This is a genomic window from Desulforadius tongensis (assembly GCF_016907915.1).
GTDB classification, from domain to species: domain Bacteria; phylum Bacillota; class Desulfotomaculia; order Desulfotomaculales; family Desulfohalotomaculaceae; genus Desulforadius; species Desulforadius tongensis.
Genome location: NZ_JAFBCW010000023.1, coordinates 1 through 42,887, shown reverse-complemented (window position 1 = coordinate 42,887; position 42,887 = coordinate 1). Strand labels below are relative to the sequence as shown.

General features: G+C 44.4%; 44 protein-coding genes, 1 pseudogene and 1 riboswitch. Of the genes and pseudogenes, 30 read left to right on the top strand and 15 right to left on the bottom strand.

The window, feature by feature from the left end; genetic code table 11:
* Positions 1-130 precede the first annotated feature (130 nt).
* From ehuA to JOC37_RS09605, 3 genes are read right to left on the bottom strand one after another with little or no spacing between them, the layout of a single operon-like run.
* Entirely contained in the window at positions 131-886 is a 756-nt protein-coding gene (gene ehuA, locus JOC37_RS09615) for an ectoine/hydroxyectoine ABC transporter ATP-binding protein EhuA (protein ID WP_204618403.1), read from the bottom strand.
* Between the two features lie 17 nt (positions 887-903).
* On the bottom strand, positions 904-1,578 hold the full coding sequence (locus tag JOC37_RS09610; protein ID WP_204618395.1) for an amino acid ABC transporter permease: 675 nt from the start codon (positions 1,576-1,578) through the stop codon (positions 904-906).
* A 37-nt stretch (positions 1,579-1,615) separates the two neighbouring features.
* Entirely contained in the window at positions 1,616-2,440 is an 825-nt protein-coding gene (locus JOC37_RS09605) for an amino acid ABC transporter substrate-binding protein (protein ID WP_204618394.1), read from the bottom strand.
* 192 nt (positions 2,441-2,632) lie between these two features.
* Here JOC37_RS09605 and JOC37_RS09600 point away from each other — a divergent pair, with 192 nt between their 5' ends.
* Positions 2,633-4,495, top strand: coding sequence for a cell division protein FtsA (locus JOC37_RS09600; protein ID WP_204618392.1), 1,863 nt, complete (start codon positions 2,633-2,635; stop codon positions 4,493-4,495).
* A 66-nt stretch (positions 4,496-4,561) separates the two neighbouring features.
* On the opposite strand, the gene JOC37_RS09595 is transcribed toward JOC37_RS09600, so the two are convergent.
* Positions 4,562-5,326 (bottom strand): TatD family hydrolase, encoded by a 765-nt coding sequence (locus JOC37_RS09595; protein ID WP_338017371.1) that lies wholly within the window; start codon positions 5,324-5,326, stop codon positions 4,562-4,564.
* Positions 5,313-6,158: a glutamate racemase gene (murI, locus tag JOC37_RS09590; RefSeq protein WP_338017370.1), complete on the bottom strand. Its 846-nt coding sequence runs from the start codon at positions 6,156-6,158 to the stop codon at positions 5,313-5,315. Before murI ends, JOC37_RS09595 begins: the two co-directional genes overlap by 14 nt.
* 283 nt (positions 6,159-6,441) lie before the next feature.
* Here murI and JOC37_RS09585 point away from each other — a divergent pair, with 283 nt between their 5' ends.
* From JOC37_RS09585 to JOC37_RS13495, 4 genes are all read left to right on the top strand, one after another.
* A complete protein-coding gene (locus JOC37_RS09585; RefSeq protein ID WP_204618390.1) occupies positions 6,442-7,296 on the top strand; it encodes a DUF6544 family protein in 855 nt (284 codons plus the stop codon).
* A 159-nt stretch (positions 7,297-7,455) separates the two neighbouring features.
* A complete protein-coding gene (locus tag JOC37_RS09580; protein WP_204618388.1) occupies positions 7,456-8,823 on the top strand; it encodes an MATE family efflux transporter in 1,368 nt (455 codons plus the stop codon).
* 28 nt (positions 8,824-8,851) lie between these two features.
* Positions 8,852-9,493, top strand: a complete 642-nt coding sequence (locus JOC37_RS09575) for a cyclase family protein (protein WP_204618386.1) — start codon at positions 8,852-8,854, stop codon at positions 9,491-9,493.
* Between the two features lie 96 nt (positions 9,494-9,589).
* Complete coding sequence (locus JOC37_RS13495) at positions 9,590-9,715, top strand: hypothetical protein (protein WP_274380948.1); 126 nt, start codon at positions 9,590-9,592, stop codon at positions 9,713-9,715.
* A 219-nt stretch (positions 9,716-9,934) separates the two neighbouring features.
* Here the strand turns inward: JOC37_RS13495 and JOC37_RS09570 are convergent, their stop codons facing one another.
* Positions 9,935-10,276: a YmaF family protein gene (locus tag JOC37_RS09570; RefSeq protein ID WP_204618384.1), complete on the bottom strand. Its 342-nt coding sequence runs from the start codon at positions 10,274-10,276 to the stop codon at positions 9,935-9,937.
* A gap of 125 nt (positions 10,277-10,401) precedes the next feature.
* Positions 10,402-10,511: riboswitch (TPP riboswitch) on the top strand.
* A gap of 52 nt (positions 10,512-10,563) precedes the next feature.
* Here JOC37_RS09570 and JOC37_RS09565 point away from each other — a divergent pair.
* From JOC37_RS09565 to JOC37_RS09540, 6 genes are all read left to right on the top strand, one after another.
* Positions 10,564-11,211, top strand: a complete 648-nt coding sequence (locus JOC37_RS09565) for a thiamine diphosphokinase (RefSeq protein ID WP_204618382.1) — start codon at positions 10,564-10,566, stop codon at positions 11,209-11,211.
* A 2-nt stretch (positions 11,212-11,213) separates the two neighbouring features.
* Positions 11,214-11,501 (top strand): thiamine-binding protein, encoded by a 288-nt coding sequence (locus JOC37_RS09560; RefSeq protein WP_204618380.1) that lies wholly within the window; start codon positions 11,214-11,216, stop codon positions 11,499-11,501.
* Positions 11,502-11,509: 8 nt separating this feature from the next.
* Positions 11,510-12,262, top strand: coding sequence for an ABC transporter permease (locus JOC37_RS09555; protein ID WP_204618378.1), 753 nt, complete (start codon positions 11,510-11,512; stop codon positions 12,260-12,262).
* 4 nt (positions 12,263-12,266) lie between these two features.
* A complete protein-coding gene (locus JOC37_RS09550; RefSeq protein WP_204618376.1) occupies positions 12,267-13,262 on the top strand; it encodes an ABC transporter substrate-binding protein in 996 nt (331 codons plus the stop codon).
* Between the two features lie 12 nt (positions 13,263-13,274).
* Entirely contained in the window at positions 13,275-14,027 is a 753-nt protein-coding gene (locus JOC37_RS09545; protein ID WP_204618374.1) for an ABC transporter ATP-binding protein, read from the top strand.
* A 181-nt stretch (positions 14,028-14,208) separates the two neighbouring features.
* Positions 14,209-15,462, top strand: a complete 1,254-nt coding sequence (locus JOC37_RS09540; protein ID WP_204618372.1) for a dicarboxylate/amino acid:cation symporter — start codon at positions 14,209-14,211, stop codon at positions 15,460-15,462.
* Positions 15,463-15,534: 72 nt separating this feature from the next.
* Here JOC37_RS09540 and JOC37_RS09535 read toward each other — a convergent pair whose 3' ends face one another.
* On the bottom strand, positions 15,535-16,251 hold the full coding sequence (locus tag JOC37_RS09535) for a hypothetical protein (RefSeq protein ID WP_204618370.1): 717 nt from the start codon (positions 16,249-16,251) through the stop codon (positions 15,535-15,537).
* A gap of 173 nt (positions 16,252-16,424) precedes the next feature.
* Between JOC37_RS09535 and JOC37_RS09530 the strand changes: the two genes are divergently transcribed.
* The 8 genes from JOC37_RS09530 to JOC37_RS09495 all read left to right on the top strand — a co-directional run bounded on the left by JOC37_RS09530 (position 16,425) and on the right by JOC37_RS09495 (position 23,677).
* On the top strand, positions 16,425-17,375 hold the full coding sequence (locus tag JOC37_RS09530) for a Gfo/Idh/MocA family protein (RefSeq protein WP_204618368.1): 951 nt from the start codon (positions 16,425-16,427) through the stop codon (positions 17,373-17,375).
* An 11-nt stretch (positions 17,376-17,386) separates the two neighbouring features.
* Entirely contained in the window at positions 17,387-18,355 is a 969-nt protein-coding gene (locus JOC37_RS09525) for a GNAT family N-acetyltransferase (protein WP_204618366.1), read from the top strand.
* A 159-nt stretch (positions 18,356-18,514) separates the two neighbouring features.
* Positions 18,515-19,468, top strand: coding sequence for a CgeB family protein (locus JOC37_RS09520; protein WP_204618364.1), 954 nt, complete (start codon positions 18,515-18,517; stop codon positions 19,466-19,468).
* 2 nt (positions 19,469-19,470) lie between these two features.
* Positions 19,471-20,298, top strand: coding sequence for a UDP-3-O-acyl-N-acetylglucosamine deacetylase (locus JOC37_RS09515; RefSeq protein WP_204618362.1), 828 nt, complete (start codon positions 19,471-19,473; stop codon positions 20,296-20,298).
* 15 nt (positions 20,299-20,313) lie between these two features.
* Complete coding sequence (locus tag JOC37_RS09510) at positions 20,314-21,396, top strand: DegT/DnrJ/EryC1/StrS family aminotransferase (RefSeq protein ID WP_204618360.1); 1,083 nt, start codon at positions 20,314-20,316, stop codon at positions 21,394-21,396.
* The gene (locus JOC37_RS09505) at positions 21,389-22,087 is read left to right on the top strand and encodes a WbqC family protein (RefSeq protein ID WP_204618358.1); all 699 of its coding nucleotides are present in this window, start codon (positions 21,389-21,391) and stop codon (positions 22,085-22,087) included. The genes JOC37_RS09510 and JOC37_RS09505 overlap by 8 nt, the downstream gene beginning before the upstream one ends.
* Positions 22,074-23,117, top strand: coding sequence for an ATP-grasp domain-containing protein (locus JOC37_RS09500; RefSeq protein ID WP_204618356.1), 1,044 nt, complete (start codon positions 22,074-22,076; stop codon positions 23,115-23,117). The genes JOC37_RS09505 and JOC37_RS09500 overlap by 14 nt, the downstream gene beginning before the upstream one ends.
* Before the next feature lie 32 nt (positions 23,118-23,149).
* Positions 23,150-23,677, top strand: coding sequence for a hypothetical protein (locus tag JOC37_RS09495; RefSeq protein WP_204618354.1), 528 nt, complete (start codon positions 23,150-23,152; stop codon positions 23,675-23,677).
* On the opposite strand, the gene JOC37_RS09490 is transcribed toward JOC37_RS09495, so the two are convergent.
* Positions 23,674-24,090, bottom strand: a complete 417-nt coding sequence (locus JOC37_RS09490) for a putative ABC transporter permease (RefSeq protein ID WP_204618352.1) — start codon at positions 24,088-24,090, stop codon at positions 23,674-23,676. The genes JOC37_RS09495 and JOC37_RS09490 overlap by 4 nt on opposite strands.
* A gap of 153 nt (positions 24,091-24,243) precedes the next feature.
* Between JOC37_RS09490 and JOC37_RS09485 the strand changes: the two genes are divergently transcribed.
* A complete protein-coding gene (locus JOC37_RS09485; RefSeq protein WP_204618350.1) occupies positions 24,244-24,504 on the top strand; it encodes a hypothetical protein in 261 nt (86 codons plus the stop codon).
* Positions 24,505-24,522: 18 nt separating this feature from the next.
* Here the strand turns inward: JOC37_RS09485 and JOC37_RS09480 are convergent, their stop codons facing one another.
* Both JOC37_RS09480 and JOC37_RS09475 read right to left on the bottom strand, forming a co-directional pair.
* The gene (locus tag JOC37_RS09480; RefSeq protein WP_204618348.1) at positions 24,523-25,527 is read right to left on the bottom strand and encodes an arsenic resistance protein; all 1,005 of its coding nucleotides are present in this window, start codon (positions 25,525-25,527) and stop codon (positions 24,523-24,525) included.
* A 279-nt stretch (positions 25,528-25,806) separates the two neighbouring features.
* Positions 25,807-25,944 (bottom strand): hypothetical protein, encoded by a 138-nt coding sequence (locus JOC37_RS09475; protein ID WP_204618346.1) that lies wholly within the window; start codon positions 25,942-25,944, stop codon positions 25,807-25,809.
* A gap of 211 nt (positions 25,945-26,155) precedes the next feature.
* Between JOC37_RS09475 and JOC37_RS09470 the strand changes: the two genes are divergently transcribed.
* Both JOC37_RS09470 and JOC37_RS09465 read left to right on the top strand, forming a co-directional pair.
* Complete coding sequence (locus JOC37_RS09470; RefSeq protein ID WP_204618344.1) at positions 26,156-27,757, top strand: NAD(P)/FAD-dependent oxidoreductase; 1,602 nt, start codon at positions 26,156-26,158, stop codon at positions 27,755-27,757.
* Positions 27,758-27,849: 92 nt separating this feature from the next.
* Positions 27,850-29,088 carry a BaiN/RdsA family NAD(P)/FAD-dependent oxidoreductase gene (locus tag JOC37_RS09465; protein WP_420797291.1) on the top strand — a complete coding sequence of 413 codons (1,239 nt, stop codon included), beginning with the start codon at positions 27,850-27,852 and terminating at the stop codon, positions 29,086-29,088.
* A 49-nt stretch (positions 29,089-29,137) separates the two neighbouring features.
* Here JOC37_RS09465 and JOC37_RS09460 read toward each other — a convergent pair whose 3' ends face one another.
* Positions 29,138-29,872, bottom strand: coding sequence for an HAD family hydrolase (locus tag JOC37_RS09460; RefSeq protein WP_204618340.1), 735 nt, complete (start codon positions 29,870-29,872; stop codon positions 29,138-29,140).
* Positions 29,873-30,097: 225 nt separating this feature from the next.
* Here JOC37_RS09460 and JOC37_RS09455 point away from each other — a divergent pair, with 225 nt between their 5' ends.
* Positions 30,098-30,355: a hypothetical protein gene (locus JOC37_RS09455; RefSeq protein ID WP_204618338.1), complete on the top strand. Its 258-nt coding sequence runs from the start codon at positions 30,098-30,100 to the stop codon at positions 30,353-30,355.
* A gap of 41 nt (positions 30,356-30,396) precedes the next feature.
* Here the strand turns inward: JOC37_RS09455 and JOC37_RS09450 are convergent, their stop codons facing one another.
* Positions 30,397-30,573, bottom strand: a complete 177-nt coding sequence (locus JOC37_RS09450) for a hypothetical protein (protein WP_204618336.1) — start codon at positions 30,571-30,573, stop codon at positions 30,397-30,399.
* A gap of 170 nt (positions 30,574-30,743) precedes the next feature.
* Between JOC37_RS09450 and JOC37_RS09445 the strand changes: the two genes are divergently transcribed.
* The 3 genes from JOC37_RS09445 (at position 30,744) to JOC37_RS09435 (ending at position 34,245) form a co-directional block, all read left to right on the top strand.
* On the top strand, positions 30,744-31,394 hold the full coding sequence (locus JOC37_RS09445) for an O-methyltransferase (protein ID WP_204618334.1): 651 nt from the start codon (positions 30,744-30,746) through the stop codon (positions 31,392-31,394).
* A gap of 296 nt (positions 31,395-31,690) precedes the next feature.
* Entirely contained in the window at positions 31,691-32,590 is a 900-nt protein-coding gene (locus JOC37_RS09440) for a respiratory nitrate reductase subunit gamma (protein ID WP_204618332.1), read from the top strand.
* 29 nt (positions 32,591-32,619) lie between these two features.
* Positions 32,620-34,245, top strand: a complete 1,626-nt coding sequence (locus JOC37_RS09435; protein WP_204618331.1) for a (Fe-S)-binding protein — start codon at positions 32,620-32,622, stop codon at positions 34,243-34,245.
* A gap of 56 nt (positions 34,246-34,301) precedes the next feature.
* On the opposite strand, the gene JOC37_RS09430 is transcribed toward JOC37_RS09435, so the two are convergent.
* Together JOC37_RS09430 and JOC37_RS09425 are read right to left on the bottom strand one after the other, a co-directional pair.
* Entirely contained in the window at positions 34,302-35,429 is a 1,128-nt protein-coding gene (locus tag JOC37_RS09430; protein WP_204618329.1) for a DUF4365 domain-containing protein, read from the bottom strand.
* A 226-nt stretch (positions 35,430-35,655) separates the two neighbouring features.
* Positions 35,656-36,945, bottom strand: a complete 1,290-nt coding sequence (locus JOC37_RS09425) for an Ig-like domain-containing domain (RefSeq protein ID WP_204618327.1) — start codon at positions 36,943-36,945, stop codon at positions 35,656-35,658.
* Positions 36,946-37,228: 283 nt separating this feature from the next.
* Between JOC37_RS09425 and JOC37_RS13725 the strand changes: the two are divergent.
* Together JOC37_RS13725 and JOC37_RS13720 are read left to right on the top strand one after the other, a co-directional pair.
* Positions 37,229-38,017 (top strand): annotated as a pseudogene (locus JOC37_RS13725) (cache domain-containing protein); the annotation flags it as partial.
* A 12-nt stretch (positions 38,018-38,029) separates the two neighbouring features.
* Positions 38,030-39,130 carry a methyl-accepting chemotaxis protein gene (locus JOC37_RS13720; RefSeq protein WP_420797292.1) on the top strand — a complete coding sequence of 367 codons (1,101 nt, stop codon included), beginning with the start codon at positions 38,030-38,032 and terminating at the stop codon, positions 39,128-39,130.
* A 107-nt stretch (positions 39,131-39,237) separates the two neighbouring features.
* Here JOC37_RS13720 and JOC37_RS09415 read toward each other — a convergent pair whose 3' ends face one another.
* The gene (locus JOC37_RS09415) at positions 39,238-39,996 is read right to left on the bottom strand and encodes a globin-coupled sensor protein (RefSeq protein WP_204618323.1); all 759 of its coding nucleotides are present in this window, start codon (positions 39,994-39,996) and stop codon (positions 39,238-39,240) included.
* Between the two features lie 261 nt (positions 39,997-40,257).
* Between JOC37_RS09415 and steA the strand changes: the two genes are divergently transcribed.
* Together steA and JOC37_RS09405 are read left to right on the top strand one after the other, a co-directional pair.
* Positions 40,258-41,379, top strand: a complete 1,122-nt coding sequence (gene steA, locus JOC37_RS09410; protein ID WP_204618397.1) for a putative cytokinetic ring protein SteA — start codon at positions 40,258-40,260, stop codon at positions 41,377-41,379.
* Between the two features lie 237 nt (positions 41,380-41,616).
* A partial coding sequence (locus JOC37_RS09405; RefSeq protein ID WP_204618321.1) for an IS200/IS605 family accessory protein TnpB-related protein occupies positions 41,617-42,887 on the top strand: 1,271 nt, incomplete at its 3' end.

Below are 42,887 nucleotides of genomic sequence, written 5' to 3'. Positions count from 1 at the left end.
GTCGCCGCGGACACCCTTGCCTTAAGCTAACGTTTACTGCTACCTTCAACGTTCGGGACTTTCACCCTATAGACATTGCCCATGCCGGGCACACACAACAAAAGCCTTGAATGCACTGCATTCAAGGCTTTTATAATATCTTGCTCAAAAATTCCCTGGTTCTGGGGTGCTTTGGATTGGTAAAAATTGTTTCCGGGCTGGCTTCTTCTAATATTCTCCCGTCGTCCATAAAGATAACCCTGTCTGCCACTTCCCGGGCGAAGCCCATCTCGTGGGTAACCACCACCATGGTCATACCATCCCGGGCTAAGTCTTTAATTACCGCCAGCACTTCACCCACCAGTTCCGGATCCAGGGCGCTGGTGGGTTCATCAAACAGCATTACTTTAGGCTGCATGGCCAGTGCCCTGGCAATGGCCACCCGCTGCTGCTGGCCGCCGGAAAGCTGTGCGGGGTAGGTATTCGCTTTATCGGCTAATCCCACTTTAGCCAGCAGTTCTTTGGCCCTTTCCCGTGCTTCGGCCACCGGGGTTTTATATACCGTTATAGGCCCTTCCATTACGTTTTGCAGTGCTGTTTGATGAGGAAACAGGTTAAAACGTTGGAATACCATGCCAATTTGACTGCGCAGTCGGTAAATATTTTTCCTGCTGTCGTCCACCAGTTTGCCGTTTTCCAACTTCCTTTTTCCCACCGGTTGACCATCCACCGTAATATATCCTTTGTCAATGGTTTCCAGGTAGTTAAGACAGCGCAGGAAAGTGCTCTTGCCGGAACCGCTGGGGCCGATAATTACCACCACTTCCCCCTGTTTAACGGTGAGACTGACATCCTTTAATACCTGTAATTTACCAAAACTCTTGTAGATATTTTTTGCTACAATCATCACCTATTCACCTTCCGTTATTCACCGTCGGATATAGCCAGGCGCTTTTCCAACCGGCTGATAAGATATACAAAAACAGTGGTTAGTAATAAATATATTGCTGCCACTGTGAGGTAAATTTCCATGGAACGGAAATGGGTGCTGTCCAGCAGTACGCCGCTGCGCATTAATTCTACCATGGTGATAACCGAAACCAGAGAGGTGTCTTTCATTAAAGTGATAAACTCATTACCCATTGGCGGCAGCAGCCTGCGGTAAGCCTGGGGCAGTATTATCCGCCGCATGGCCTGGGTGTATGACATGCCCAGGGAAAGGGCGGCCTCCATTTGGCCTTTGTCAATGGATTGGATACCTGCCCTGATAATTTCAGCAATGTAGGCTCCGCCACAGATACTCAGGCCCATAACGGCGGCAGTAAACGGTTTTAACTCCACTATACCCGCCTGGGCCAGGCCGTAATAAAGGATGTACAACTGCACAAGAAGGGGGATTCCCCGGATAACCCAGGTGTAAATCCCCCCGATAACTGCCAGCGGTTTAAAGCGTGAAATTTTCATTAACGCTACAAACAGCCCAATAATAGTCCCGAAGAAAATTGCTAAAACAGTTAGTTCAACGGTCATTACTGCCCCTTTAAGCAGTACTGGTAAAATTTTTAGTAAAAATTCTACATCAACTGAACCAAATTGCATTATAAACACTCCGTTTAATTACAGTTTATTTGCTTTTTTATTCAGCCTTAGGAGTAACATCGTCACCGAACCATTTTTGTGAAATGGCGGAGAGGGTGCCATCCTGCATCATTTCGGTTAAAGCTTTATCAATGGCTTCTTTCAAGTCTTTATCTTCTTTCCGAATACCGATGGCGTAAGGTTCATCTGTAAGACGGAAGTCAAGCAGTTTGTAAGTATCCGGTTTTTTGCTTATATAGTGAGCAGCAGTGGTTACGTCCACTACCACAGCGTCAACGCGGCCGATGGCCAGATCGTTAAAGGCCTGTGGATACTGGTCATATAAGGTGACATTTTCCAAGCCCTGATCTTTACAAGCAATGGCACCGGAACTGCCGGTTTGAGTGGCAATCTTTTTACCTTTCAGGTCTTGGGCAGAAGCGATATCGTTGTTATCTTTTTTAACAACCACACCGATACCGGCATTAACATAATTTCTGGAAAAGTCAATAACCTTTTTCCGCTCGTCGGTAACACTCATACCGGAAATGATAACATCAAACTTCTTGGAATTTAATGACCCCATAACGCCCTTCCACTCGGTGGGCTGCCACTTTATTTCCACTCCCAGGCGCTTTGCCAGCTCTGCCCCCATATCGATGTCAAAACCAATTAATTCATTAGTATTTTCATCACGAAAACCCATGGGCGCAAAGGTATCATCCAAGCCGGCCACCAAAACCCCTTTTTCCTGAATCTGCTCCCAAGTGGTTTTTGCAGCCTGCTGGTTAGGCTTGTCTGCCTGCTTTTCGCCGCAGCCCGCTGCTAACAGTGCCAAACCCAGTGCCAGCACCACCAGCCATAAATACTTAATTCCCCGCATTTTCCCTATCTCCTCCTGTAAAATTATCTTCACTTACTCTAACATTTTAATTAACTAAAGGAATGAAGTCAAGAAGAATTTATCCGCAGAAAGGTGTTCTTTGTGCATTTTTATATGTTTTAGGGAGGGAATGCGGTATAGGGTGTCGAAAAGCATCACACGATGCATTACTAAATATTAGGATGTGTTACTATGAATAGTAATACCATTTTTGCACTGGACATTGGTACCCGCAGTATAATTGGTGTGGTGGCCGAATTTGTGGATGAAAAAATTAAAATTAAAGCCCAGCACAGATTGGAGCATGCCAGCCGGGCGATGTACGACGGGCAGATACACAATATACCCAAAGTGGCCGAAGGGGTGGCCAAGGTTAAGGCGGCGCTGGAAAAGAAAATTGGCCACAGTTTACATAAAGTGGCCATCGCTGCGGCCGGCCGCTCACTAAAAACCAGGCGCTGCAGGGTGGAACAAGAGGTTGAAGATGTTGAAATAGATTCCGACATGATACGCAGCCTGGAAATAACGGGTTTACAAAAGGCCCACCGGGAGCTTAATGAAGAATTAGATGGCAGAGACCGGTTTTATTGTGTGGGCCATACCGTCGTTTCTTATTACTTAAATAATTATCCCATAGCCAATTTGGAGGGGCAGCGGGGACAAAGTATCGGAGCGGAAATACTGGCCACGTTTTTGCCTGATTCAGTGGTAAACAGCCTGTATTCTGTACTGCAGCGGGTGGATTTGGAACCGATCAGTTTAACTTTGGAACCCATAGCAGCCATAGATATAGCCATACCTGAAGATGTACGCACCCTTAACCTGGCCCTGGTGGATATCGGAGCCGGAACGTCAGATATTGCCATTACCAGTGACGGTTCCATCACAGCATACGGCATGGTGCCGATGGCCGGGGATGAAATTACCGAAGCCATTGTTGAAAACTGCCTGGTTGACTTTAAAACCGCCGAAAATATAAAGCGGGAGCTTGGTAAAGGTAAAGATATTAATTACGTGGATATTTTGGGTATGAAGAACACCATTTCATGCCCGGATGTTATTGCAGTTATAGAACCGGTGTTAGATCAGCTGGCCGATAAAATTACCGCTGAAATAATTAGACTAAATGGCAACAAGGCTCCCAAGACGGTTTTTTGTATTGGCGGTGGTTCCCAGGTGCCGCTGCTTGATGAAAAAATCGCCCGGCGGCTGCAGCTGCCTAAGCTGCGGGTGGCAGTACGGGGGCGCCAAATGTTAAACAGCGTTATAAAGGTTAAAAAAGACCCCATCGACGGCCCTGACGGTGTTACCGTGCTGGGTATTGCCAGCGTGGCTTTTAAAAATGTGGGACATGATTTTATCACCATTAATGTAAATGGGAAAAATTACAGGTTGTTTAATTCCAGTCAGTTAACGGTGGCTAATGCCCTGGCGCTGATTGATTATAACCCCAGGGAATTAATTGCCCGCAACGGCAAGAACTTAACCTTTACCTTAAACGGGGAAAAGAAACAAATCTATGGAGAATTAGGCACCCCGGCCCAAATAACTGTGAATGGGCAGCCGGCCAATATGCAAACAGTAATAAAAGATAAAGACTGCGTTGAAATAATTAAAGCGGTGCACGGTGCCGATGCCAGTTTGACGCTGGGTGAGCTGCTGAATTCCCAGGGCTTTGATATGGAAAAATGTCGGGTAACAGTTAACGGTGTAACACAAAAAGCCGGCTATTTAATTCAAAACGGTGATGCAGTAACAATTAATGATACAGGAAAGGTAACAGGGGAGAAACCAGAAGAAAACAAGCAAAATACTGCGCCAAAGGCTGAACCGCATGGCGGTTTTCCAGAGAAAAAATGGATATCCGTTTTTGTAAACGGTGAAAAAGTGCAGTTAAAAGGCAAAGATAACCCTGTTTTTGTGGATATTTTTAATTTTATAGATTTTGATTTAAATAACTCCAAGGGAATGATTGTACTTAAGGTCAACGGGGAAAAGGCGGAGTATACCCAACCCCTCTTGGAAGGTGACAGGATAGAAATATATTGGGAATAAAAATAAAGAAGGTAATAATCAAGCCCGCCGGCAGCTGGCACAGGCCGCCGGCGGGCTTGATGCATTTTAATCTCCAATGCCAAAAACTTCTGCCGCTTTGTTGTAAGTGAGGTTTTCAATAATTTTAGGATCCACATTTTGTTCTTTCAGGTAATTTGCCGCTTTAATGACTCCGGTGGGATCATTATAGAAAATATTGCTGTAATCGCAGTTCAGCATGCCGTTGGCGTAGCGGTCCAGGTTTTCTGCCAGGTGTTCCGGCAGCACGTGCTGCTTACGGATGGTGATGCCGGGTACGGCACCAAATTCGTTGATTTGGTCAATAATGTCCAGCATGGCATGGTCAATTACCAGCAGGTGAGCGGGAATACCTACCTGCTGGGCCATTTCGAAGTACAGGTCTACAAAAGCCCGGCGGTTTTGGTTGGGGGTGTGGATGATGCAGGGTTTATTAACGGCTTTGGCCACTTCCAGCTGTGCCTTCAGCACATCCCGCTCCAGCTGGGTATCGTTGTTCATGCCAATTTCACCCAGTGCCACCACCGAAGGTTCAGCCAGAAATTCCGGCAGCTTGTCCACCACCCTGGTCCAATCGGCAGGGATGCCGGCGGGGTGGACCCCCACCGCTGTATAAAGTTCTATTCCTTCCTGGGCGGCCCAGCTGCGGTAGAAATTATAATTCTGCTTGAAGTGGTCAAAGTAACTTTCGGCATGCTGGGCTCCCACCAGCACTGCACAGCTGATGGCTTTAACAACTCCCCCCCTGGCCATGGCCTGCAGGCCGTCATAGGGCAGCATGGTAACGTGAATATGACTGTCAATTAACCGCACTGGATATTCCTCCTAACAATATGTGATTTACTTTTAACCTTTCATAACTCCACAGCAGTCTTATCACCGGTTCAACGGTTTCTTGTTTACCGCTGGTATAAAAAAACTCCTTTCCTTGGTGATGCTGTGCGTTGTTGAGGCCAAATTCGTTTAAAACCCGCGCTGTTTGCCTGGCCACGGGTTTGCCGGTATCTAACACCTTGATGCCCGGGCCGGCTAATTCTTGAATTTTAGATTTCAGAAAAGGATAATGGGTACAGCCCAGCACGATGGTGTCCGCATTTTGTTCTAACAGCGGTTTGATATATTTACTTAACAGTTTTTCAGTTTCGGCACTGTTTATATTACCGTTTTCCACCAGTTCCACCAGGCCCGGGCAGGGCTGGGTTACCACCTTGGTTTTGCTGCCAAAACATTTTACCAGTGATGAAAAGCGATCACCGGAAAGGGTTACCCCGGTGGCCAGCACACCGATGGTTCCCGTTTTGGTGGCCGCCACTGCGGGTTTAACGGCCGGTTCCACTCCCACCACCGGAACCCGGTATTTTTTTCGCATGTCGTCCAAAGAGACTATGGAAGCGGTGTTGCAGGCCACCACCAGCATTTTGGCCCCCTTGGACAGCAGAAAATCACTCAATAAATAAACTCTCTGCTTGATTACTTCCGGCGGTTTTTCACCATAGGGGCAGTAAGCGGAATCAGCATAATACAGTAAATCTTCGTTGGGCAGTAATTGGCGTATTTCTTTGGCGATAGAAAGCCCGCCCACCCCGGAGTCAAAAATTCCTATGGGAGAAGAATTTGACATCAGAAACACCTCATTCCAGTCCAATTATTATTATACCCCCATGTCAGTGGCAGGGCAAACAGTATCAAAAAGTACCGAGGAGACAGCAGTGATATACAGCAAAAAAACTGGAAGCCAATGTGAGAAAGAAAGCTGGGTGCATTAAATTTTACTGCCGATGTATGCGGTGTAGACCTGGAGTTTCTAATGGGGGAAAAATTTACCGCTGATATAGTTAACTGCTTTTTTGATAATAAAAAAGCTTGCCAAAAGAACAAGGATAACTTATAGGAGAGCAGAATAGGTGTATATATTGGGAGGAAGATAAATGCTTAAAATTTTACTTGTAATATTGCTTGGCATTTTGGTGGTTTTAGCGCTGGTGGCAGCAGCTTCATTTTTTGCAAATTTACAGTTCAATAAGAATGTAGATAAAGAAGTAAGAGATTTTTTCGGTGATGTGGAAAGTAGACATGATATTATTCAAATGGATGATCTTGATGGCCTGCCGCCGGTGGTGCAAAAATGGTTGGAGCGGTCCCAGGTGGTGGGTAAGGAAAGAATAACGGCAGTGCGCTTAAAGCAAAAGGCATTCATGAGGATCAAAGAGGGAGGTCCTTGGATGCCCGCCGATGTGCAGCAGTATTTCAGGGTGGATAAGCCGGGGTTTATTTGGAAAGTAAGGGTCAACATGGCCCCGCTGCTGTACTTTGCGGGAAGGGATAAGTATGAAAAAGGCAGCGGCCACATGCTCATAAAGGTTCTCTCATTGGTAAAGGTGGCGGACGCAAAAGGAAATGAAATAGACCAGGGTTCCATGCTGCGCTATTTGGCTGAGACCGTATGGTTTCCTTCTGCGGCCTTGAACAGCTATATTGAATGGGAGGAAGTGGATGCTAATTCAGCCAGGGCTGTCATGACCTATGGAGGGATGACTGTGTCAGGATTGTTTACCTTTAACCAAGAGGGTGATGTTATTAACTTTATTGCCCGGAGATATGGGAACTTTGACGGTCGGTACCTGGAAAAGAACTGGATCATTAACGTATGGGAACATAAGGAGTTTAACGGTATAAGGATTCCCGCCGCTGGGGAGGTTACTTGGGAGCTGGAAACAGGGGACTATAACTGGTACCGGTTTGAGATCAAAGAAATCGAATATAATAAGCCGGCCGGTTATTGATAGGAGCCGAGCGTATGGGTTGGCTCTTTGCATGCTTAAAATCAGATACTCCAGCAGGTTTATTTAACAATGGCCCCTTACACGAACGGAACCCTATAGCGATTTGTTTTGATTTATGTTTTAATAACTTTTAAAGCAGAAAATTAAAAGAGGGTACTTATGGAACGTACAAAACAACTGGGAGAAGAAAAGGTTTCCAAGCTGTTAATTAAGTTTTCCATCCCGGCCATTACCGGAATGCTGGTTAATGCCTTGTACAACGTTGTGGATAGAATTTTTATTGGTAACGGCGTTGGTCCCCTGGGTATTGCCGGAATTACCATCGGGTTTCCCATTATGCTGATTGTAATTGCCTTTGCCATGCTGGTGGGTTTCGGTACCACTTCACTGATATCAATTAAATTGGGAGAGCAGAAAAAGGCAGAGGCAGAACTAATTATGGGCAATGGAATGGTACTGTTAATTTTAATTTCTGTGATTATCTCAGCTGCGGGGCTGTTTTTTATCAATCCCCTGTTACAGCTTTTTGGGGCCAGTGAAACGGTACTGCCCTATGCCAGGGATTATATGTCCATTATTTTATGCGGCACGATAATCATGTCCATTGGTTTCGGAATGAATAACTTTATTCGTGCCGAAGGGAACCCCAAAATTGCCATGTATACCATGTTAATTGGAGCCGTTTTAAATATCTTACTGGATTACATTTTCATTTTTATCTTCCAGTGGGGAATACAGGGAGCGGCCCTGGCCACCGTTTGTGCCCAGGCGGCATCGGCGGCTTGGGTGCTTAACTATTTTTGGAGTGGAAAAAGCACGCTCAAACTCCGGTTAAGCAGCTTGAGATTGCGGTTTTCAATTGCAGCCAGCATTGCAGCGGTGGGATCTGCTCCCTTTGCTATGCAGATTGCTGCCAGCCTGTTAAATGTTATTATCAATAACGGCTTAAATTACTACGGCGGAGATGCGGCTGTTGCCGGTATGGGTGTCATAAACAGCATTATGACATTAGTGTTAATGCCTGTCTTTGGAATCAACCAGGGGGCTCAACCCATTATCGGTTTTAACTACGGGGCCCGGAAGTTCCACCGGGTGAAAAAAACATTAAAGCTGGCCATGATGGCGGCTACAGTGATTGTTTCCACCGGGTTTATAATAACCAGGTTATATCCGGAACAGCTTATTGCCCTATTTAACCAGGATGCCGAGCTGATTAGTTTTGGTACCCGGGCGCTGCACATTTCATTAATACTGTTACCGGTTATTGGTTTTCAAGTAGTTGGCTCCAGCTACTTCCAGGCGGTGGGAAAATCAAAACAGGCTATGTTTTTAAGCCTATCCAGGCAGGTGCTGATTTTAATTCCCTTATTGTTAATACTGCCCAGGTTTTACGGTTTAAACGGCATATTATTTGCCCTGCCGATTTCTGATTTGTGTTCTTCGCTGCTAACTGCGGCTTGGCTGCTGGTAGAATTTAAAAATTTAAACCGGGAACAGCGGAAATACTGCCAGGCAGAAACAGGGTGATGGGAGAAATATAAGAGGGGGGAAAGATATGAGTAAGATATATGATATTACCAGAAGTATAAATAACGGTATGGTGGTATACCCGGGAGATATTCCGGTGCAGGTAAAAGAATTATCTGCCGTAAAAAACGGTGACCTGGCCAATTCCACCGCCATTACCATGAGCAGCCATACCGGCACCCATGTGGATGCGCCTAAACATTTATATAGTGATGGAAGGGCTTTAGATCAAATACCGCTGGAAACACTGGTGGGCCCGGCGGCGGTGATAGAACTGCCCAATACCGGGGCCATAACTAAAAAGGATTTGTCCGGTTTCCACCTGCAGGGAGTTAAAAGGTTATTGTTTAAAACAGCCAATTCCGGGCTTTGGACAAAAAAGAAATTTGTCAGCGATTATGCTCACCTGACTCCCGGTGCTGCTGAATACCTGGTTCAGAGCGGCTGCCGGCTGGTGGGGATAGATTACCTTTCTGTAGATCCCCCCGGTGAGGTGCTGCCGGTGCACGAAATACTTCTATCCGCAGGGGTAGTAATAATTGAGGGGCTAAATTTATCCGCAGTTCCGCCCGGCCGCTATGAGTTGATTTGCCTGCCGTTAAAAATTGCCGGGGGCGACGGGGCACCGGCCAGGGTAATTTTACGGGAACTGCAGAAAGACCTTGGGTGATACACCGCCCAGGGTTTTTTGTTTTTATTTCTGTAACAACTTTCACCATTCTACATATTATGTCATTAGATTCCGAATCAATAAGGGGGGAATTTAATGGGCTACTACGGTGGATACGGTCATAATGACTCTACTTTCATCATCTTTTTAATTCTCATTTTACTGCTGCTGGGTACACCCGGCTGCGGTTATGGCCCGGGCTATGGACCATACGAGAAGTAACCGCATAATTTAAAAATGATGAAGGGAGGAAAAATTATGCCCGGATATGGCGGATACGGGTATGGAAACCCTGCTTCTCTGGTTTTCTTGATTCTCATTTTGTTGTTGTTGGGAACACCCGGATTCGGTTATGGGTATTACGATGCTAATAAATAGCTCTTAAAGGGGAACCCGCTGTTTTACGTTAAAAGTGAAACAGCGGGTTTCATTTAATATCTGTTAATAATAATACCTGTCGTTGGGGGCCGGGGCAGTTATGCCTCCATAGTAATGGGTATGCGGTCTGATACCGTTAAACCATGTTATCCCGTAGTAACGGTGAACATGATACCCCCTGCCTGCCGGTATTCCCGGGCCGGTAACCACCTGGTAGTAATGTGTGTGTCTATTGTTAAAGGTTGTAGTCCCAGTCAGGTAATGGGCGTGTGCGTCTACACCACCGAAATTTCTGCTGGAGATACCGCTGTAGCGGTGTATATGGCCCAAATTGAAGCTGGTGGGACCATAATAAAAATGAACATGCCCCCCGATGCCGTATTCCGGCTGCCTGGTTGTATTCACAGTTATCACTCCCGCTTTTTTTATATCAGCATATGTATAAATATGGAAAAAGGTAACATAAATTTAGAAGATACTTATTGTCATAACATATCTTAAGTAGTAAAATACTACTGTGGCTGTAATTGAATAAGTTCTGGGGGAGTCTATGTTATAGGCTGAGAGTGGGCTAGTGAGCACCAGACCCTTAAAACCTGATCGGGGTAATGCCCGCGTAGGGAAGGATAAAGTGTATTTTTACGTACACCTGAACTGCGGGTGTACTTTTTTAATTATCTGAGGTGATATTAATGGCTGTTATTTTTGCCGGTGGAGAAATACAGGATTATCAAGCACTGAAAAAATTGATACCCGATAAAAGTTACATAATATGTGCTGACGGAGGAACAAGGCACGCCCGTGCCATGGGGTTAATTCCCAATTTGATTATTGGAGATATGGATTCAGTGCAGTTAGAATTATTAAATTATTACCAGGGCAAAGGGACTGTTATTTGTTATTACCCCACAGAAAAGGATGAGGTGGATACAGAACTGGCCATACGGGAAGCAGTAAAGGCCGGCTCTAAAGAAATACTGCTGTTGGGTGCCACCGGGGGCAGGTTGGACCATACCCTGGCCAATGTTCACCTGCTGGTGGCGGCAGCAAAACTGGGGGTGCGGGGTACCATTATTGATGAACAGCACCGCATTTCCCTGGTTACACCGCAGCTGCCCGGGGAAATAAAAGGAGAAACCGGCGATTTGGTGTCGCTAATCCCGCTTACCAGTGAAGTAACCGGTGTGTTCAGTACAGGTTTAAAGTGGGAACTGGTTGACCGCAGTTTTAATATCGGCCATCCCTTTGGTATCAGCAATGAATTAACCGGTTCCACCGCCGCCATAACTGTAAGAGAGGGCATTTTATTGATGATTAGAGTATGGAATAAGGGGGGATAAATTTGCCCAGTATTAATGTCAGTTTTCAAGTAATACCCCAGGTACCCGGTGAAGATACCTATGCTGTGGTGGATAAAGCCATTGAAGTGGTGCAGAAATCAGGAGTTAAATATGAAGTGGGCCCTATGGAAACAACCATGGAAGGTGAATTAGACCAGCTTCTGGAGGTTGTTAAGCAGGCCCAGCAGGCCTGTATAGATGCCGGGGCCGGCAGGGTGATGACGATAATTAAAATAGATTATGCTCCCGGCGGGGTTACCATGGAAGAAAAGATTTACAAATACAGGTAAGGGCGGCTATGGGTGTTAAATATCGCTATCCGCTGATATTTACTGCCGGGTTTCTGCTGCTGTGGGAAAGTTATGTGTATTTTACGGGGAAGGAAAAATGGCTGCTGCCCGCCCCCAGCGATATTGCGGCAGCGTTTCCGGGAATGCTGCCGCTGCTGGTGGAGCACGGCCGGTATACCCTGCTGGCGGCGGTGGTGGGATTCGCGCTGGCCATAGCGGTGGCACTTTTACTGGCGGTGTTAATGGATATATCACCGGTGCTGCGCCAAGGCATTTATCCTTTATTAGTCATATCCCAAACCATACCCATCATTTCTGTGGCTCCGCTGTTTATCATTTGGTTTGGGTATGGGCTTTTGCCAAAGGTTATAGTTGTAGCTTTGGTATGTTTTTTCCCGCTGGTGGTGAGCGTTATCCAGGGAATGGAAGCGGTAGACCGGGATATGGTTAACCTGCTGCGGGTGATGGGAGCCAGCACCTGGCAAATTATTAAAGAAGTAAAGCTGCCGGCGGCACTGCCGTCTTTTTTTGCCGGGTTAAAAATTGCCGGTACATACAGTATTATGGGAGCGGTAATTGGCGAGTGGCTGGGGGCTGCCAAAGGGCTGGGGCTTTTTATGACCCGGGCCATGCACTCATACCAGTACGACCGGCTGTTTTCTGCCATTATTGTAGTATCGCTGTTAAGTGTGCTGTTGTTTATGATTATAGAAGTGATTGGCAGGCTGGTAATACCCTGGCATTACAAAAAGGGGGAGTAAAATTATGAGAAAGATTATTGCGGTGGTATTAAGTTTACTGCTGGTTGTTGGGCTGGCTGCCTGCGGGCGGCAGGAAAACCAGGTTAAAGAACAGGGCGAAAAGCCGCTGGAAAAGGTGACGGTAATGCTGGACTGGGTGCCCAACACCAACCATACCGGACTGTATGCTGCTCTGGAAAAGGGCTGGTATAAAGAGCAGGGATTGGATGTAGAAATAATTTCACCCGCCGAAGGCGGCACCACCCAGCTGGTGGCCACCAATAAGGTGGATTTTGGTGTCAGTTACCAGGAAGATGTAACCATGGCCAGGGCCAATGGAGTGCCGGTGGTGTCAATTGCTGCGGTAATTCAGCATAACACCTCTGGTTTGGCCTCTAAAAAAGAAGATAACATCACCACACCGAAAGATTTAGAGGGCAGGCGCTATGGCGGCTGGGGGTCACCCACCGAAGAGGCGGTTATCAAGGCCATCATGGAAAATGCCGGTGCTGATTTTAACAAAGTGCAGTTCATTAACATTGGTCAAGCGGACTTTTTCAGTGTCATTGGGCGGGATGTTGACTTTACCTGGATATATTACGGTTGGGACGGTGTGGAAGCCCAGCGCCGGGGAATACCCCTTAACGTAATGATGTTAAAGGACCTGCATCCTGCTTTGGATTACTACACCCCGGTGCTGATCAGCAGTGAAAAGACAATAGCGGATAACCCGGAACTGGTGAAAAAATTTATGGCTGCCACAGCAAAGGGTTATCAATTTGCCATTGAACACCCTGAAGAGGCAGCAGAAATACTGTTAAAACATGCCCCGGAATTGGATAAAGAGCTGGTGGTGGCCAGCCAGAAATGGTTGAGTACCAGGTACCGGGATGATGCGCCCAGGTGGGGTGAACAAAAGAAAGAGGTGTGGGAAAATTACACCCGGTGGATGTACCGCTGGGGTCTGCTGCCGGAAATGATAGCTGTGGATAAAGCCTTTACCAATGATTTTCTACCCTAAAAAGGAGCAGTTATGTCAAAACTAAAACTGGTTGAAGTAACAAAAAGTTACAGCACTAAAGAAGGCCCGCTGCCGGTACTGGAGCAGATATCGTTGGAAGTAAGGGGTAACCAGTTTGTCAGCCTGGTGGGGCCCAGCGGCTGCGGCAAAAGCACTTTGTTTAATATCATTTGCGGTTTGGTAAAACAAGACAGCGGCAGCATTCTGCTGGAAGGCGAGGAAAAAACTAAGCCCGGTGATTTAATAAGCTACATGCCCCAAAAAGATCTGCTGCTGCCCTGGCGCAGGGTAATTGACAATGTAATACTGCCGTTAAAACTGGCCGGAGTTTCCACCGCTGATGCAGTGCGAGAGGCTATGGGTTTAATGGATGTCTTTGGGCTGAAAGGTTTTGAGCGGCGGTATCCATGGGAACTGTCCGGGGGTATGCGCCAGCGGGCCGCTTTAATGCGCACAGTGCTGGCTAAAAAAGATATTTTGCTCCTGGATGAGCCCTTTGGGGCACTGGATGCCATTACAAGGTTTAAAATGCAGTCCTGGCTGCTGCAGGTTTGGCATCGGTTTAAAAGAACGGTGTTATTTATTACCCACGATGTGGAAGAGGCTGTATACCTATCAGATAAAATTTATGTATTGTCCCAGCGGCCGGGCAGAATAAAACTGGAGGTTGATGTACCGCTGGCCAGACCCCGTATTCCCGGTATGATCACCGGTGCCCATTTTGTAAAAATCAAAGAAAAAATTTTAAAGAGCATTGATGCTTAATAAAGCAAATAAACCCGCCGCAGTGATCCTTTAAAAAAGGAGCGGCGGGCTTTTTTATACTATAAGTATTTTGTATACACAATAAATAACAAAAGGATATTTGTAATTAGCGCAGAACTGTATACTGTATTTTGCTCGACAAAATAAGATAAAGTAAAATATGCTGCATTGGGGGTAAATTATGACACAAAAAGAGAAAATGGGATTACCGGTTAAAATGAGTTTGGCTTTAATTGCCGGTGTTGTTTTGGGAATTATTGTTCAAATGGCCGGTTGGAATTTAGACTTTATAAAACCCTTTGGGGATTTGTTTATTCGCTTAATTAGAATGATAGTTATTCCCCTGGTATTTGCCTCTCTGGTGGCCGGTGCCGCCAGCATGGGAGACGCCCGCAAGCTGGGCAGCGTGGCATCCAAAACCCTCTTTTGGTATTTTGGAACCACAGCGGTGGCTATAGGGTTGGGCTTGTTTTTTGCCAATATACTTGAGCCGGGTGTGGGTTTAAACTTGTCTCCGGAAGGTTTAGAAGCCAAAAAAGTTGATCCCCCCGGCATGGTGGATACACTGTTAAACATTGTTCCCATTAACCCGGTGCAGGCCTTTGCCGAAGGTAACCTGCTGCAGATTATACTATTTGCCATTTTCTTTGGTTTTGCATTAAACTCCCTGGGCGAAAGGGGAAAGCCCTTACTAAATCTCTTTGAACTGGTAACAGAAACCATGATTAAACTAACCAACATTATTATGAGTTATGCTCCAATTGGTGTATTTGCCCTGGTTTCTTACACAGTGGCCCAGTACGGTCCCAAAGTTTTACTGCCTTTAATAAAAGTAATTGCTGCCATGTATATCATATCTGCTGTTCATGTGGTACTGGTGTATCTTGTTTCTGTTAAACTGGTGGCCAAAAAGAACTTAAAAGAATTCTTTGCCGTTATAACAGAACCGTTACTGGTAGCCTTTACAACCTGTACCAGTGCCGCTGCCCTGCCGCTTAACATGCGAGCTGTCAGGAAATTGGGGGCATCTAAAGACGTCAGCAGTTTTGTTATTCCCTTGGGGAACACAATTAACATGGATGGTACAGCCATTTACCTGGGACTTTCCGCCGTGTTTGTGGCCCAAATATACGGCTTGGGCTTAACCGGCAGTGAACAGTTAACCATTCTGCTGATGGCTGTACTGGCCTCCATTGGCTGTGTAGGCGTTCCCTCCATGGGGCTGGTGGTTATGACCATGGTATTTACTTCAGTTAACCTGCCCCTAGAGGGTATAGCACTGGTGGCCGGTATAGACCGGGTGCTGGACATGGCCCGCACCAGCTTGAATGTAATAGGTGACGCAGTTGCTGCCCTGGTGGTTTCCAGGTGGGAAGGTGAATTAGGGGAAACGGATTTAGAAACAACAGGCCCATCTGAAAATGCTGTGGTATAAGTAAGATAACATTTTCAAGAATTATTAAACCCGGGATTCTAATTTTAGAACCCCGGGTTTTTACTTCATTGATTAACTATTAGTCATAAGAATAGCTAAAACAACAATTATAATTACAGCGGCGGTAATCAGGTACAAACCATTTCCGGCCCTTTGTTTAGAAGCGGGGGGGAGCTGGGCCAGTGCCTGGAGGGCATCCTTTTGTTCCCCTGTACCTGTACAGGTTTTTTCTGCCCTTAACGGAGTATTAATAATGCAGCTGCTGGGAACAAAAGAAATGCCGATTTTTTTTTGCTTTTTATGGCGGAACTTTATGGTGGGTCCAATTATTTCGCCTACCTTTTCCAGGCATATGGGTTTGGGGAATACACTGCGCCAGTCATAACTGCTCACTGACTGTTTAAACACAGGATTGATAATGCAGCTGGCAGGTACAAAAACTTTATTATCTCCAAATGGTTTTTTGCGGCGCTTTTTTGGATTGGGACCAATGAGCGGGGGACTGGGTTTATGCTCTGGCGGGGACGGAGATGAAAACTCTGCCCTTGGTGCTGCGGTGGTTTCCCTGGAAATAATACAGCTTGGTGGTACAAAAGCGGCCTTGGTGTCAAATTTTTTCACCCGTTTTGCGTAACCGGCGTTGGGCCCTAAAACCACCGCCGTAGTTTCCATTTTTGGCGGAATAAATTTCTTTACTTTAGAACCTGTTTGCGGTACCGACCCGGTATAATTATTTTTTATCTTTTTATTGCGCTTCTTCAGTTTTCTACGTTTTTTTATTTTTCCCATCTGTCAACACTCCTCTCACTATAAATAAATGATTAATCTCCCGGAATATTCATAAAATTTAACTTGTTATCAGACCACTTTAACTGATTTTTTGGAAATTATTGCAATAAATATCACTATTTTAGTTACCCGAGTATATACTACAAAAGAACTTGTTAATGTGGTGATTAAAAATGATTGGAATTGCTTTAATAGGATGTGGGGTATGGGGCAGCGCTTACCTGCGTACGTTAAATGCCATGCCGGAAGCTAACCTGCTGTACGTTTGCGATCAAAAGCGGGCAGTACGGGAAATGGTTGCTGCCAAATTTCCGCACATTAAAGTAACTGGCAGTTATCATCCCCTGTTAAATGATTCAGATGTGCAGGCGGTGATAATAGCTACACCACCCCACTCCCATTATGAAATAGCGGCTGATTGTTTAACTAACGGTAAAGCGGTACTGGTTGAAAAACCCACCACAACTAACATGAAAGATACAGAAAAACTGGTTCGACTGGCCCAGGAAAATAAACAAATTTTAATGACCGGTCATTTAATGGAATATCACCCGGCGGTGGAGATATTAAAAAACCACATTAGCCGGGGTGCCTTTGGAGATATTAAATTCCTAAACTTTGAACGAACAAACTGCAGTGTATACCGGAAGGATGTGAGCGTGCTTTGGGATTTAACAGTACATGATTTAACCATCATGTTTTATCTGCTGGAAAGTAAGCCGGTGTGGGTTTCTGCCAGAGGAATAAAATGGAATGAAGATTTACCCATGGGTATACTGCTGGTTAGCTGTGGCTTTTCTGATCATACCCTGGTTCACATTCATAATAACTGGCATTACTCCCAAAAAATACGCCGGCTTAATATTGTTGGTACAGAAATGATGGCCGAATTTGATGATACCCGTAAACCGGGCCCAAAGTTGACCTTCCTCCGGCCAAATGCTGGAGTGCAAAACGTTGCCGTACCGGTGGAAAAGCCGCTCCAACGACAGTGCGCCCATTTTTTAAATTGTGTTCGCCGCAAAAAACAGCCCCGCTCGGGGGGAGCCGGTGCTTTAAGAGTGATAAAAATGATGGAAGCAATAGAAAGTTCAGTGCTGAAAAAGCAAATCGTATATCTGTAAAGGAGAAAAAGATGAAAGTTAAATATTTGGAAGAAGGGGATATCCCGCTGTGGGAGAGTTTTGTTAAGAATTCTCGCAATGGAACCTTTATGCAGCAGCGCGAGTTCTTAAGTTATCATCCCCCGGAAAGGTTTAATGACCGTTCTTTATTAATATTAAGCGATAAAGGGCATCTGCTGGCGGTGCTGCCGGCGGCGGAGAAAAAAGAGGGGAAGAAAAAAGTTTTGCATTCCCATCCCGGGGCATCCCACGGGGGAATTATCATCGGGCATGAGACTAAAACCAACTCCATGCTGGAAGTAGTGGCTGAAATAAAGCAATTTGCCCAACAAAAAGGTTTTGATGCCGTGGAATTAAAACTGGTACCCCGGATTTATCACACGTGGCCCTGTGATGAAATAGATTATGCCCTCCGCTACCATGGGTTTAAGGTGGCATACACGGAACTGGCCACAGCAGTGCCGCTGCAGGACTATAACCACAATAAGGCTAAAAGCACTGTACTGAGAAATGTGCGTAAAGCATTAAAAAATAACCTGACAGTTAGAGAAACCGATGATGTAAAAACCTATTGGCTGATTTTAACCCGCAACTTAAAAGAACGGCATCAAGCCAAACCCACTCATACCTATGCCGAAATAATTGATTTAATGAACCGGTTTAAGGGAAAAATTAAACTTTTCGGTGTTTTTAACCAAGAAAAGCTGATAGCCGGTACGGTGGTGTTTATTCTCAATAGGCGGGCGGTAAATTGTTTTTACATTGCCCAAGATGAAAACTACCAGTCACTGCGCCCGCTGAATTTACTTTTTTACCGGTTAATTGAGTGGGGTAAAAAGCACGGTTTTACGTATTTAGATTGGGGTATTTCCACTGAAAACCGGGGCACAAAGGTAAATACCCGGCTGTTTAACTTTAAAGAAAGCTTTGGTGGTAGGGGTGTGCTGCGTGAAGCTTACAGGTGCAGTTTAACATCTTGAGTATAATTTCCCCGTGCCGCATTGCGGCACCACCGGGGGATGAAAAGCCCCGGCAGACCGAGTACCGAGTTTGGCCGGCGAGGAATTTTGGCAAACGCTGCAAAAGCCGCCGGCTCAGCAAGATACCATTTTTCATGGTAGGATGGGAGGCTTAATTTAATGCGAGTATTATTTGTGGACAGTGATCCCCAGTACATTAACGGTATGGCTGAAGGACTGCGCCAAGTGGGATGTGATGTACTGGTATTAAAAACTGCTGCTGAAGAAGATTTGGAACTGGCTTACGAGCTGTTCCGGCCCCATGTACTGTTTACCGCCGGGTGGAACAAAATACACACCCGGGATAACCTTAACAACCTGGGTACATTTACCAAAAGGCATAATTTAGTGCACGTCTACTGGGCCACCGAAGACCCCAGGTGGACGAAAAAATGGTCCCTGCCCTATATAGAAACCACAAAGCCTACCCATGTATTTACAATAGACCCCGGTTCAGTTTCTCTATACCGGAAAATGGGGCTGGTGTCGGCATATATAACCTGGGCCTGCAATCCCGAGTATCACCGGCCGGTACCGCCGAAGGAAGAATACCGCTGTGATATAGCGGTGGTTGCCACCGCCGGGGTAAGCTGGCGGGGGTTTCGCCGGCAGTCGGTGCGCACTTTAGTTAAACCGCTGGTGGAAAACGGGTACGATGTAAAAATATGGGGCAAGCGCTGGGATAAATTGGATCCTCACCTGGTGGGTTTCTCCGTGCCGGAAAAATGCTTATGCGGCAAACTGCCCTATGAAGAAACCAATGCGGTGTACAGTTCCGCCAAAATTGTGCTGGGTATACAAAGTTACACCGGCGAATTGACCGCCCGCACCTTTGAAATTACAGCGGCAGGGGGATTCATGCTGGCTTCCGACACCCCGGCCATAAGAAAAATATTTCAGCCCGGTAAACATTTGGCTGTGTCCGGTTCAGAAAAAGAAACGCTAAAAATAGTAGACTATTATTTGAAACATGAAGCAGAGCGTAAAAAAATAGCCTGCCGGGGCCGCAGACTAGTGACTGAAAAATTTACTTACCGCCACCGGGCTAAAGAGCTGCTGCTGAGCGGGGGGTAAACATGCAAACCACCGTTAAAAAACCTGTTCAATGCAGGGGTATAAATATCAAAGGCACCGGGGAGGCGAAAATAACCTTGGAACCTGCACCCGCTGACACGGGAATTTTATTTATCCGGGAAGACTTACCCGGAACACCTGTGGTGCGCTGCTGCAGTGAAGATGCCTTGGTAGACAGCCGCTGGACTTCACTGGAGCAGAATGGTGTCAGGGTGGAGCATACAGAGCACCTGCTGGCAGCTGTCAGAGGAATGGGGATAGATAACTTAGTGGTGCGCATGAACTGCTCCAGCCTTCCGGTGGTGGATGGATACAGCTGCAGAGCATTTGTGCAGGCAGTACTGCGGGTGGGACTGCAGCAGCAGCAGGTACCGAAACGGTACATAGAAGTAAAAGAACCCTGCCTGTTAAAAGATGAATTTTATTACCGCCGCAAACGCTTTAATAAGTATATTGCTGCCCTGCCCGCCCGGAATTTAGAACTGACATATATTTTGGATTATCCAGATCAGTCCCTGCCCTCCCAGGGAGCCAGTTATATCATCAACCGGGAAATTTTTATAAATCAATTGGCAGATGCCCGCTCTTATATAACGGGGGAGGAATACCAGCTGGTGGCAGAATTAATCGGTAAAGGAATGGAGTCGGTATTGGTTTTTTCTAAAGGCAAAGCCCCCAGGCTGAGATATGCCAACGAGCCGGCCCGGCATAAACTGGTGGATTTGCTGGGTGACCTGGGTACTGCCGGTTGTAATATAAAAGGTAAGTTTATAGCCTTTCGCAGCGGCCATAAATTAAATATTGAGATGATTAAAAAAATAACTAAATAACAGCGAGTGATAAATATGATTCCCATTGCTGAACCGCAGATCGGTTTAGAAGAGCAGGAAAAAGTGATAGAGGTATTAAACAGTAAAATGCTGGCCCAGGGCAAATATGTGCAGCAATTTGAAGCAGAATTTGCCGGGTACTTGAATATTAAGTATGCCATTGCCACTTCTTCGGGAACCACAGCCCTGCATGCCATTATGGAGGCCCTGCCCATAACCCCGGGGGATAAAGTGCTGACCACGCCATTTTCTTTTATAGCTTCAGCCAATGCCATTTTGTACTGCGGTGCCATTCCGGTGTTTGTAGATATTGACCCCTGCACTTACAACCTTTCACCCAAGGCACTGGCCCAAGCAATAAAAAAGCATCCCGATGCCAAAGCTGTTCTGGTGGTGCACATCTTTGGCCTGCCGGCGGAAATGGAATCAATTTGCCAGCTGGTTAAAGAAAATAACCTGCTCTTAATTGAAGATTGTGCCCAGGCTCACGGTGCAGCATATAAAGGAAAAAAAGTAGGCACCTTTGGCGATGCTGCGGCGTACAGTTTTTACCCCACTAAAAATATCACCTGCGGCGAAGGAGGCATGGTTGTTACCAACAGCGGGGAAATTGCCGACCGGGTGAGAATGATTATAAATCACGGCCAATCCCACCGCTACCGGCACCATATACTGGGATATAACTTTCGCCTCACCAACATCCATGCGGCCATCGGAATAGCACAGCTAAAAAAATTAGAATCATTGAACCGGAAAAGGATACACAATGCTCATTATTACCGGCAGCACATTAATAACCACCGGGTGGTGCTGCCCTGTGAACCCAAAGACTGCCTCCACGTTTATCACCAGTTTACTTTACAGGTGAAGAACAGGGAGCGTTTTATTACTTACCTGCAGCAGAAGGGGGTTGGCTGTGCCGTTCACTACCCGTTAATTATTCCCCACCAGCGTTTGTACCGGGATAACTTCAATTACAGCCAATCCTGGCCGGTGGCGGAAAAAATATGCCGGCGGTGTGTTTCCATTCCCGTCCATCCCGGCCTTACTGGTGAACAACGACAATACATTGCTGAGGTGGTGAATAATTATGCCTAAAGTCCTGGCCATCCACCAGCCTAACTATTTACCGTGGATTGGGTACTTTCATAAAATGCTTAACTGCGATGTATTTGTAATTGCCGATGATGTGCTGCTGTCATCAAAATCAGTGACCCACCGTAACGTAATTAAATGCGCCAGCGGACCCGTATTATTAACCATTCCACTGGCCCGGAAAAAAGTTCTTATTAAAGAAGTGCTGATTTGTAACAGCGAAAATTGGGCTAAACGGCACTTTCAGTCTTTACAGCACTGCTACGCACGTTCAAAGTACTGGAAGTATTACAAAGAACGGTTTAGGCAGGTTTACAGCCAAAAATGGGAGAAACTGCTGGATTTAAACCTGGCCATGATTAATCTGATAAGGGAGATTTTAGATATTCAAACTCCCCTGGTTCTTTCTTCAGAGCTGCCCAATGTACAGGGAAGAAAAAGCCGGCGCATTGTTGATATCTGCAAAAAACTGGGAGCCGGTGTTTATTTATCCGGGCAGGGAGCTAAAGTGTACAATGATGAGCAGGTTTTCAAACAGCATGGCATAGAGCTGAGGTATCAACAGTTTATACATCCCACTTACCGCCAGTTGTGGGGTCAGTTTGTTGATAAACTATCTGTGGTGGATTTGATTTTCAACTGCGGTCCTAAAAGTAAAGAGATTCTGGAGGAATGCAGCGGTGAAACAGGTTAACGTTTTAGTTACCGGGTCCGGATCACTGTACGGGGTGGCAATTATACAATCACTGCTCAACGGGCCGCTGAACTGCCGGGTGACAGCCTGCGATACCAATGCCATGACTTTGGGATTGTACCTGGCCCATAAAGGCTACCTGGTGCCGCCGGCATCCAAAGAAGAAATTTGGCTGAATAAAATAATAGATATCTGCCGCCGGGAAAAAATTCACGGCATATTGATTGGCTCATCCCACGAGATTGAGGGTTTTGCCCGCCACAAGGACTATATTTTTCAGCAAACCGGGGCCAGGGTTTTCGTACACTCCCCGGAAGTTATTGCCACATGTAAGGATAAATGGCTGACATTGAACTTTTTAAAAGAAAATGGTTTTTATTTTCCACAAACATTGAGATGGCCGGAGGATAAGGCACTGCTGCCCGATTTTATAGAACGGGTTGGTTTTCCCTTGGTGGCCAAACCCCGCATTGGTGCCGGCTCCCGGGGGGTGGCTGTTTTATCAAATATCAAGGAGTTAAATCAATTTGCCGGGGATAAAAAGGATTATATTATTCAAGAATATTTGCCCGGTGATGATGGGGAGTTTACAGTGGGGGTTTGTTTGGGAGCAAAGGGTACAGTGCTTTCCTGTATTGCTTTAAAAAGATGCCTGCAGGACGGTATGACCATGTGGGCGGTGGCCGATTCTTACCCGCAGATCTGCAGTTACTGCCAGCGGGTGGCTGAAATGTTAGGCGGCTATGGCCCGTGCAATCTGCAGCTGCGTCTTAAGAATGGTAAGCCCTATATTTTTGAAATTAATCCCCGGTTCAGCAGTTCCACCGGCATGCGCATTGCCCTGGGGGTAAAGGAACCGGAACTGCTGATTAGGTCAGAAATACTGGGCCAAAAAGTTACCAAACCCACTGCCGGCCGAGGAGTAGTGATAAGGCAGTACACAGACTATGTTATACCCCTTGAACGAGTTAATAACCTTACTTCCTCCCAGTGCTTTAATACCTGTTTTGAATTTCTCTCACCGGGGTAGACTACAACCTAATAGGTGAGGAGGTAAGGATGATGAATATTGAGCTGCAGAGATGTGATTTCTTAACCGCTTATATAATAATTGATAATGAAGACATTCTGCTGGAAGAAGTGGAAAAATTTCGCCGCATGGTGGTGCGGGCCAGGGAAAAAGGGCTGTTTACCGCTACAAAGTTTGAATATAAATTATTAAACAAGGCGTTAAAAATGGGACCAGAGCAGCTGGTTCAAACCATTCGCCACATTACACCGGAAAAAGACCGGCGTGCAATACTGCGCATTACTGAGCAGGCGCACAAGTTTTTACCTTTTGTGGTGCCTGATCAAGTTCTCTCTGACTGGGCTGTTAAACAGATAAATCGTTATTTTGTAAGAGGAAAACTGCGCGGGGAATGTGAGCAAAAATTACAGACCATGGTGGAAGCCCTAACCGATTCCTTTGTGGTTAACGCTTTAATTGAATCCACACGCAGCGAGGAAGATTGGCAGCGGCTGGTTGAACATATTAAACAGAATTTTGCCCATGTGGGTGCTTATAAAGAGATGACAGGTAAGGATTAGCGCCCCTGTAAATTTAACCGCCGGGTTAAATAGTCATGAACCTGTTCAAAGATAAAACCGGTTATAAACCACAGCGGGGCCATATCCAGGCGAATTAAGCCGTGTATTTCCCACGGCGAGGTTCCGGAATAGTTCCAGGGGCTATAGCCGGTAATTAACCTGATTAACCCACCGGTGGAATACTCCAGGGCAAAGATAACCAGCACCCACACCATTCCCCGTATAAACCAGGGGTATCTACGAATGGCATTATGCAGCGGTTCTAAAAACACTGCCAATCCATAAATGGGAAACATCCACAGGTAAGTATGTGCGGTTAGACGGGGGTCTCCGCTAAGGGCCGATTCGAACCCGGTCCAAAACACCTCTAACCCCCAGCCCAGCAGGCCGTAAATAAAAAATCTTGTTTTCATGGAGTTAGTTTTTGTCAGAAAATCAAATATTATGAATTGTTATTAATTGTCTTTTATGATTATATATACAGGTGTATTGAGGAATTTAATATTGAAACTTTTAACCTCCGGTGCTATAATTGTTGTCGAAAATTTTAGACATGGAGGTTAAAAATGGAACATCCAACACATACCCAAATTATTTTTGCTGACAGTGCGGAGGAAGCCAAAGAAAAGTATCTTGCCCTGGGCATTAAGCCCGATCATGACCCCAACCCCAAAATTGACGTGCGCAAGGTTACCGAAGAAGAAGACGTTGACCTGGATCAGGATTTTAACTTATTTGGGGAAGTTTCTGTAGGACCAGATGTGATGAAAAAAATAAGAACTGATGTGGAAAGGGCCTATGTGGTATATTACCTGGAAAAGCACTAACAAGGGAGCTCACCTGTATTATGGTGAGCTCGAAATATTTTGCGCACCGGTTTTATAAGGCCATAGATTTTGGATTACCGGTGATAATTTATAAAAGGTGGCCATGTAAGTTACCTGCACCATGGGCATTATGGCCACTATCATTACCGTTTTGGGGCTGAAAAACAGTATTGCCAAGGCTAAAGTGAGGGCGATGTTTTTGCCCGCCACGCTGTAAGAAACAGCCACCATGTCCTCATAACATAGCTTTCTAAACCATGATATTAACGCTGCCAGCAGAAACAAGGTGGGATAAAACAGCAGTGACGGTACCGCCATGGACAATAAATAGTCCGGGTGCTTAATTAACTCGGTGGCTTCTGCGGTTAGGGAAATAAAAAACAGCATATACATACTTAAACTTGACACGGCAGGCAGGGCCATTTTTACTTCGTTAAATTTTTTTAGACCTAATCTTTTAGTTAATTGAATGCGGATAAAACTGCCAACGGCCAGCGGGATGGCAATAATAATCAAAACGTTTTTCAGCATGGTCAGCGGGTTTACTGATACGTACTGGCCGGCCAAAAGCAGGGTCCATAATGGGATTAAAAGTATTCCCGCCAAAAGACTTATTACCAGCGTGACAATGGCTATGGAAACATTACCCCTGGACAGCCCAGTCCAGGCCACAATCATACCGGCGCAGGGAACTGTACCCATTAAAATCAAACCGGCTGCAAAATCCGGGTAATTGGATAAAAAGTGCTGTGCCAGTATGCCGGCCAGTAGGGGAGAAAATAAGAAATTTATTACCAGGGTTACACCAAGCAGCTTAATTCTTTTAGCCGCAGTGGCCAGTTCATCCAGGCGAATACCTACCATCATGGGAACCAGCATGCTGAACAGGCACAGGGGGGCAAAGGGCTGTAAGCTATGGCCCACCTGAGGATAGTAATAGCCGAAGGTTATCGAGAACAAAATGACAGCCAGGAGAATTTGTACAACGTATTTGTTAATAAACCTGGCGGCGGTAAAAAACATCTGCAAGCCCCTCCCGGTTGTTAAAATACAGGCCCTATTAAAAACACATTATACAATATATTTTAATAACTATGCTGCATAAATACCGGCATTTGATGATCGAAAATGAAGGCCGTACCCTCCGGCAGATAAAAAAATACCCGGCTGGACAGCCGGGATGAGAAAATAAACAGGCGCGATGTTAACATAATGTAACATCCGCCTGTTATTTTACCTTAATTTCGATTACTTTAGCATGCCAACAATAAAATTCGCGCTTGTAAAAATTTACTGAAAATTTTATTCCGAAGACTTATTAAACTTTTCTAACTCCTTCACCGGGAAACGGGCTTCCCTTTCTTTGTTATATACGCCGTGCAAGCCAATTAGAATTACCAGCACCACAGCGCCGGATACCAAACCGATTGTAGTTACCAACCTAACACCCCCTATTTTTATAAGTTGTTTACCTAATTATAAAACTATCTATAAGTATTTTCAATAATATCTAATTTTGGTGATACTATAAGGGTGTTAAATACTGCCCTTAACAATTACCTAATATTGACAATAAAACACAATGATGATAACTTACATACAAAGATGCAGAAAAAAATTATATTATTATATTATTGAAAGGAATTTGGCGATGATTAGAGTTTCTCAGATTAAACTACCAATAGATCACAATACCGCTGATATAGTAACCGCTGTATTAAAAAAACTGCGCATTAAAAAAGATGATTTACTGGAGTACCGGATTTACAAGCAGTCAATAGATGCCAGAAAAAAAGATAAAATCTACTTTGTTTATACTGTAGATGTACGGCTGAAAAAAGAAAAAAATATTCTCGATAAGATTAAAAGCAAAGACATATCCGTTACTCCCAATTTAAAATATAAATATGTGCAGCACGGCTTCAGTAAACTGGAGCACCGGCCGGTAATAGTGGGAACCGGCCCGGCGGGACTTTTCTGCGGCTTGATACTGGCTCAAATGGGCTACAGGCCCCTGCTGCTGGAAAGAGGGGCAGATGTTGATACCAGAACTGAAAGGGTACAGAAGTTTTGGCAAACCGGACAGCTTGACACCGGATGCAACGTTCAATTTGGCGAGGGTGGGGCCGGCACCTTTTCCGACGGTAAATTAACCACCATGATAAAAAACAAACGCTGTCGGAAGGTGCTGGAAGAGCTGGTGCAGGCCGGTGCGCCGGAAGAAATAATGTATGCTTATAAACCGCACATAGGCACAGACATTTTGAAAACGGTGGTTAAAAATATTCGGCAGAGGATAATAGAGCTGGGCGGGGAAGTAAGGTTTAACAGCAGGGTTAGCAGCATAATCGTTGAAGACGGCCGCGTATCTGCGGTAGCGGTAAATGGCAGTGAAAAAATAAATACCCAGGTACTGGTACTGGCCATTGGCCACAGCGCCAGGGATACCTTTGAAATGCTGTACCAAAAGGGTATTGTTATGGTCCCGAAACCGTTTTCCATCGGGGTGCGCATAGAACACCCCCAGGATTTGATTAACCGGGCCCAGTATAAACAGTTTGCCAACCACCCCAGGTTGGGAGCTGCAGACTACAAGTTATCCTACCATTCCGGTTCCGGGCGGTCTGCCTATACGTTTTGCATGTGTCCCGGCGGCCTGGTGGTGGCGGCGGCTTCAGAAAAAGAAGGGGTAGTTACCAATGGTATGAGCGAATATGCCCGGGATGCCGAAAATGCCAACAGCGCGCTGCTGGTAGGGGTAAAACCGGATGACTATGGCAGTGACCATCCCCTTACCGGTGTATATTTCCAGCGCCGGTGGGAGCGCAAAGCTTATGAGCTGGGCGGTGGAAACTACCGGGCACCGGCCCAACTGGTGGGAGATTTTCTTTTGGACAGGCCTTCCAGCGCCTTGGGAAGTGTACAACCCTCATACAAGCCGGGGGTTGAATTGGCTGAACTTAAAAACTGCCTGCCCGGTTATGTAATTGAAACCTTAAAAGAGGCTATAACTGCCTTTGATCGAAAAATTAAAGGTTTTGCCATGGCCGATGCAGTGCTGACCGGTGTGGAAACCAGAAGTTCTTCCCCGGTTAGAATTTACCGGGATGAAAATTTGGAAACAAATATAGGCGGTATATACCCGGCGGGAGAAGGCCCGGGATATGCCGGCGGAATAATGTCTGCCGCGGTGGACGGGATCCAAGTGGCGGAAAGCATTGCCGGAAAGTACAGCCCGGAACCGGCCAGCTGAGTATTAGTTCGGCCTGAACACGAACTTAGTGAGCGGTGTGCAAATGCTGCCGGGCTTAGAAAGATATAATTTTTCAGGGTAGGAGTATGAAGATGATAAAAGTTATTGTTGTTGGCGGAGGTGCCGCCGGATTGATGGCCGGCCTTGCCGCAGTGAACAACGGCGCTGAAGTAACAATTTTAGAACGCATGCCCAGGGTAGGTAAAAAAATACTGGCCACCGGCAACGGCAGGTGCAACCTTACAAATGTTAACCTAACCATAGAAAATTACCATGGCCAAAAACCCAACTTCGCCCTTGGTGCCTTAAACCGTTTCAATGTACAGCAGACCATTGATTATTTTGAATACCTTGGTATAGCTCACAAAGTGGAAGAACGGGGCAAGGTATATCCCATGTCCGACCAGGCCTCCAGCGTACTGGACGTGCTGCGTTTTGAACTGCAGAAACGCAGAGTAAATATAATTACTGAAACAGAAGTTACCGGCATTGAAAAAATAAATAATTCATTTATCCTAACCACCAAAAATGAAAAAAAATACCGGGCCCACCGGGTAATTATTGCCACCGGGGGCAAATGCTATCCCAACCTTGGCTCCAACGGCAGCGGCTATAACCTGGCCAGGAAACTGGGCCACAGCATAGTGGAACCGTTTCCGGCACTGGTACAGGTAAAACTGGCCGAAAAATTTTATAAGCAGATTAAGGGAATAAAATTTATAGGTGATGTTGAAGTATTAGCTGGCAGTAAAACCATAGCTGGGGCCGCAGGGGAAATTTTATTTACCGAGTACGGAGTTTCCGGCCCTCCCGTACTGGATATAAGCAGAACGGTTAATGAAACATTGCATAGGGGCAAAGAAGTGTGGCTGAAACTGGTGCTGCTGAAAAACATAAGTAAGGGTCAGCTGGAAGAACTTTTAATTTACCGCTTTCAAACCCAACCGCAAAAAACACTGGCCTTTAGTTTTGTCGGTTTGATTAATAAACAGCTGGCACCGGTGGTTTTAAAACAGGCCGGTATAAAAGACATTAACAAGTTGGCTGGTAACGTAACTGCGGAAGAACGAAAAAAAATTACCGCCATACTGCATGACTGGCGGTTAAAGGTAACCGGAACAAAGGGTTGGACATCAGCGCAGGTTACTGCGGGTGGGGTGAGCGTAAAAGAAATCAACCCCAAAACAATGCAATCTAAACTGGTGCCCGGTTTGTTTTTTGCCGGCGAAGTGGTGGATATAGACGGGGATTGCGGAGGGTTTAACCTGCAGTGGGCCTGGTCTTCCGGCTACGTGGCGGGAGAAAACGCGGCAAAGGGCAGCGATTGGTAAATGCCGTAACATTTTCAGATAGCAGAAGGTTTGGACAACAGGCTCCAGCTTACTGTAAACCGGCCCCCTTAATTAAGTTTTCAATAATATCTACCACGCCCCTGGTTTCCCGGTATGGAGATACATACTGGCACACCTTTTTAACTTCATCTATGGCGTTGGCGGGGCAGGCGGTATAACCGGTACTGTTTAACATCTCCATATCAATGCCGCTGTCGCCAATGGCCAGCACCTGCGACAGCGGAATATCCAGCATACCGGCCGCAGTTTCCAAGCCCACTTTTTTGTTAATGCCCCGGGGGTTGAAATCCACACACAGGGTGGAGTAAGATATGTCCAGTTCTTGATATGGTAGACTGTCTTTGGCCATATCGCTGTACTTTTCAATGGATATTCCCCGGGGAGGAATCAAACTGACAGCCACTTCTTTACCGGGAATAATCAGTCCGTTGGTTTTTTGGGCAAAATCTTTTACAGCCCTTTTAATATCCGGCCAGCTGTCCGGAACCAGCGGATTAACAGTTATCCTGCGGTCCAGGGGAAAGTAAAGCTGATTTCCCGATTCTAAAACCGAGGGAATATCCGGCCAAAGGGCTCCCAGTAAAGCGAGAAGCGGCAGTACAAAGGATCTCGGCCTGCCGGTGCACAAACAAATTTTGGGTAAATTTTTTTCACTGCATTGAAGACAGTATTCCCTTAACCGGGTAAAGGCCTGGTAATCTACTTTGGTTAAATCATGGGGCATTAAGCAGCCGTCAACATCCAGGGCAATAAGTTTAATCATGTTTTACACTCCAAACAGGTATTAAATAAGTGTTCGAAAAGGAGCACGAGAGACACGAGAAGTTCAAGGCGGCGAAGGCTTTGAGGAGCGGAGCGTATATGAAAATACGTGAGCACCGCAAAAGCCGAGCCAACGTAGAAATTCTAAGTGGATCTGGCGCGGACTTTTCGAACGTCCTCTTTAAGTAAAATTAAATATACATTTTATCATATGGAGGTAGCTGTAATGATGATAGATGACGCAAAAATATTAGAAGAGCTTATCCTTGATGAACTAAGGGAACTTAAAGAACATCAAGAAAATGTTAAAGACCACAAGTATTTTAATCAAATAGAAGTTGACTACCTGCATTTTATAGATATGTTTCTGAGACAATATCCCAAAGAGCAAATTATGGAAACACTGAACAGCTTATATGACCGGGGGGTTATTACTGCTGTAAAAAACCCGCAGGGACTGTTGTTTGACATCAAGCTTAAATAAATCAGGCTTAATAATAAAAGAGCCCTGCCTGACAAGACTCTTTAATGTACATCCAGCATGTGCCTGATGGCGATTTTTAAATTGCTCAGCTCTTCTTCGCTAAGACAGCATTCACAATTAGGGCAGCAGATAAAATCCCTTTCCAATATATCCCGGGGATCCAGTTTAAAATTTGTTTCACAGTTGGGACAGGTGAAATCCACATTAATTTCTTTCATACCACACCTCCTAAACTAGTAGTATAACACTTAGTGCTTGGACTGAAAAATCCTGCCTGTGATGATAAAATAATAAAAAATAACAACGGGGGAATAAAACTATGGAAATAACCAAAATAGAAGATATTAAAGAAGATGAAATAAAAAAACTAACTGCAGGAAGGTAAATTATGCAGGGACTTTCCAGTGCAGAGGTTGCAAAATACATAAGAAGCCTGCTGCCCCCCAGGGAAGAATTACTGGCTCAAATGGAAAAAGAAGCCCAAGAAAAAATAGTGCCCATTGTTGAACCGGAAGTGGCCCAATTATTATACTGGTTGGCCCTTTCTCACCATGTGAAAAATGTGCTGGAAATAGGTACGGCCATTGGTTATTCCACCCTTTGGCTGGCCAAAGCGGTACTGCCCAGAGGAGGTAAAATTACCACCTTAGAAATTAATGAGCCCAGGTATGAAGCGGCTAAAAAGAACTTTAAAGCGGCCGGGGTAGATAAAAATATTGACTTAATATTGGGGGATGCCAGGGAATTAATCTATAAATTAAAAGGCCCCTACGATTTTATATTTCTCGATGCAGCAAAGGGAAAATACCTGGAATTTCTACAAAAATGTATAGACATACTCCGCCCCGGCGGCCTGCTGGTGGCAGATGACGTGTTTATGCACGGTATGGTGATAACCGGTGATATAGATAAAAGAAGAAACAAAACGGCGGTAAGAAGACTGCGTGATTACCTGAAACTGGTAATGAAACATCCTCAGCTGGAAACAGTCATCATTCCCTTGGGTGACGGTATAGCACTAAGTTACAAAAATAAATAAAGACATTTATATTAACTAATACTTGGGTGCCTTATGGGTACCCGTTTTATTTTCTATAGTTTAAGTATTCTTATGAAATTGATTGAATATTGATTTATTATCTATTGATTAATTAAATAAAGTAAACTATAATTATTGTCGAATAGTATTTTAGTATGTCGTTTTACGTCATTTAATAGGAATAAATTATGCTATATAAACAAAATGGACAAGTATTTTATCCTGCGGTATTCCCCTGGGGTGAAGCTGTAATCCTGGGAGAGATACAAAATTAAGTTTTTAAGGAGGTATAACAGTTGTTTCTAACGCTTTTTACGTACTTTTCAATCCTTGCATTCATAGGGCTGTCTCTCTTGAAAGCTTATGAGTATGCCAGGATGCCCATGCACGGACGTTGGGAACTGTACCCGGTACCGAAGGAAGGTGACGGAAGAGGACACTACGGGGGCTCTTACTACGAGGAATATGAATGGTGGAATAAGCCCAGAAAGGTAACTCATGCCGGCGAAATTGTGGACATGTTAAAAGAAATGCTGTTTATTAAAAACCTGTTCATTAACCAGAGGCGCCAGTGGTGGGTTTGTTACAGCCTGCACCTGGGTATTTATGTATTATTTGTATGGACTTTTATGTTATTTGTAGGTGCTGTAACAGAATTGTCCGGGACACCGGTAGCTGCCACCGCCGGTGTGTGGGGAAGTTTGGTTTACTATGTTACATTTTTAGCCGGTGCAGCCGGTGCTGTACTGCTCACCGTCGGTGCGGGCGGCATGTTTTTAAAAAGAATGTCCGACAGTACTTTAAGCAGGTATACTACTCCGCAGGAATACTTCAACTTACTGTTTCTTTTTGCGGTGGCGGTATCTGGTTTGGTTGTGTGGAGCGGTGACCCTGGATTTAATTATGGACGGGAAATTATGATGGCATTACTAACTTTTTCTCCTATCCAAGCTGATACTGCTCTGACCATTCATATCATCCTGTTGGGTGCTGTAATGATTTACATTCCGCAAACCAAAATGAGCCATTATGTAGGGAAGTACTTTGCCTTCCATAAGGTTCTGTGGGAAAACGAGCCCAATTTGAAAAACAGTTACATGGAAGAAATAGTTAGGGATGCTTTAAGCTATAAGCCCAAGACAGGAACAACTTGGTCGGCACCGCATATAAATCCTGGTTCTGCCAGTAAAAAGTAAAGAAAAATTGAACGGATAGGAGGATAGCTATGTCTGCTAAAAATATAAAACCCCAGGATATGGGCAAACCGTCGGAACAATTGTGTAAAATAGAAAACCTGATGCCCCTGCCGGCTCCCTATGACAAGCCCGGTATGGAGCCGGATTTTAAAGAAATAAAAGAAGATTGGAAAAAAAATTACTGCGCCACATTAGACGGTTTTGTAGCCAATGATGCCTTAAAAAGACCGGAAACTAAAGAAGAAGAAGAGGAAATGATAAAAAAATTCTTGAACGGGATGGAGAAACTTTTCCTCGAAGATACCAACCGGGGCATGCTGCAGCCTTTTATGCTGTCCTTTGAGTATTGTGCAAAATGCAACACCTGTTCAGAAGCCTGTCACGTTTTTAAATCCAGCGGCGAAGCAGAGATATACAGGCCCATCTTCCGTTCTGAAGTGCTGCGTAAGTTGTATAAAAAGCACAAGCAGGGCGGCAGCTTGGTGAGCAGGTTTGTGGGCGGCGATATCGACATCAACATTGAAACAATTATGCGCCTGGGTGAACTGGCATACCGCTGCAACCTGTGCCGCCGCTGTGCCCAAACCTGTCCGTTGGGACTGGACAACGGGATTTTAGCCAGGGAAATCAGAAAAATATTCAGCATGGAAATGGGTATTGCACCCAAGCCTCTCCATGAAAGCGGTACCATAAAACAGCTTACAACCGGTTCCAGTACAGGTATTACTAAAGAGGCATTTTTAGATATGATCGAGTTTATGGAAGAAGATATTTATGAAATGACCGGCAAAAAGTATAAAGTTCCGGTGGATAAAAAGGGAGCGGATATACTTTTAATTCACAACGCCGGTGAATATATGGCCTGGCCGGAAAACCCGGCTGCTTTTACCATTATTATGGAAGAAGCCGGTTTGGACTGGACATTGAGCAGTGAAATGATCGGTTACGACAACGTTAACTACGGCATATTCTATGATGATGTTCAGGGACGTAAAATCGGTGCGGCTCAATTAAAGGCGGCTAAGGAACTGGGCGTAAGGAGAATAGTGATAGCTGAATGCGGACATGCTCATAAAGCTTCTATGGTAAGTCAGGACCGGATTATGACCGGGGAAGATAATATACCGCGGGAAAGCTTTTTGCCCCTGTTAGAAGGACTTATTAAGAAAAAGGTATTTAAACTGGATCCCAGTAGAAACAATTTCCCGGTTACCCTGCATGATCCCTGCAACATCGTGCGGATGATGGGAATTGTTAAGCCGCAGCGGGAAATTTTAAAAGCCATTGCCCCGCAATTTAGAGAGATGACACCCCACGGGGTAAATAACTACTGCTGTGGCGGCGGCAGCGGGTTTGCTATTATGAACTCCTTTAACTTTACAGATTTTAGAAATAAAGTATCCAGCCGGATGAAGTTTAAGCAGATTCTGGATGCCTTCCAGGATACCATTGAAGATGCAGAAATACCGAAGTATGTTTGTGCACCCTGCTCAAACTGTAAGGGTGCCATCAGGGATATCCTGGAGTTTTACCAAGCTACGGCCAAGTTTAACGTTCACTATGGCGGTTTAGTGGAACTGGTGGTAAATGCCATGGTGGATATTGAAAAACCATTCTTGGAATTCCTGCGCGACGAAGAGGACATGATGTTTTAATTTAGGCCATTAATTTATGAAGCCCAGGCTGTGTTAGCAGCTTGGGCTTCATAATTTTATTGAATTACCCGGTTGGGAGATTCAATTATGGTTACCATGTTGTCTGCCAGTTCCAGCAGAGAGTGGGCTGAATCCAATAAAGTAAAAGCCTGGTCATTACCGTAAGCGGTACATACGTAAGGAAAGGCGTGAAAATAAACGTCAGCCAGCCGCAGTATTATCGTTGAAGCGGTGGTTAACTCCCCGGCATCAATGGAAGAGGAAATTGTTTCCACTAAACCTTCTATGGCGCTGAAATAATGCTGCTCATCCTCTTTGTTTTCCATATCGAAGGCTTTAACCAGGTAAAACATATAGTTGTGATAATGTTTTTCGCCTAGGGCCAGGTAGCGAATGCCGGGTGATGCGCTGCAGCCGGCGTGTTCCAAAGCATTACAAATCTGCTCGTAGGCCTCCCTGTTTTCTTTAGGGTCGTTGATACGGAGTTTTTCTGCCCTCTTCAAGCTGTTTTCAATTTCTAAATCAAAGGGGTTTTCTTCTATAAAACAGCTGCAGCTGCTGTCAGGGTATGTTTTGGGGAATATTTGTTTAAATTGTCCGCTGAAATGATGGGCTGAATTTTTAATTACGTTTTCTATCTTTTGGGAAATGCTGCTGTAAGACAGCTGAAACTGAAGCAGGTGAACAAACTGCTGGCCTTTTATAACTGCTTCTTGAAAACTTTCTATGCGCTCATTTAATTTATTAGCCGGGGGAATTTTTAAACTAACGGTTTTTTGTCTGCGCCACCCGGGGGTTGTTTGGTCCAGTTCTTTTATATATTCCTGTGTAAACAGCCAGAATACATTGCTGTTATTAACATCAACCAGAATAAAAAAAACAGGTTGTTTTGTTTTGTAGTAGTGTTTTAATTTTTTTGTTTCCAGCGAAAATACTATCTGACGGTCATGAAACCTGATGCCTTTCGTTCCCTTGATGTGGGTTTTGAATTTTGCGCCTGTGGGTACCAGGTTTTCGGGCAGCTGGACATTGTAATCGATACCGTATTCAGATCCCCCTTTTCGGGGTATCCAGCAGTCAGGAAGGGCTTGAAGAAAAATTTTCTTTGCTTTAAGGGTGGTTTCTCTGGCCGCAGCCGGAGATCTATCAAACCTGTGTCCGCGCTCTTTACATTGACCGGTCATTTTTACCCCTCCTTGTGTAGGTAGATAGGTTTTACATTTTTCGACTGATACATACATATTATGCTGCTGCTATAGTGCAATATCGCTGCAGCTATATTTTTTCGCCTTGTTCAAATAATAACAAACTTTCCGGCTAAATGTAAAGTGTTTTCTGAATAATTATATAATTTTTGAAAAATGTTCCAATAAATACACCGATCAATTTAAAAAACCTGCAAACCGGCCGCTAGTGAACTATAACCATAAAACCCCGGGGAAAGTTTGCGTATATTTCTTCAGTTACATCAGCGGGCAGTAAAATGCAGCTATAAGTGCTGGGGAGTCCCAAAAAATGATGATCGTCTTTACCCGTATGGTTTGTGGCATGCAGCAGTATATCTGTATTTAACTTTATCCAGGGTAACTTTTCTCCTGTACCCCTTACTCCCGTACCTGCTCCCCGGTCTGCTTCGTACATAGTTACAGTGGGTAATTTATCCAGTTCCCTGGTAAACCACCCGTCAACCAGCTGCAGTTCATTCTTCCCCTGCATTAACCACACCTGGCAGGGTTTACCTGCTTTAACTTCTATCCATTTTTTGTTTCCCAGGTTGGTGGTGGAAAAATTCAATTCAGTTTTTAATACTTCGCCATACGTAGATGTTATGGTGACATTAAACCGGTAATTGGATGCAGGCAAAAAGACCCTGTCCGGTCTGTACAGCACAGTGTTATCTCTTACTATGGTTTTGCCCGGGCAGTTACCTTTGATTTCTGCCTTTAAAACCGGTTGGTTCACTGTTAATTTTACGGTGCGGCTGAGCCAAACACTGTCACTGCCCTTTTTGGGGTAACAGCTCAGCAGTTTTATCCGCGGTGCAGTGGTAAATGTTACCTGCTGGTCCTCGGCCGTTTTGAGGCCGTATTTACTTTTCAGCCCCGCTTTAACGGTGATATGGTAACTCTGCTGGTGTCTAAGCTGTTTATCCGGTATAAACTGCCAGCGGGTATAATCACCGTTAACCGGTTTGAATTGTCCCTGGGCTTCACAAATAACCATTTTCCCCATGCTGATTGGGGAAATGGGGGTGTTGAATTTAAGTATAACAGGTCCTAAAGTTGGTGCGTTCTCGGCGGGAGAGACGGAAACTAATTTTGGTGTCACCCTGGTTAGTATTTCTCCCGTTTTAGAAACTGAAAATGGCGGTATTAAAGCCCGGGATTTTTTAAAACAGTATGTATATTTTACCCCTTGAGGATAGTGCTGTTCATTTATGATTAGTGTTAAATGAAAGGGAGAGTGCCATTGAAAGGTATAATCCACCTTGTGGGTAGGCACTTCAGATAGAATGCTGAATTTTTCCATCGCCCTGCCGGTATTCATGGGAGCGAGAAAGAAATAATCCACCTGCACGTTATGGCCATCCCTGCTTACCTCAATCCATATGAAATGCCCCATCACCAACCAGATGGTTAATAAGGTTATAAAAATTAGGGCATAGTTTCTTAGTTGTTTAAAAGTGATATGTAACGCCATTTATCCAACCCCCAAGTCATCTATTGTTAAATTTATGAGTGAGAAGAAGCTAAAATTACCATCAAAAAGAAACTGCTGGGGACAGTTTTGTATTTCTAATATATATAAAACTTGGAATTGAAAACATATAGAAGAAAAAATCAAAAAAAGCAGCAGGTTTATATTGAACGATAATGTCGGGTAGATGACATTAACGCATGTTAATAAATGTTAATATTAGCTGGGTGTATATTTGTACACATACAGTAGAATTTTTTTCATAAATGTTAGGAGGCGGCTTAGCATGAATTTGCCTAAGTGGGGCAGTATGAGAGGGAAACTGCTGTTGTGGTTTATGCTTGTAGCTTTGGTACCGTTAATTGTTTGCTCGATGTTGGCCACTAAAACATCTGAACAGATTTTAAAAGAGCAGTTTAAAAGTCAGACGCAGCAGTTATTAAGTACCAATTTGAACGAGGTATTAAGTGCTGAGCAAAATGTAATAAAAGAGTTATCTTATAATCCAATTATTAAATCCATGGATTACACCCGGGTTGAACCGTATTTTAAACGTTTTATCAAGGATAACCCGCAGTACTCTCATATATTGATATGTGATCCTGAGGGTACGGAAATTGCTCATTCCGAAGGATCAAGTCATCATGGGAAAAATATTGCCCATAAAGAATACTTTAAAGTTCCCTGGGAAACCGGTAAGCCGGTGATTGCAGATGCCACTTTTTCCACCAGCACAGGCAGGAAAATTGTCGGTTTGGGGGTACCAATATTTAACGATGCCCGGGAAAAAATAGGTGTTTTAGTGGGATTTATTCGCCTGGAGTATATATCTGACCGTATCACCGGTAAAAAGGTTACCGAGTCCGGTTATACCTTTATGATCAACCAAAAAGGGGTTTATATTAGTCATCCCGACACCGGTAAGTTATTAAAAGAAAACTCGCTGGAAACCGCTGGCAGCGATTCCTTTAAAAATGTAATTAACAAGATGATAAATCAGGAAAGCGGAACTGAAGAGATAACCATAGCCGGGCAGCAGATGATTATCAATTACAAACCGGCCAACATTAACAACTGGTCTTTGGCCATGGTGAGCCCGGTGGATGAAGTTTATGCAGTAACCGGTAAACTGCGCACCGTAACTTTTAAAATCATATTTATCATGGTATTAGTTTTGCTGCCGCTTGTGTTATTAATAACTAACAGAATTACCAAACCGATTAACAACTACATACAGGCTATTAATGAAAAAGATTTTTCCAAAGAACTTGGCGGTGATGATAGACTGGGACAAGCATTTGGCAGTTTGGCCGCTGAACTGCGGGCGATGCTTTCCAGCATCAGCGGGGCGGTAGAAAAACTGGCGGCATCTGCCGAGCAGTTTAAGGAAATTTCTGAACACTCAGCGGCGGCAGCCAGTGATGTGGCTGCTAAGGTGCAGAATATAACCTCTTCGGCCCAAAACCAGGAAATAAAAATAAATGATGTGGCTTCATTTATTGGCGCTTTAAACCATCACCTGACTAAGATAATGGAAAATCTTGAAAATACCCAAAACACATCAGAAGAGGCGTATCAAGCTGCGCAAAACGGGCAGCAGCTGGTTGATGAAATGGCCCTGTCAATTGATACTTTGGGTCGTAAGGCTAATCAAATTAATTCTATAGTTGACACCATTAACAGCATTGCCGAGCAGACTAATCTTTTGGCCTTAAATGCTGCCATTGAAGCGGCCCGGGCCGGCGAGCAGGGCAGGGGTTTTGCTGTGGTGGCAGAAGAGGTAAGAAAGCTGGCCTCTCAAAGTTCGGAGGCTACCAATCAAATTGGCAGTTTGGTACGGGAAATTAGTGCTGATATAGAAAAAGTAGTTAAAATGGCCACTGAACAGGGAGATGCCAACAACGTGGTTAAAGCCTTTAAAGATATTCTGAAAAAGACCAGGGATGTTTCAAACAATGTACTGGCAGTGGTTTCTAAAGCCCAGTCTATTTTAGAAGAAAGTGAAACTGTTAAAGCAGAAATGGTAAGTGCTGTGGAACTGGTTGCAGACACCACCGAAAGTATAGAAAGCGTTGCTGCCTTTACGGAAGAACAAACCGCCACAGTACAGGAGTTATCCAGTTCGGCAGAAGAATTAAGTGCCTTGGCTGACGATCTGCAGAAGGAAATTAACCGGTTTAAGTATTAAAATAAAAAAACCCCTGGAGGGGGCTGATGGCTGCTGGCAAAATAGTGCCAGCAGCCTTTTATGTGGTATGCCCGGCATGTTTGCTTTAGCCGGCGGTTAAATGCTTTTTATTCCGAATGCAGTTTGATTTTTTCAATTAATTTGCTGTTCTGGCGCACCATTTCACTGATCTCTTTAGCCGAGGTATGGGAACGGTCTGCCAATTTGCGTATTTCTTGAGCCACCACAGCAAAAGTGCGCCCGTGGTCTCCTGCCCGCGCCGCTTCAATGGAAGCGTTAAGAGAGAGCATATTGGTTTGGCCGGCTATGTCATCAATTATCTCTGCCACCGAGCCAATTTCCTTTTGAAAAGCGATCAATTGCTGTAATTGATCGAGAATGTAGTTTTCAATGGCCAGCTGCATATCAAAGTTAAGCCGTTTAATAAAGGTTGTTAAGGCCTTATTTACGGTGTCCTGATCGTTGGGATGTTCGGTGGTTAAAATGCGCGCTATTTCCTCGGTGTATATTTGATAAGCTCCAATATACCACTGGGGGTACAGGGCAATTTGCTGGTGTTTTTTGCCAACAGCCAATCTGCGCTGGATGTAATTATCGTCTAATGGATCGCAGAGGCTGATGAAATACTGCTTTTGTAATTCTTTTAGCCGTTCTACGCTGGTGTATTTGTCAATGAGTTTTTTTAAATACGGAAACTTTAAAATGTGGTTGTAGAAATTATGTACTACCAGGTCAGCTTCTTTTATAAACAACTCTTTATAACCGGCCATTAAAGCCAAATCGCTGCTGGTGATGTTCAAGTATTTTTTTTGGTTTTCACGAGTACCTTGTTTAGTAAGCGGTTGGTTGGCTGTATCGAAACTCATAACCACCCTCCTTGACGGCAGATATTAATTACATTTTATCATTAGGAACAGTTGAAAGAAATACAAAAGATACTAATTAATGTATTGGTTACTATAAAAACCATGATTTATTGTCCCTGCGGCGTATAAAAATACAAAAAAGAGCCCGGCTGCTTATTGTAAAAAATTAACAAATAAGTCCCGGTTCCCTTGACTTGCTGTATTAAAGTAAAGTACAATGTAAAATGATTGTTAATTTTAAATTAAAGGTGGTGATTGGTGTTGCAAATAAAAGGGATAGTAAAGATTGATAACAGAACAAAGAATCTAGTTAAACGTTTGCAACCGGGCGATATTGCTGTAATAAACCACCGTGAATTAGATAAAGTAGCAGCGCAGTCTTTGATTGATACAAAAGTGAAAGCAGTTATAAATGTTGTACCGTCCCTTGGCGAGGATTATCCCAATTTGGGTCCGTTAACATTATTAGAAGCAGGTATTCCGCTGATAGATGATGCCGGTACCGAGCTTTTAAATAAGTTGACCGAAGGTGAAAAGGTAGAATTAATAGATGGGGATATTTATGCTGGCGGCCGGCTGGTGGGCAGCGGCCTTTTATTGGATAAAAGTTATGTGCTGCAGAAAATGGAAGAATCTAAAAATAATATCAATAACACCCTTGCCAAGTTTGTACAAAATACCCTTGATTATGCCCAAAATGAAATTGACTTAATTTGTAAAGAGCTGCCCATTCCCAATATAAATACAGTATTTAAAAACCGGCATACCTTGATAGTTGTAAGGGGGCATAATTATAAAGAGGATTTAATGGCTATTAAATCCTATATTGATGAAGTTAAGCCGGTGCTGATAGGTGTGGACGGTGGGGCTGATGCCCTGTTGGAATTCGGCTATACACCGGACATTATTATAGGTGATATGGACAGTATCAGTGACAGCACCCTTAAATGCGGGGCGGAGTTAATAGTACATGGTTATCCCGATGGCCGGGCCCCCGGCTTAGAAAGGATTAAAAAGCTGGGATTAAAAGCCAAAGTTTTTGCCGCCCGCGGTACCAGCGAAGATATAGCCATGCTGCTGGCTTATGAAAAAGGAACAGATTTGATTGTAGCTGTGGGCACCCATTCCAATATGCTGGAGTTTTTAGAAAAGGGCCGTAAAGGGATGGCCAGCACCTTTTTAGTAAGATTAAAAGTGGGATCCATTTTAGTGGATGCCAAGGGTGTAAATAAGCTGTATAAAAGCCCGATGAAAGCTAAATATTTAGCTCAAGTGGTTCTGGCAGCTCTGGTTCCGCTGGCGGTGGTTATGGTTATTGCTCCGCCCACCAGAGAGCTGCTGCGGCTTCTTTTTATTCAGTTCAGAATTTTTTTGGGTATTTAGACCGGTAAAAGAAATGCAGCCACCGCTGTTAAAGGCACTGAGCGGCAGCGGGAGGTTGAAACTGCTTTTAAAAATATATTTATACCTAGTTAAATATGTCTAAATATAATATTATTAGGTGATAAATGACGTAAAGAGTCTTAAATCATTCAATATTTTCTGCAAGGATATATGGCAGGCGTGGTGGTAGAGCAGCAAAAAAGCTGAAAGAAAATATTAGACAGGAGTTGAACGCCAATGAAAACGACAACTAGAGGCGTGATACTCTTTCTCGACAAGGAACAGAAAAAATATATTGATGAACTTATGAAACTCTACTGTACTGCTGTTAGATTTGGTTTTAACCGTTTGCTTGAAGGCGTTAAAATACAATCGATCCGCAAACTGGTACAAAACAAATACAATCTTAATTCCCGGCAAGCAAACGATGCGGTATATGAAGCCCAAACAATTATTTCTTCTCAAAAAGAAATGGTTAAATATCATTACGAAAATGCTGCATTAAAGGTTAAAGCCATCAGAGAGCGATTGGAAAAAGCTAAATCACCAAGGAAAATTACCGGTTTGACTGCCAAGCTTAACAAATGGGAGAAAAAACTTGCTAAATGGCAAAAACATTTAGACGAAAACACCATTCCAACAGTAATATTTGGAGGCAAAAAGCTGTTTTACGAACGCTGTAAAGGCAATATCACCAAAGAAGAATGGCAAACTGCCAGAAATAACCGATATGTTTCAAGAGGTGATAAGGCTAAGGGTGGCAACTTAAATACTCGCCTTTATGAAGCAGGCGGCAAGATTTATCTTGAAATAGCTGCAGAACCGGTGCAGGTTGGGAAAGTCGTACGATATAAACGCATTACCGTACCCGTATACTTGGCTCATAAACCCAGTAAAAAAACAGGTAAGATCAATGGCAGAAACTACCGCCAAATGGTTATTGACTATCTTAAAACAGGTAGAGCATATCAAGTTGAAATCATTCGCGAGAACGACCGGTATTACGTTCACGTAACTTTTGAAGAAGATATACCGGTTCCTTATAAAGCACTAAACGGAGCGTTTGGTGTTGATACCAATCCCGCAGGTTTAGGTGTAACTCAAACAGATTATCTTGGTAACTTCAAAGGCAGTGTATGGATTAACTGCCCTGAATGGACATATGCAAGGGCTGCCCGTAGAGAAAATCTTATTGGAGAAACAGCTAAATTGGTTGCAGATATAGTTAAAAATGCAGAATGCGCTTTAGTTGTTGAGGATTTAAAATTTAAGAACGATAAAGATGTGTCCGCAAAGTTCAATCGAATTAGTCACGGTTTTATATATGCAAAGTTTTTGCAAGCAGTTGAACGCAGGGCCTTAAGAGAAGGTATTCCACTAAAAAAAATCAAACCTGCATTTACTTCGATAATTGGTGTTCTTAAATATCAAGAACAATACGGCATATCAAATCACGAAGCAGCAGCCTATGTTATTGCCAGACGAGGGATGGGGTGTCAAAAAGAAAA

What these genes read in the sequence shown, in the direction of transcription:
- JOC37_RS09580 (WP_204618388.1), top strand. Translation starts at nt 7,456, where the DNA reads ATGGAACGTACAAAACAACTGGGAGAAGAAAAGGTTTCCAAGCTGTTA.
- JOC37_RS09530 (WP_204618368.1), top strand. Translation starts at nt 16,425, where the DNA reads ATGATTGGAATTGCTTTAATAGGATGTGGGGTATGGGGCAGCGCTTAC.
- JOC37_RS09600 (WP_204618392.1), top strand. Translation starts at nt 2,633, where the DNA reads ATGAATAGTAATACCATTTTTGCACTGGACATTGGTACCCGCAGTATA.
- JOC37_RS09515 (WP_204618362.1), top strand. Translation starts at nt 19,471, where the DNA reads ATGCAAACCACCGTTAAAAAACCTGTTCAATGCAGGGGTATAAATATC.
- JOC37_RS09425 (WP_204618327.1), bottom strand. Translation starts at nt 36,945, where the DNA reads ATGGCGTTACATATCACTTTTAAACAACTAAGAAACTATGCCCTAATT.
- JOC37_RS09460 (WP_204618340.1), bottom strand. Translation starts at nt 29,872, where the DNA reads ATGATTAAACTTATTGCCCTGGATGTTGACGGCTGCTTAATGCCCCAT.
- JOC37_RS09470 (WP_204618344.1), top strand. Translation starts at nt 26,156, where the DNA reads ATGATTAGAGTTTCTCAGATTAAACTACCAATAGATCACAATACCGCT.
- JOC37_RS13720 (WP_420797292.1), top strand. Translation starts at nt 38,030, where the DNA reads ATGGTGAGCCCGGTGGATGAAGTTTATGCAGTAACCGGTAAACTGCGC.
- JOC37_RS09555 (WP_204618378.1), top strand. Translation starts at nt 11,510, where the DNA reads ATGGGTGTTAAATATCGCTATCCGCTGATATTTACTGCCGGGTTTCTG.
- JOC37_RS09585 (WP_204618390.1), top strand. Translation starts at nt 6,442, where the DNA reads ATGCTTAAAATTTTACTTGTAATATTGCTTGGCATTTTGGTGGTTTTA.
- JOC37_RS09605 (WP_204618394.1), bottom strand. Translation starts at nt 2,440, where the DNA reads ATGCGGGGAATTAAGTATTTATGGCTGGTGGTGCTGGCACTGGGTTTG.
- JOC37_RS09435 (WP_204618331.1), top strand. Translation starts at nt 32,620, where the DNA reads ATGTCTGCTAAAAATATAAAACCCCAGGATATGGGCAAACCGTCGGAA.
- JOC37_RS09465 (WP_420797291.1), top strand. Translation starts at nt 27,850, where the DNA reads ATGATAAAAGTTATTGTTGTTGGCGGAGGTGCCGCCGGATTGATGGCC.
- ehuA (WP_204618403.1), bottom strand. Translation starts at nt 886, where the DNA reads ATGATTGTAGCAAAAAATATCTACAAGAGTTTTGGTAAATTACAGGTA.
- JOC37_RS09545 (WP_204618374.1), top strand. Translation starts at nt 13,275, where the DNA reads ATGTCAAAACTAAAACTGGTTGAAGTAACAAAAAGTTACAGCACTAAA.
- JOC37_RS09540 (WP_204618372.1), top strand. Translation starts at nt 14,209, where the DNA reads ATGACACAAAAAGAGAAAATGGGATTACCGGTTAAAATGAGTTTGGCT.
- JOC37_RS09430 (WP_204618329.1), bottom strand. Translation starts at nt 35,429, where the DNA reads ATGACCGGTCAATGTAAAGAGCGCGGACACAGGTTTGATAGATCTCCG.
- JOC37_RS09445 (WP_204618334.1), top strand. Translation starts at nt 30,744, where the DNA reads ATGCAGGGACTTTCCAGTGCAGAGGTTGCAAAATACATAAGAAGCCTG.
- JOC37_RS13495 (WP_274380948.1), top strand. Translation starts at nt 9,590, where the DNA reads ATGGGCTACTACGGTGGATACGGTCATAATGACTCTACTTTCATCATC.
- JOC37_RS09495 (WP_204618354.1), top strand. Translation starts at nt 23,150, where the DNA reads ATGAATATTGAGCTGCAGAGATGTGATTTCTTAACCGCTTATATAATA.
- JOC37_RS09565 (WP_204618382.1), top strand. Translation starts at nt 10,564, where the DNA reads ATGGCTGTTATTTTTGCCGGTGGAGAAATACAGGATTATCAAGCACTG.
- JOC37_RS09455 (WP_204618338.1), top strand. Translation starts at nt 30,098, where the DNA reads ATGATGATAGATGACGCAAAAATATTAGAAGAGCTTATCCTTGATGAA.
- JOC37_RS09510 (WP_204618360.1), top strand. Translation starts at nt 20,314, where the DNA reads ATGATTCCCATTGCTGAACCGCAGATCGGTTTAGAAGAGCAGGAAAAA.
- JOC37_RS09480 (WP_204618348.1), bottom strand. Translation starts at nt 25,527, where the DNA reads ATGTTTTTTACCGCCGCCAGGTTTATTAACAAATACGTTGTACAAATT.
- JOC37_RS09550 (WP_204618376.1), top strand. Translation starts at nt 12,267, where the DNA reads ATGAGAAAGATTATTGCGGTGGTATTAAGTTTACTGCTGGTTGTTGGG.
- JOC37_RS09575 (WP_204618386.1), top strand. Translation starts at nt 8,852, where the DNA reads ATGAGTAAGATATATGATATTACCAGAAGTATAAATAACGGTATGGTG.
- JOC37_RS09415 (WP_204618323.1), bottom strand. Translation starts at nt 39,996, where the DNA reads ATGAGTTTCGATACAGCCAACCAACCGCTTACTAAACAAGGTACTCGT.
- JOC37_RS09520 (WP_204618364.1), top strand. Translation starts at nt 18,515, where the DNA reads ATGCGAGTATTATTTGTGGACAGTGATCCCCAGTACATTAACGGTATG.
- JOC37_RS09535 (WP_204618370.1), bottom strand. Translation starts at nt 16,251, where the DNA reads ATGGGAAAAATAAAAAAACGTAGAAAACTGAAGAAGCGCAATAAAAAG.
- JOC37_RS09525 (WP_204618366.1), top strand. Translation starts at nt 17,387, where the DNA reads ATGAAAGTTAAATATTTGGAAGAAGGGGATATCCCGCTGTGGGAGAGT.
- JOC37_RS09610 (WP_204618395.1), bottom strand. Translation starts at nt 1,578, where the DNA reads ATGCAATTTGGTTCAGTTGATGTAGAATTTTTACTAAAAATTTTACCA.
- JOC37_RS09505 (WP_204618358.1), top strand. Translation starts at nt 21,389, where the DNA reads ATGCCTAAAGTCCTGGCCATCCACCAGCCTAACTATTTACCGTGGATT.
- JOC37_RS09485 (WP_204618350.1), top strand. Translation starts at nt 24,244, where the DNA reads ATGGAACATCCAACACATACCCAAATTATTTTTGCTGACAGTGCGGAG.
- JOC37_RS09450 (WP_204618336.1), bottom strand. Translation starts at nt 30,573, where the DNA reads ATGAAAGAAATTAATGTGGATTTCACCTGTCCCAACTGTGAAACAAAT.
- JOC37_RS09490 (WP_204618352.1), bottom strand. Translation starts at nt 24,090, where the DNA reads ATGAAAACAAGATTTTTTATTTACGGCCTGCTGGGCTGGGGGTTAGAG.